We start from the raw sequence: 56574 nt of genomic DNA, 5'->3' as shown, positions 1-56574 counted from the left end.
GGGCGTACGGCGGCTGGAGCGCGACGGCTTCGGCTTCGACACCGGCCCCGGGGTGCTCCACCTCCCCGCCGTCTACCGCGACCTGTTCCTCAAGACCGGCCGCCGGAAGCTGGAGAAGTGCGTGGAACTCGTGCCGGTGGACCCGGCCGAGCGGCACGTCTTCCCGGACGGCACCACCGCCACCCTGCCGAACGCCTCCCGCGCGGGCCTCGTCACGGCCCTCGACGCCGCCGCGGGGCCGGGCGCGGGCGAGGCGTGGACCGCCCTGCTCGACCGGGGCCGCCGGGTCTGGGAGGCCGCGCGCCGCCCGCTCGTCGAGGAGCCCCTGCCCGCCGACGCGAGCGCGCTGGCCGCCGACTTCTATCCCGCCGCCCCGCCGCCCGCCGGGCGCGGGCTGCTGCGCCGGCTGCGCGGCCCGCGCCGGCCCGCCCCGCCCGCCACCGTGGCCGCGGTCGGCGCGGACGAGCTGGGTCCGTACCCCGCGCTGGGGACGATGCTCGCGCAGCACGCCCTGGCCTACGGGTTCGACCCGCGCCGCGCGCCCGCGGGCGTGGCGATGCTGCCGTACGTGCAGGAGACCTTCGGCACCTGGTACGTGCGCGGGGGCATGCGGGCGCTGGCGGACGCGCTGTACGAGCGCTGTCTGGAGCGCGGGATCGAGTTCGCGTTCGGCACGGAGGTGACCGGCGTCCGGGTGGGCGCGGACGGCCGGGCGGCGGGCCTCGAACTGGCCGGCGGCGGGCGGGTGGACGCCGACGCGGTGATCGCCGGGGTGCCGCGGGCCCGGCTGGCGGAGCTGGCGCCCGGCGCGGACGAGGACGACGCGCCGCCGGCGCGGCCCGTGCCCGCGCGGATGACCGTGTGCCTGGCGCTGCGCGGCGCCCGCGACGGCGACGCCGTGCACCGCACCGTCGTACACGCGCCGGACGCGGCGCGCGAACTGGCCTGGATCTTCGACGGGCGGCCCGGGGCCGACGTGACCCCCACCGTCACCGTCCTGCGCCCCGACGACCCCGCTCAGCGCCCGGAGGGCGCACACGAGGCCCTGACGCTCACCGCCGTCGTCCCGGCCGGGGCGTGGACGGCGGAGGGCGGTCAGAAGGCCGCGGAGGCCTTCGCGGACCGGATGGTGGCGGCGGCCGGGCGTGCGGTGCCGGGGCTCGCGGAGCGGGTGCTGTGGCGCGAGGTGCGTACGCCCGCGGACATCGCCGCGGAGACGGGTGCTCCGGGCGGCGCGGTGCCGGGGCCCGCCCTGGCCGGCGCCGGGGGCGCGTACCTGGCACGGGCGAACGCCACGGCCGTGCCGGGTCTCTATGCGGTCGGCGGCTGGTCGCACCCGGGCGGCGGGCCGGCGCACGCGGGGATGTCGGGGGCCCTGGTCGCGGGGCTGATCATGGAGGGCGCGGACTTCCGCGGCTCCCGCTGACGCTTCACCGGGGCGCGGTGGCCGCCGGGGGCGGCGGGGTCAGTAGCGGTACTGCTGCTCGTAGCCCGGGTAATTCTGCTGCTGGGCGTACGGGTCCTCGGTGCCCAGCGGGTCCGCGTCGCGCTGCTGCGGCATCCAGACGCCGTCCGCCGGCGTCCCGTAGTTCTCCTGGCCGTACGCCGGCTGCCGGCCGGTGTCGTAGCCCTCGGGGTACTGCGCGTACTGCTGCTGGTCGTAGCCCGGGTAGCCGGCGCCCCCCGTGTCGTACGGCTGCGGGCCGCCCTGCGTGGAGTCGTAGTACGGCGGCGGGGCCGGAGCGGCGTACTCCGTGCCGCTGTAGGGGTCCGCGTAGCCGGCGGGGGCGGGGGCGGCGGCGTCGTATCCGGCGTACTGGTGCTCGGTGCCGTAGCCGCCGCCGTCCGGATATATCTGCTGGTCCTGCCCGTAGCCGTTCATCCCGGCGCCGTTCGTGGCGTAGCCCCCGGCCTCGTAACCCGAGGTGGTCGCGTGGCTGCCGGTGTCATAGGCGGAGGTGGTGGCGTGGGTGCCGGTGTCGTACGCGGAGGTGGTGGCGTAGCTGCCGGAGTCGTAGGCGGAGGTCGTGGGGTAGCTGCCGGAGTCGTACGCGGACGTGGTCGCGTAGCTGCCGGAGTCGTAGCCTTTGCCGTACGAGTCGTAGCCGTCCGCGTATGCCTGCTGGGCGGGGGCGGCGCCCGCGAACGCCTCCTCGCCGCCGAACGGCGAGAACTGGCTGGTCTGCTCCTGCGCGGCGGGGACGGGCGGCGCGTGCTCCGGCTCGTACGGCGGGTAGGGGGCCCCGCGCTCCGCGGGCGGCGCCTGGCGGGCGTCGTACGCCCCCTCGTCGTACCCGTCGCCGTCTTCCTCGCCCTCCCCGCGCTTGTTCATCGCCCAGCCGTCGGAGAAACCGCTGCGATAGGAGAGCGTGACCTTGGTCTGTCCCAGCGCGAACACCACGACGCCCACGCCGATGACGGCCACCGAGGGCATGAGCACGCCGAGTACCACGCACAGGAAGCCGACGAAGGCCAGCGCGCGCCAGCGCAGCGGGGCCTTGTACTGCATCAGCACTTCCCAGAGCAGCCACAGCGCGACAAGCCCGAACATGGCATAGAGGGCCAACCAGGCCAAGTCGCCCATCACGTGCCTCTCTTCCGCCCCCGCTTGGTGGTGCCTTCCCTCAGGACCGCCGGTGCAGTCCGAGGTTCTGGTATATCTCCAGCGTTGCCGTGGAGTGGTTCAGCGTAATGAAGTGCAGTCCGGGGATCCCCTCGGACATCAGCCGCTCGCACATGTCCGTGGCGTACTCGATGCCAATGGAGCGTACCGCGGCCCGGTCGTCCTCGACCGCGAGAACCCGATCCGCGAGCTCCGGCGGGAACGTGGCCCCGCTCAGCTCGGCGAACCGCTGGATCTGCCGGGCGTTGGTGACCGGCATGATCTCCGGGATGATCGGCGTCGAGCAGCCGGCGGCGGCCACCCGGTCGCGCAGCCGCAGGTAGTCGTCGACGTGGAAGAACATCTGGGTGATCGCGTAGTCCGCGCCCGCACGGCACTTGTCGACGAAGTGCCGGATGTCGGTGTCCCAGTCCGTGGACCGCGGATGCCGCTCGGGGAAGGCCGCGACGCCGACGCAGAAGTCGCCCGACTCCTTGATCAGCCGGACCAGGTCCGCGGCGTAGGCCACCCCCTGCGGGTGCGCGACCCACTCCCCCATCGGGTCGCCGGGGGGGTCGCCTCGGACGGCGAGCATGTTACGGATGCCCGCGCCCGCGTACTGGCCGATGACGTTGCGGAGTTCGGCGACGGAATGGTCGACCGCGGTGAGGTGCGCCACGGGCGTGAGCGTGGTGTCGGTGGCGATGCGCTCGGTGGCACGGACCGTTCCCTCGCGGGACGAGCCGCCGGCGCCGTACGTCACGGAGACGAACGTCGGCTGTACGGCCTCGATGCGCCGCACGGCGTTCCAGAGGGTCCGCTCGCCTTTCTCGGTTTTCGGGGCGGCGAACTCGAACGAAAACGACTGCTTGCCGGACGCGAGCAGTTCACGAACAGTGACTGCGCGATCATTCCTGGTCGAAGCGATGCCAGTGGCCATACGGGGCAGGTTAACCGCCGGTCACCTCCGGGCCCAAGACGGCGACTGGAGGCCCGGCACAGGACACGGCGCCGGGAAGCGGTCCGGCGACTACCGGACGTCACCGTTCCGGGCCGCCCGCAGCCGCCGCACGAACTCCCCCGCCGCAGCTCCGGGGTCCTCCGCCGCCGTGAGCGCGCGGACGACGACGACGCGGCGGGCGCCCGCCGCCAGGACCTCGTCGAGATTTCCGAGGTCGATTCCGCCGATGGCGAACCACGGCCGGTCGGTGCCGAGCCCCGCCGCGTACCGGACGAGGCCGAGGCCGGCCGCGGGCCGCCCCGCCTTGGTGGGGGTGGGCCAGCAGGGGCCGGTGCAGAAGTAGTCGACGCCCGGCTCCTGGGCCGCGGCGCGGGTCTCCGCCTCGGCGTGGGTGGAGCGGCCGATCAGCGCGTCGCCGGGCGCGTCGCCGAGTATGGCGCGGGCGGCCGGCACGGGCAGGTCGCCCTGGCCCAGGTGCAGGACGTCGGCACCGGCGGCGTGGGCCACGTCGGCGCGGTCGTTGACCGCGAGCAGCCGGCCGTGCCGGCGGCAGGCGTCGGCGAAGACCTCCAGGTGCGCCAGCTCCTCGCGCGCCTCCATGCCCTTCTCGCGCAGTTGGACGATGTCCACGCCGGCGGCCAGCACGGCGTCGAGGAACTCGGGCAGGTCGCCCTGGCGGGTCCGCGCATCGGTGCACAGATAGAGCTGTGCGGCGCCGAGCCGTGCGCGGGCGTCCCCGCCGGCACGGGCGGTGTCTCCGGCCGTCATGCGACGCTCCCCCCTCGTACGGTCGCGGGGCCGGACCCGCGCGTGCGGCGCCCGGCCCCGCGAGGTTACACAGCCAGCGCCTGCGCCCTGCGCTTGACCTCCGTCCCGCGGTTCTCGCGCAGCGCCTGCGCGGGAGTCCCCGGGAGCGAGGGGTCGGGAGTGAACAGCCACTCCAGCGCCTCGGCGTCGCTGAAGCCGTCGTCCTTGAGCAGCGTCAGAGTGCCGGTGAGGCCCTTGACGACCTTCCCCTCGCCGATGAACTCGGCGGGCACCTGCAGCGTGTTGTTCTCACCCCGCCGCACCGCGATCAACTGGCCTTCCTTGACCAACTGCCGCACGCGGGTCACCTCGACGCCGAGCATCTCCGCGACGTCGGGAAGGGTGAGCCAGGAGGGGACGAGAGCATCGATCTTCGCATCAAACTCGGTCACACCCCCAGCCTGCCATCTCGGGCCGCCCGTCGGTACAGGGCAGCGCCAAAAGATGGCAAACCACCGCGAAACATCCACGGATCCGCGGGCGCGGCGCGGTCCCGGGCGCGCCCGGGGTGTCAGAGCGCGGCCGATTTCAGCGGTACGGCCGGGTCGGCGGCGCGGTCGCGGTCGAGGGCGGCGCCGGCGTGGATCAGCTTGCGCCCCTGGGTGAGGTCCCGCGGCCGGCCGACGGCCAGCAGCGCGATGAGCCGCCCCGAGCGCAGCCAGCACGCCGACCACGACGCCCCGTGCGGATCGCCGCGCCACAGCAGCTCGTCGTCGCCCGTGTGGTGGCCGGCGTACTGCACGAAGCGCCCGAACTGCTCGGACCAGAAGTACGGCACCGGGTCGTACACCCCGCCCGGCGCCCCCGCGATGTCCGCCGCGACGGTCGCCGGGCCCTGCAGGGCGTTGTCCCAGTGGTGGATCAGCAGCCGCTCGCCGTAGCGCGCGGACGGGAACGAGGCGCAGTCGCCCACCGCCCAGACGCCGGGCACGTTCGTACGCAGCCGCTCGTCGGCCCGCACCGCGCCGTCCCCGTCCAGCTCGACGCCGGAGCGGGCGAGCCATTCGGTGGCGGGGCGGGCGCCGATGCCGACGACGACGGCGTCGGCGGTCAGCTCCGTCCCGTCGTCCAGGACCACCGCGACCGGGCCGCCCTCGCCCGCGCTCTCGACGCGCTCCACCCGGCGGCCCGTCAGCAGCCGGGCGCCGCTCTCCTCGTACCACCCGGCCATGGGCGCCGCGACCCGCGCGGGAAACGCCGCCGCCAGCGGATGCCGGGCCGCCTCCACGACCGTCACCTCGCAGCCCTGCTCGCGCGCCGCGGTGGTCAGCTCCGCGCCGATCCAGCCCGCGCCGACCACCAGGATCCGGCTGCGCCGCACGAGCGCCGCGCGCAGCCGCGCCGCGTCGTCCAGGGTGCGCAGCAGGTGCACGCCGGGCGTGTCGCCGGCCGGGGCGCCGGGCAGCGGAACGGGCGCCGCGCCGGTGGCCAGGACCAGCTTCTCGTACGGCACGGGCCCGGCGTCCGTCTCCAGCAGCCGGCCCGCGGTGTCCAGCCGGTCGGCGTGCAGCCCCAGCCGCAGCCCGATGCCGTACTCCGCGAAGTCGATCTCGAACGCCGAGCCCTCCGCCTTGCCGAGCAGCACCGCCTTCGACAGCGGCGGCCGGTCGTAGGGATCGTGCGGCTCCGCGCCGACGAGGGTGACGGCGCCCGCGTACCCCTGCTCGCGCAGCGCGACGGCGGTCTGCACACCGGCCATGCCGGCGCCGACGATGACGGTGCCGGTGCCGGCCGGACGGGCGGTGGAGTCCGCGGCGGGGCCGCGGCCCGGTTCTGCGTCGGTCACACGATCACTGTATGCCGCATCTGTTCGCCGCCCCGCGCGCCGGGCCCACGCGCGAGGCTCCCTTACAGCCGCCGGGCGTACGGAGTTAGGGTGGCCCGGAAGAACTCGCGGGAGCCCGGCGCACCGGGCTGAGAGGGGGGCTGGCGGCCCCCGACCGTACGAACCTGATCCGGGTCATGCCGGCGAAGGGAGGGGCACCGCGCCCATGCGGCCACGCGACACATCCCCGACGGAAGCACCGACGCAACCGCCGACACAAGCACCGACAGAAGCACCGGCAGAAGCAGGGCCAGAACCCGCGGCGGCACCCACGGCGGGCCCAACCGGCGCACCACGCCGGGCGGATGACACGTACGACGTCCTCGTCGTGGGCGGAGGCGTCATCGGCCTGGTCACCGCGTGGCAGGCGGCCCGCCGCGGCCTGGCCACCGCGGTCGCCGACCCCGCTCCCGGCGGCGGCGCCGCCCAGGTCGCGGCCGGGATGCTCGCCGCGGTCACCGAACTGCACTACGGCGAGGAAGCGCTGCTGGCGCTCAACCTGGCCTCCGCGGAGCGCTATCCGGCGTTCGCGGCCGAACTCACGGAGGCGTCGGGCCGGGACATCGGCTACCGCCGCTGCGGCGCACTGTCCGTCGCGCTCGACGCGGACGACCGCGCCCAACTGCGCGAACTGCACGGCTTCCAGCAGCGGCTGGGGCTGGAAACCGCGTGGCTGAGCGGCAGCGAGTGCCGCCGGCTGGAGCCGATGCTCGCGCCCGGGATACGCGGCGGGCTGCGCGTCGACGGCGACCACCAGACGGACCCGCGGCTGCTGACCGCGGCACTGGTCACCGCCTGCGAGCGGGCCGGGGTCGCCTTCCACCGCAGCCTCGCGGCACGGCTCCGCGTGGCTGGGGACGCCGCGGGCCCGGACGGGCGGGCGGCAGGCGCGGAGCTGGCGGACGGCACGCGGATCGACGCCGGGCAGACGGTGCTGGCCGCCGGCAGCCGCAGCGGCCGGCTGGCGGGGGTGCCGGAGGCGGTACGGCCGCCGGTGCGGCCGGTGAAGGGGCAGGTCCTGCGGCTGCGGATGCCCCGCACCGGGGCGCCGTTTCTCTCCCGTACGGTACGGGCCGTGGTCCGCGGCAGCAGCGTGTACCTGGTGCCGCGGACCAGCGGCGAGCTGGTCATCGGTGCCACCAGCGAGGAGCTGGGCTGGGACACCACCGTCACCGCCGGCGGCGTGTACGAGCTGCTGCGCGACGCGCACGAGCTGCTGCCCGGGCTCACGGAGCTGCCGCTCGTCGAGACCGGCGCCGGGCTGCGCCCCGGCTCCCCCGACAACGCGCCGCTGCTGGGCCCCACCGCCCTGGCGGGGCTGCACCTGGCCACCGGCCACCACCGCAACGGGGTGCTCCTCACCCCGGTCACCGGCGACGCGCTCGCCGCCGTGCTCACCGGCGGAGAACTCCCCGAGGTGGCCCGCCCGTTCGCGGCCACCCGGTTCGGCCGCACCCACCGGCAGCACGAAGGGCACCAGCCATGACCGAGGACGCCACACCGGCCCGTACCCGGGCCCGCACCGAGACCCGGAGCGACGCCCGGACCGACTCACCGACCGTCACCGTGAACGGCACCCCCCGCGAGATCACCGCCGGCCTCACCCTCGACGTCCTCGTCAGGGACGTCACCGCCGCCCCCAGCGGCGTCGCCGCCGCGGTCAACGAGGACGTCGTGCCGCGCGGAAGCTGGCCCACCACCACCCTCGGCGACGGCGACCGCGTCGAGATCCTCACCGCGGTCCAGGGAGGCTGACCCACCATGACCCAAACCGCCACCGTCACCGGCACCGCAGACGCCCCGGACGCGCCGGGCACCGCAGCCGCGGAGCAGGCCGCCGACCCCCTCACCCTCGCCGGCGTCCGCTTCTCCTCCCGCCTCATCATGGGCACCGGCGGCGCGAGCAGCCTGGAGATCATGGAGCGTGCCCTCCTCGCCTCCGGAACCGAGCTGACCACCGTCGCGATGCGCCGCGTCGACCCCGGCGTGCAGGGCTCCGTGCTCGACGTGCTGCGCCGCCACGGAATCCGCGTGCTGCCGAACACCGCCGGCTGCCACACCGCGGGCGAGGCCGTCCTCACCGCCCGGCTCGCCCGCGAGGCGCTCGGCACGGACTGGGTGAAGCTGGAGGTCATCGCCGACGAGCGCACCCTGCTGCCCGACCCCGTCGAGCTGCTGGCCGCCGCCGAGACGCTCGTCGACGACGGCTTCACCGTGCTCCCGTACACCAACGACGACCCCGTGCTCGCCCGCAGGCTGGAGGACGCCGGCTGCGCCGCCGTGATGCCGCTGGGCTCCCCCATCGGCTCCGGGCTCGGCATCCGCAATCCGCACAACTTCCAGCTCATCACCGAGGCCGCCGGAGTGCCCGTCATCCTCGACGCCGGCGCCGGCACCGCCTCCGACGCCGCGCAGGCGATGGAGCTGGGCTGCGACGCGGTGATGCTGGCGTCCGCGGTGACGCGGGCGCAGGAGCCGGAGCTGATGGCGGCGGCGATGCGGCACGCGATCACCGCGGGCCGGCTCGCCGCGCGCGCGGGGCGCATCCCGCGCCGGCACTTCGCGCGCGCGTCGTCCCCGTCCGCCGGCGTGGCGGAGCTGGGCCCGGAGCCGGACCCGGAGCGGCCCGCGTTCGCGTGAACTCCCGGATCCGGTAGCGGCACCGGCACCCCGCGGGGATCGGCACGCCATCGGGAACGTACTGCAGCACAACGGTGACGGGAACGCGTCGCTCACCTCGTAGACTGCGCCTCGTGGACACGACTCTGGACCCGTCCCCCCATCCGCCGGGAGGGTGGGACGACCCCATGGTCGGGCAGACGCTCGACGGGCGCTACCGCGTCGACGCACGCATCGCCGCCGGCGGCATGGCCACGGTCTACCGGGCGCTGGACACCCGGCTCGACCGGGTGGTCGCCGTCAAGGTCATGCACCCCTCGCTCGCCGCCGACGCCTCCTTCGTCCAGCGGTTCATCCTGGAGGCCAAGTCCGTCGCCGGGCTCGCCCACCCGAACGTCGTGGGCGTCTACGACCAGGGCACCGACAGCCCGCACGTCTTCCTGGCCATGGAGTACGTCCCGGGCTGCACCCTGCGCGACGTGCTGAACGACCGCGGCGCCCTGCAGCCGCGGGCCGCGCTGGACATCCTGGAGCCCGTGCTCGCCGCGCTCGGTGCCGCGCACCGGGCCGGTTTCGTCCACCGCGACATGAAGCCGGAGAACGTCCTCATCGGCGACGACGGCCGCGTCAAGGTCGCCGACTTCGGGCTCGTCCGCGCCGTGAACACCCATACCACCGCCTCCACCGGCACCGTGCTCGGCAGCGTGTCGTATCTGGCGCCCGAACAGATCGAACGCGGCACCGCCGACCCCCGGGTCGACGTGTACGCCTGCGGCGTGATGCTCTACGAGATGCTCACCGGCGCCAAGCCGCACGCCGGCGAGCACGCCGCACACGTGCTCTACCAGCACCTGCACGAGGACGTCGAGCCGCCGTCCGCGGCCGTCCCGGGACTGCCCGGGCAGTTGGACGACCTGGTCCTCACCGCCGCCGCACGCGTCCGCGAGGCGCGCCCCGTGGACGCCGTGGAGCTGCTGTCGCAGGTGCGGGGCACCCGCGCGCAGCTCACCGACGCGGAGCTGGACGCGGTGCCGCCGCAGGCCGTCGCGGAGGAGCGGATCGGCTCCGAGGACCGAACGGCCGTGGTACCGAGCCCGGCGGGGCCGGCGGGGCGGGAGCGGCTGAACGTCACCAGCGTGCTCCAGACGCCCGCCGCGGGCCCCGAGGACACCACCGCCGAGCCGCCGTCCGGCCCGAGGGCTCCCGGCACCCCCGCGCAGCCGGGCCGCGCCAAGCCGCGGATCGGACTGCTGGCACTGCTGGCGGCGGTGCTGGTGCTGGGCGTCGGCGTGGGGGTCTGGTACATCAACTCCGGGCAGTTCACCAAGGTCCCCTTCGTGCTCGGCAAGACCGAGAGCGAGGCGCGGAGCATGCTCTCCGGCGAGGACCTGGACGCGGAGGTCAGGGAGGACTTCAGCGACACCGTGAAGCCCGGCCTCGTCATCCGCACCGACCCCGAGGGCGGCAACCGCATCCGTCAGGGCGACTCCGTGACGGTGGTCCTCTCCAAGGGCCCGGAGATCGTCGAGATCCCCGAGCTGTACGCGCTCCCGCTCGACGAGGCCAGGGACAAGCTGCGCGACGCCGGGCTGAAGCCGGGCGTGACGCAGGAGGCGTTCAGCGAGGAGCTGCCCGCCGGGCGCGTGATCAGCACCAGGCCCGCGGACGGCGAGAAGATCAAGGCCGGCCGGGCGGTCGCGATGGTCGTCAGCCGCGGCGCGCCCATCGAGGTCCCGGACGTCATCGGGGACGACCAGGACGACGCCGCCGAGGAGCTGCGCGAGGAAGGGCTGACGGTCGAGGTCGAGCAGGAGACGGTGCACTCGGAGGAGGACGCCGGCACGGTCGCGGAGACCTCGCCGGAGCCGGGTTCCGAGCTGGGCGAGGGCGACAAGGTCACGCTGACGATCTCCAAGGGCCCGGAGCTGCTGGAGGTCCCGGACGTGGTCGACCTGAACCTCGACGAAGCCGAGGAGGCGCTGGAGGACGCCGGCTTCTCCGTGGACGTGAACCAGATCTTCTTCGGCGACACGGTCTGGCGGCAGTCCGTGGACGGCGGCGACGAGGCGCCGCGCGGAAGCGAGATAACCCTCTGGGTGAGGTGACGTGTCCCCCCGTACGCCCCCTGAAGCACAGCCGGAGCGGCCCGCTCCGCGCGCCCGGAACCCCGTCGGCAGCCATGTGCCCGTCGCCGGCGGCCTGGCCGCCAAAGGGCTGACGCACGCGCGCCGGATCGGCGCGGAGGCCGTCCAGGTCTTCGTCGCCAACGCCCGCGGCTGGGCGACGCCGCCCGGCGACCCGGCGCAGGACGAGGAGTTCCGCAGGCGCTGCGCCGAGGACGGCATCCCGGTGTACGTGCACGCCCCGTATCTGATCAACCTCGGCTCGCACACCCCGGCGACCGCGGAGAACTCCGTCGCCTCGCTGCGGCACTCCCTGCGCCGCGGCCGGGACATCGGCGCCCGCGGCGTCGTGGTCCACACCGGCTCGGCGACCGGAGGACGGCCCCGCGAGACCGCGCTCGCGCAGGTACGGGAGCTGACCCTGCCGCTCCTCGACGAGCTGGGCGACGACCCCGGCGCGCCCGCGCTGCTGTTGGAGCCGACCGCGGGGCAGGGCTTCTCCCTCTGCTCCCGGCTGCCGGAGCTGGGCGCCTATCTGGACCTGCTGGACAGGCACCCGCGGCTCGGCGTCTGCCTCGACACCTGCCACGTCTTCGCCGCCGGCCACGACCTGGCGGCGAACGGCGGCGCGAAGCAGGTGCTCGACGAGCTGGTGGAGGTGGCGGGCCCGGGACGGCTGCGGCTTGTGCACGCGAACGACTCCAAGGCCGCGGCCGGCTCGCACCTGGACCGGCACGAGAACATCGGCGCCGGACGGATCGGCGCCGGGCCCTTCCGCGAGCTGATCCGGCATCCCGCGATGGACGGCGTACCGCTGATCATCGAGACCCCCGGCGGCGGACCGGAGGGCCCCAGGGCGGCGGCGGACATCGCGCTGCTGAAGGAGTTGCGGGAGCCCTCGGGGCCGTAGCGGGGCTAGAGGTCGGGCCCGTCGCCCGGCTCCTCCTGGTAGGAGTAGCGCTGCTCGCGCCACGGGTCGCCCACGTTGTGATAACCGCGCTCCTCCCAGAACCCGCGGCGGTCGGCGGTCATGTACTCCACGCCGCGCACCCACTTCGGGCCCTTCCAGGCGTACAGGTGCGGCACCACGAGCCTGACCGGGAAGCCGTGCTCGGCGGTCAGCGGCTCGCCGTCCTTGTGCGTGGCGAAGATCGTGTCCTCATCGGCGAAGTCCGCGAGCCGCAGATTGGAGCTGAAGCCGTACTCCGCCCAGACCATCACGTGCGTGACCTCGGGCGCGGGCGGTGCGAGGTCGAGGAGCGTACGGGCCCGCACCCCGCCCCACTCCGCGCCGAGCATGCTGAACTTCGTCACGCAGTGCAGGTCGCCGACGACGGTGGCGTACGGCAGCGCCGTGAACTCGTCGTGGGTGAGGGACCGTTTCGCCCCGTCCTTTGTGGCCCCGAAGACCTGCAGCTCCCACCGGTCGGGCTTGAACCGCGGCACCGGGCCGTAGTGCGTCACGGGCCAGCCGCGCTGCAGCCGCTGGCCAGGAGGCAGGCCCCCCTCGTGCCGCTCCGACTGACCCATGACCCCCATGGTGGCAGACGCTTGCGCATGGTCATGACCGGGGGCGCTCCGCCCCGGATGAGGGCAACCCGGATAAGCCTGCACTTACTGGATCGCCCATGCCTTCGAATGCGAGGATGCGCCCCTGACCTGCCCGACCCATGCGGAGAGGAGTCCCGGCCATGCAGGGTGACCCCGAGGTGCTGGAATTCCTGAACGAGCAGCTCACGGCCGAGCTGACAGCGATCAACCAGTACTTCCTGCATGCGAAGATGCAGGAGAACTTCGGCTGGACGAAGCTGGCGAAGTACACCAGGTCCGAGTCGTTCGACGAGATGAAGCACGCGGAGATCCTGACGGACCGCATTCTGCTGCTGGACGGATTGCCGAACTACCAGCGGCTCTTCCACGTCCGGGTCGGCCAGACGGTCACCGAGATGTTCACAGCCGACCGGCAGATCGAGGTGGAGGCGATCGACCGGCTGCGCCGCGGGATCGAGCTGATGCGCGCCAAGAGCGACATCACCTCCGCGAACATCTTCGAGTCGATCCTGGCGGACGAGGAGCACCACATCGACTACCTCGACACCCAGCTCGACCTCATCGAGAAGCTCGGTGAGGCGCTGTACATCGCGCAGCAGATCGAGCAGCCGGACTGAGCGATCCCGGTACGCACCGGAGGATCAGGCGGCCCCGCGCACCAGTGCGACGGGGACGTCGGCGGCGGCCTCCGCGGCGGCTTCGACCGCGGCCTCGACCGTGACCGCGTTCCCGGCCACCGCTCTCCCGGCGGCCACCGGCACGGCGCTGTTCGCGCCCGCCGGCTGCCGGCCCTCCAGCAGCTCCCGGCGGGCGCAGCCGGCGCCGCGGCCGAGCAGCGCCTGGATCCGGCGCACGCATGAGCCGCAGTCCGTGCCCGCCTTGCACTCCGAGGCGATCTGGCGGGGGGTGCAGCGCCCGGCGGAGGCGTGCTCGCGCACCTGCTCCTCGGTGATGCCGAAGCACGAGCACACGAACACACGAACCCCCGGGTCGGGATGATTAGGTAACCCTAACCTTACCTGGCCCGGGGATCTGGTGAAGAGGTGCCCTGCCGTGACGTGCGTTACGCCGCGGCCGGCCGGCTCACTGGTCGCGGTACATCTCCGCGACCAGGAACGCCAGGTCGAGCGACTGGCTGCGGTTGAGCCGCGGGTCGCACGCCGTCTCGTAGCGCTGGTGCAGATCGTCGACGAAGATCTCGTCCCCGCCGCCGACGCACTCGGTCACGTCGTCGCCGGTCAGCTCCACGTGGATGCCGCCGGGGTGGGTGCCGAGCGCCTTGTGCACCTCGAAGAAGCCCTTGACCTCGTCCAGCACGTCGTCGAAGCGGCGCGTCTTGTGGCCGGAGGCGGCCTCGAAGGTGTTGCCGTGCATCGGGTCGGACACCCACGCCACCTGGGCGCCGGAGGCGGTGACCTTCTCCACCAGCTCGGGCAGCCGGTCGCGCACCTTGTCGGCGCCCATCCGGCTGACGAACGTCAGCCGACCCGGGATCCGCTCCGGGTCGAGGCGGTCGATCAGCGCGAGCGCGTCCTCCGGGGTGGTCGTCGGGCCCAGCTTGACCCCGACGGGGTTGCTGACCTGGGAGGCGAACTCGATGTGCGCGTGGTCGAGCTGCCGGGTGCGCTCGCCGATCCAGACCATGTGGCCGGAGACGTCGTAGAGCTTGCCGGTGCGCGAGTCGATGCGGGTCAGCGCCGACTCGTAGTCGAGGATCAGCGCCTCGTGCGAGGAGAAGAACTCGACGGTCTTGAACTCCTCCGGGTCCACGCCGCAGGCGTGCATGAAGCTCATCGCCCGGTCGATCTCGCGGGCCAGAGCCTCGTACCGCTGGCCGGAGGGCGAGGAGCGGACGAAGTCCTGGTTCCAGGCGTGCACCTGGCGCAGGTGCGCGTAGCCACCGGTGGTGAAGGCGCGCACCAGGTTCAGCGTGGCCGCCGAGGCGTGGTACATCCGCTTCAGCCGCTCCGGGTCCGGCGTGCGCGACTCGGGGGTGAACTCGAAACCGTTGACGGAGTCGCCCCGGTAGACGGGCAGGGTGACGCCGTCACGGGTCTCGGTCGGCTTGGAGCGGGGCTTCGAGTACTGCCCGGCGATCCGGCCGACCTTGACGACCGGGACGGACGCGGCGTACGTGAGCACGGCGCTCATCTGCAGCAGCGTCTTGAGCTTGTTCCTGATGTGCTCGGCCGAGACCGCGTCGAACGCCTCCGCGCAGTCACCGCCCTGCAGCAGGAACGCCTCGCCGCGGGCGACGGCGCCCAGTTGGTCACGCAGCTGGTCGCACTCGCCGGCGAAGACCAGCGGCGGATACGACTGCAGCTCCGCGGTCACGTCGCGCAGAGCCGCGGGGTCCGGCCAGTCGGGCTGCTGCGCCGCGGGCAGGTCGCGCCAGGTCTGGGGAATACCGGCGGTGCTCGTGGCGGGTTCGGCGTTGACAGTCACGGAACCCAGATTACGGGTTCGCCCGCACAGCCCCGGCCGGTGACCGACAGATGAGACGGAGCAGACAGTGAGCGGTTGGACGCGCACGGGTCCGCTAGGGTGTGCGCCATGTACGCGCTCGATGCCCGCACCTGGTGGTGGCCCGTCCGACCGGCGGCCACCTGATCGCGCGTACCCACGAAGACTCCGCGAAGGCCGCCCGAGGGGCGGCCTTCGGTGTGTCCGGGGGTCGGTCCCTCCGTCGCAGGAAGGAACGACCCGTGCAGCATCACCCCAGGTCACGACCACAGGGCCACCCCGGGGACGGGGACGGAAGGCCCGGAACGGCGGCTGCCGCCCCCGGCGCGGCGCCGGACGCTGCCCCGCCCGCCGCCCCGGCCACCGGCCCGGACGGGCGCCCGGGCGCCGGTACGGACACCGGTCCGGACGCCGCCGCTCTGGTCAGCCGGCTGCTGGCCGACGGCGCCCCGCCGTTCGCCGTCCTGCGCCGCCGCACCCCGGGACGCCCCGACGCCCCCGTCGAGGTTCTCCTCGGCTCCGTCCACGAGGTGGACCGGCTCGCGGACATCCCCGACGGCACGGCTCCCGGCGCCGCCGGGGCGCTCGCGCTCGTGCCGTACCGGCAGATCCGCGAGCGCGGCTTCGACGTCCGCGACGACGGCACCCCGCTGGCCGTCCTCGTCCCCGACGAGGTCCACGAGGTGCCCGCCGCCGCCCTGCTCGACGCCCTGCCGGCGCACGCCGTCCGGGTCACCGGCGGCGGCTTCGACGTACCGGACGAGGAGTACGCCGGGATCGTGGGCCGCGTCCTCGCCGACGAGATCGGCACCGGCGAGGGCGCCAACTTCGTCATCCGGCGCACCTACGAGGGCCGCGTGGACGGCTTCGGCGCCGCCGACGCGCTCGCCCTCTTCCGCCGGCTGCTGGCCGGTGAGCAGGGCGCGTACTGGACCTTCGTCGTGCACCGCCCCGGCGTGCGCACCCTCGTCGGCGCCAGCCCCGAGGTGCACGTGCGGATGACCGGCGGCACCGTCGTGATGAACCCCATCAGCGGCACCTACCGCTACCCGGCCGGCGGCCCCGGCCGGAGCGGGCTGCTGGCGTTCCTGCACGACGCCAAGGAGATCGAGGAGCTCTCCATGGTCGTCGACGAGGAGCTGAAGATGATGTGCACCGTCGCCCGGGAAGGGGGCGTGGTCGTCGGGCCGCGGCTGAGGGAGATGGCGCACCTGGCGCACACCGAGTACGAGCTGCGCGGGCGCACCGCGCTCGACGTGCGCGACGTGCTGCGCGAGACGATGTTCGCCGCGACGGTGACCGGCTCGCCGGTGGAGAACGCCTGCCGCGTCATCGAGCGCTACGAGCCCCCCGGCCGGGACGGCAGGGGCCGCGGCTACTACGCGGGCGCGCTCGCCCTCCTCGGCCGCGACGCCGGCGGCGCACAGACCCTGGACTCCCCCATCCTCATCCGCACCGCCGACATCGGCGCGGACGGCCTGCTGCGGGTCCCCGTGGGCGCCACGCTGGTCCGGGGCTCCCGGCCGGCCGACGAGGTCGCCGAGACCCACGCCAAGGCCGCGGGGGTGCTGGCCGCGCTCGGCGTACGCCCCGCGCCCGCGCGGCCGGCGGGCGGGGCCGGGCCGGGCTTCGCGGCGGACCCGGAGGTGCAGGCGGCGCTCGCGGCCCGCAGGACGCGGCTGTCGCCGTTCTGGCTGCGCATGCAGGGGGTGGAGCCCGCGGGCCCGGCGGCGGCCGGGCGGACACCCGGGCGGGTGCTGGTGGTCGACGGCGAGGACACGTTCACGGCGATGCTCGCCCACGTCCTGCGCGCCTCCGGCGCGGAGGTGGACGTACGCCGCTTCGACGCGCCCGGCGTACGCGACGCGGCGCTGGCGCATGAGGGCCCGGTGGTGCTCGGGCCCGGCCCCGGCGACCCCGCGGACACCGCCGACCCGCGGATGCGCTTGCTGCGCGGGCTGGCCGGCGAGCTGCTGGCCGGCCACCGGCACGGCCTGCTCGGCGTCTGCCTGGGCCACGAACTCCTCGCCGCCGAACTGGGGTTGCCCCTGGTCCGCAAGGACGTGCCGTACCAGGGGGCGCAGGAGGAGATCGACTTCTTCGGCAGGCCGGAGACGGTCGGCTTCTACAGCACGTACACCGCCCGCTGCGACGCGGACACCGCGGCGGCGCTGGCGGCGGCGCGCGGCGTCGAGCTGAGCCGCGATCCGCACAGCGGCGACGTGCACGCGCTGCGCGGTCCCGGCTTCGCCGGGGTGCAGTTCCATCCGGAGTCGGTGCTGACGCTCAACGGGGACGGGCTGGTACGGCAGTTGCTGGCGGCGGTGCTGGTACGGGGCTGAAGCGCCGGGTACCGGGCGGCGGCCCCCGCGTCATGCGGGGGCGCCGCCCGGACCACCGGTCAGCCGAAGAAGACGCCGACCTCCTCGTACAGCTTGGGGTCCACCGTCTTGATCCGCGCCGTGGCGGCGGCGAGGGGCACGCGCACCACGTCCGTGCCCTGCAGGGCGACCATTTTGCCCCAGTCCTCGTCGTGCACCGCCTCGATCGCGTGCAGCCCGAAGCGGCTGGCGAGCCAGCGGTCGTATGCGCTCGGCGTGCCGCCGCGCTGCACATGCCCCAGGACCGTCGTACGGGCCTCCTTGCCCGTACGACGCTCGATCTCCTTCGCCAGCCACTCGCCGACGCCCGACAGCCGGACGTGCCCGAAGGCGTCCAGGGACTCGTCCTTGAGCACCATGTCGCCGTCCTTGGGCATCGCGCCCTCCGCCACACAGACGATCGGCGCGTAGCTGGCCTTGAAGCGGGAGGTCACCCAGCCGCAGACCTTCTCGACGTCGAAGCGCTGCTCGGGGATGAGAATCACATTGGCGCCGCCGGCGAGCCCGGAGTGCAGGGCGATCCAGCCGGCGTGCCGTCCCATCACCTCGACGACGAGGACGCGCATGTGGGACTCGGCCGTGGTGTGCAGCCGGTCGATGGCCTCGGTCGCGATGTTGACCGCGGTGTCGAAGCCGAAGGTGTAGTCGGTGGCGGAAAGATCGTTGTCGATGGTCTTCGGCACGCCGACGACCTTGATGCCGTACTCGTCGGCGAGCTGCTGGGCGACGCCGAGGGTGTCCTCGCCGCCGATGGCGATGAGCGAGTCCACCTCCAGCTTCGCCATGTTCTCCTTGATGCGCTTGATGCCCCCCTCGACCTTCAGGGGGTTGGTACGCGACGACCCGAGGATCGTTCCGCCGCGCGGCAGGATGCCGCGGACGGCGGGGATGTCGAGGGTGACGGTGTCGGCTTCCAACGGCCCGCGCCAGCCGTCCCGGAAGCCGGTGAACTCGTACCCGAACTCCTGAACGCCCTTGCGGACGACGGCCCGGATGACCGCGTTGAGCCCGGGACAGTCACCGCCCCCGGTCAGTACTCCTACCCGCATCACAGGTTTCCCTTCTGACGGTCGTGACCCCGCTGCAGCAACGCTAACGGTGATCCACCTCACACGACACGGAGCGGGCGGGATTCGCGCACCAACCTGTCAATTCGGCGGTGGTCTTCACTCGCGGGAGGGACCCGAGGGGTAAGGGGGGAGGCGGGCTCAGTCGTCGTCGAGACCGCGCTCGATGGCGTAGCGGACGAGCTCGACGCGGTTGTGGAGCTGGAGCTTGCCAAGGGTGTTCTGCACGTGGTTCTGGACGGTGCGGTGGGAGATGACAAGGCGCTCGGCGATCTGCTTGTACGAGAGCCCTTTGGCGACGAGCCGCAGCACCTCGGTCTCGCGGTCGGTGAGCTTGGGCACCTCGGGCTCGTCGTCGTTACCGGCGGCAGGCTCGCCGGCGAGCCGCCGGTACTCGCCGAGCACGAGACCGGCGAGGCCGGGCGTGAACACCGCGTCGCCCCGGGCGGTGCGGTCCACGGCGTCGATCAACTCCTCGGTGCTGGCGGACTTCACGAGATAGCCGGTGGCGCCGGACTTCACGGCTTCGAGCACGTCGGCGTGCTCGCCGCTGGCGGACAGCACGAGCACCCGCACGCCGGGCTGGGCGCCGACGACCTCCTGGCACACCTGCACGCCGGGCAGACCGGGCAGGTTGAGATCCAGCACGAGCACGTCGGGGCCCGCGGCCCGCGCCCGCCGCACCGCCTGCGGCCCGTCCCCGGCGGTGGCCACCACGGAGAACCCGGCCGCGGCCAGATCCCGGGCCACGGCGTCACGCCACATGGGGTGGTCGTCGACGACCATCACCTTGACCGCGCCCCTGCCTTCTCCGACCACCTCGACTCCCTCCCTGCTCCAACCGGACGGACGACGTCCGGGGACCATGGTGGCTCATGCAGCTCGTTGCGGCACGTATCGCCCTCCCGCGGGGGCGTACGGATGTACGAGTTGAGGGCTCCGCACACGGCCCGGCAACCACGGGATGCATGCCCCGCGCCACCCCGCTTGATAGCCGGCACGGCGGTGGACTCGCGGGTTGCGGTGAAGCGTCGACCCCGCGAAGTGTGCGGTGCGCGCCACGGGCGCGGGACGCGAAAAGGGGAACTGCGCGCCCCCGCGGCGACCGAAGGACAAAACCGGGGGCGGATGCCACCGATGGGACCTCGCCTCCGGCGAGAGCCGAGCCGAAGAGACGACGGCACCGACCGGCAGGTCCCCGCCACCCCGGCAGAACCGGGACACGCGGCAGGGCCGGCCCCCGCCCGGTCCGGAAGCGGAAGCCGCCCCGCGGCAGGTTCTCGCCTCCGGCGAGAGCCGACGCGAACGGACCACGGCAGCGACCGGCAGGGCCCCCACCGCCTGAAACGGCGCACACGAGGGCAGGCCGCCTTCGGCCGGACCAGGACGCGCAGCAAGCCCGGCCCCCGCCCGGCCCGGAAGCGGGGTAGCGCCCCGCAGGGGGCCTCGCCTTCGGCGAGAGCCGACGCGAACGGACGACGAGAGCGCAACGGCGGGGCCCCGCCGCGGGAGCCGCGCGCACGACGGCAGGCCCGCCGTCCCCGGCGGAGCCGGGGCGTGGGGCAGACCCCGGCCCGGCCCTGCCCGGAGGGAGAGGGCTGGGGGTGGGGGGTCATCCGTGGGGGGTCGGGGTGGTGCGGGGGAGGCGCAGTTCCACTTCCGTTCCCTGGGAGGGGGTCGAGACCCACTCCGCCGTGCCGCCCAGGTCCCGCAGGCGCCCGCGGATGGACTGGGCGACGCCCAGGCGGCCCTCCGCCTCCGCCGCCGCCAGGCGGCCCCGGGGGATGCCGGGGCCGTCGTCCCGTACGGTCACCACCACCGTGCCGTCCGGCTCCTCCTCCAGCAGCACCCACGCCTGCGCCTCCGGGCCCACGTGCGCCCGTACGTTGTCGAGCGCCGCGCCCACCGCCGCCGCCAGTTCCCGGGCCGCGTGCGTCTCCAGCGTCACCGGCGTGCCGGGCTCGGCGACAGAGACGTGCGGGCCGCTCATCGACAGCAGGAGCAGTCTCAGCGACGTCGTGCCGTCCGCCGACCCGTCGTCCGGCTCCCCCTCACCGGCCCCGCCCCCGCCTCCGGCCTCGGCGGCACGTTCCTCCGCCTGCCCCGTCCGCTGGGCCGGCGGCCTCGCGCCCATCACCAGCGTCCGCAGCGCCGCCTCCTGCTCGCCCGCCAGCTTGCCCAGTTCCTTCGCCTCGCCGCCGATCGCGGCCCCGCGGCGCTGGACCAGCGCCAGCACCTGCAGCACGCTGTCGTGGATGTCGCGCGCCAGCCGTTCCCGCTCCCGCGTCGCCGCCTCGATCTGCAGCGCCCGGGCCAGCGTCCGTTCACTGGTCCGCGCCACCTCCACGATGTAGCCGATCGCCGTCGAGGCGACCATCAGCAGCACGATGTTGTGGAAGTTGTCCTGCACCACCTCGCCGCGCTGCACGATGTTCGACAGCCCCACCGCCGACGACGACGCCGCACCCCAGCGCCAGCCGCCCTTGATCGCGAAGCCCAGCACCGAGCCCGCCGCCCAGATCGACGGCAGCGTGGTCGCGCCGTCGTCGATGCGCTCCGCCGTCTCCACCGGGATCGTCAGCAGGATGCCGGTCAGCGTGAGCGTGATGTCCGCCGCGAGGAACCGGAACGTGCAGCGCTCCGCCGACGAGACCCGGCGGAAGGTGACCAGCGTCCACAGGGTGAGGACCGCGAAGTACGCCCAGCCCGGCGCCGGGCGCGCGACGTCGTCGTGCCGGTGGACGAACTGCGCCACCGCGTACGCGAGGGTCAGCACCCGGAAGTACGTCAGCGCCTGCCACAGCGGCTGCTCCACCGACATCCGCCGCCCGCTCTGACCGGCCATCGCCCGGCTCTCCCTCCCGCCCGCCTGCGCCGCGCTAGGCGGCGTCCCGCCGCCCCCCGGCACCGGAGCCGCCGGCGCTCCGGCCGGACTCCTCGGATTTCCCGGCCTTCTCCGCCGCCTTGCGGCGCTTGGTCTCGTCCGACATCCGCCGCTTCGCCGCCGTCGCGTACTCGTCCACGTACTCCTGGCCGGAGAGCTTCATGATCTCGTACATGACCTCGTCGGTCACCGAACGCAGGATGAACCTGTCGTGCTCCATGCCCTGGTAGCGCGTGAAGTCCAGCGGCTTGCCGATCCGGATACCCGGCCGCATGATCTTCGGCACCACCTGACCCGGCGGCTGGATCTTCTCCGTGTCGATCATCGCCACCGGCAGCACCGGCGCCCCGCTGATGAGCGCCAGCCGGCCGAGGCCGCCCGGCTTGCCGCGGTAGAGGCGGCCGTCGGGCGAGCGCGTGCCCTCGGGGTAGATGCCGAACAACTCGCCGCGCTCCAGCACGTCCAGACCGCTCTTGATCGCCGCCTCGCCCGCGCCGCGGCTCCCGGAGCGGTCGACGGGCAACTGGCCGACGCCCTTGAAGAACGCCGCGGTCAGCCGGCCCTTGACACCCGGGGTGGTGAAGTACTCCGCCTTCGCGATGAAGGTGACCTTCCGGTGGAGCATGGAGGGCAGGAAGAACGAGTCGGAGAACGACAGATGGTTGCTCGCGAGGATCGCGGCACCGGTGTCCGGCACGTTCTCCATGCCTTCCACCCAGGGACGGAAGACGAGCCTCAGGCTGTTGCCGAGGGACATCTTCATCGCGCTGTAGAACAACCGGGGCCTCCTGCGATCCGCTCGTGTGACCATAGCGCTCCTGGTAGGAGAGCGATATCCGGGGGCGACCGGCTCGCCCGCCCCGCCCGGCGGACGCCGCGGGACGTCCGCCGGGGATCCGCGGGGGGCCGCCCGTCCGTACGGGGCAGTACGCTCAAGGGCAGCGCCAGGCACGTATCCGCCGCCCGCCTGACACGATCGGAGTCCCGTCATGCCGGTCCTTCCCGGAGCCGAGCCGTTCCGCCAGCCGGGTGGCGGGACCGGGGTGCTGGTGTGCCACGGTTTCACCGGCTCGCCCCAGTCCGTACGGCCCTGGGCCGAGCATCTCGCCGCCCGCGGCCTGACCGTCTCCATGCCGCTGCTGCCCGGGCACGGCTCGCGCTGGCAGGACCTGCAGGTGACCCGCTGGCAGGACTGGTACGCGACGGTGGAGCGGGAGCTGCGCGAACTGTCCGAGCAGTGCGAGCGGGTCTTCCTGTGCGGGCTGTCCATGGGAGGCACGCTGATGCTGCGGCTGGCCGCCCTGCACGGGGACGCGGTCGCCGGCGTGGTCGCGGTCAACCCGCTGAACAAACTGCACGGACTGCTGCCGCACGCGCTTCCCGTGTTCCGCTTCCTGGTCCGCACCTCGCCCGGTGTCATCGACGACATCGCCAGGGAAGGCGCGGGCGAGACCGGCTACGACCGCGTGCCCCTGCACGCCGCGCACTCTCTGCGGCAGTTCCTCGCCCTCGTCGACGCCGAGCTTCCCCGGGTGACGCAGCCGCTGCTGGTGCTGCGCAGCAGGGTCGACCACGTCGTCGAGCCGGCGGACTCGGCCCGCATCCTCGGCCGGGTCTCGTCGCGGGACGTCACGGAGACCGTGCTGGAGGACAGCTACCACGTGGCCACCCTCGACCACGACGCGGAGCGGATCTTCACGGCCACCGACGACTTCATCGAGCGGCTCACCCCCCGGGCCGACGGCAACGAGCAGCGGAAGGAGGCCCGGGCCCGTGGCGGAGCGTAACCCGGACCGGGAGGACCCGCAGCAGGGCGACGGGTCCGCGGAGACGGAGCCGGCGGGCGCGGAGCCGACGGGGCCGGGCGGCACGCCGCTCGACGAGGACGCCGCGTGGGCCGAGATCGTCGCGGCGTTCGACGAGGACTCCGTCGAGCCGCCGCACGAGCGGGCGGCCCGCGCGGCCGGAGGCGAGGGCCCGGCGGACGGCGCGGAGGACGGGGGCGAGCGCGGAGCGGACCCGGGCGCCAGAGCCGCCGGGGACCCGGCGGACCCGGCGGACCCGGACGGGGACGGCGGCTCCAGGGACGGCGCCGGGCGCGCCGACGGCGCGAGCTTCATCGTCTTCTCCGCCGGCACCGGCCCGCGCGACTGGGAGGCGGCCGAGCCCTCGGACGACGACCTCGACGAGACCGACGAGGGCCACTTCGTCCCGCCCGAGCCGCCGCCGCTGCCGAAGGCGGACACGACGACCAAGTTCGCCTGGATCGCGGTCCTCGGCGGCCCGCTGCTCCTGCTGCTGATGCTCATCCTCCAGCAGCCCATGACCTGGTGGGCCTCGGTCCTGGGCATCGGCGGCTTCCTCGGCGGCTTCGCCACGCTGGTCGCCCGCATGCGCCCCGGCGGCGATGACGACGACGAGCCCCCGGGCGGCGGCGCGGTGGTCTAGCCGCCGCAGGAAAGCCCCGATCCGCGGCACGGAACTCGTTCGGGCGCCTCGGCGAAGTAGTGGTGCAAGGCCCGGGAACGGGCGGAGACCACCACGTTCTGGAGGCGCTCGATGGGGGGCAGTACGGGCGTGTACACGGAGCCGGAGAGCAACGCGTCGATCGTCGCCCGGTCCCGTACGGAACCGGAGGCGTTCGCGGTCCTCTTCGACCGGCACGCCACCGCCGTACACCGGTACGCGGCACGCCGGCTCGGCGACGAAGCGGCCGACGACGTCATGGCGGAGACGTTCACGACCGCCTTCCGGCTACGCGAACGCTTCGACCCGGGCCGCGGCGACGTGCGCCCCTGGCTGTTCGGCATCGCGACCCACCTGGTGAGCCGGCACCGGCGCGCGGAGGCCCACCGCTTCCGTGCGCTCTCCCGGCTGCCGGTCCCGGCCGAGACCGACGAGCCGCTCGCCGACCGCGTCGCGGCCCGCGCGACGGCCGCCGGCCTGCGCCGCGAGCTGGCCACCGCGCTGGCCCGGCTGTCGCCGGCGCTGCGCGACGTGCTGCTGCTGGTGGCCTGGGCGGATCTGGCGTACGAGGAGGTGGCCCAGGCGCTCGGCGTGCCGGTGGGCACGGTGCGTTCCCGGCTGCACCGGGCCCGCGGCCGGTTACGCAGGGAACTGGGTGCCGCCGGCGGCACCGTCGCCGGCGCGGAGACCGACGAGACGGCCATCGGACGGGAGGAGCACGGACGTGGATGAGCTGAACCTGCTGCGGGACTGGGACGCGGGCACGGAACCGCTGTCCGAGTCCGCCCGGCTGGCGGCCCGCGAGCGGCTGCTGGCGCAGACCCGCGCGGCCACCCCGGCCGCGGACCGCGCCCCCGCCGGCGTGCCGTGGCGGTTCCGGCCGCGGCGGCCGGCCGGCCCGGACCGGCGGCCGGGCGCGCCCGGGATGACCCGTCGCACGGCGGTACGGACCCTGGTGGCCGCCGGCGCCACCGCGGCGGCCGTCGGCACCCCGCTGGCGCTGCTGAACCGCGACGACGCCCCCCGCCCCGGCGTGACCGGACGCGCCGTGCTGCGCCGGGCGGCGCGGCTGGAGCGCCGCCGCGAACGGACGCGACTGCCCGTCGAGCCGGGCCGCGGCGAGTACGTCTACGCCCGGGTGGTCGTCCTGTCGACCGCGGACGACACGGGCCGGTCCCGGACGCTGACGCGGGAGGACTGGATGGCCGCGGACCCCTCGCGGCCGTCCTGGCTGACCCGGGGCGGCACGGGTCGCTGGGAGCAGGACGAAGACAACGCGGAGTCGTGGCCGCCGACGGACTGGCGCACCCTGACCCGGGTGCCCACGGAGCCGGCCGCGCTGCTCCGGTACTCCCTCTCTCCCTTCAGGGGAACGGAGTTCGCGAGGATGCCGCCCGGGGAGTTCGGGCGCAACGAATGGCAGACGGCGTTCGACAGACTTCTCGCCCTGCTCGCCTCCTGCCCCGTGCTGACCGACGGGCTGCTGCCCGCGGCCTTCGAGGCGCTGGCGGAGTTCCCCGACCTCCTCGTGACGGGACGGGCGGTGGACGCCAGCGGCAGGGACGCGCTCGCGGTCACGTACGAGCACGCGCTCCTTCCCGGCCCTCCGGTGGACTCGCCCCCGCACCTGCTCTTCGCCTCGGACACGTACGCCTACCTGGGGGTGCGCAGGCAGGTCGAGACACTGCGCGGCACCACGGTCACGGAGCTGTCGTTCCTCGACGACTACGCCGTCGTGGACGAGGTCAGGCGGCGTCCGTAGCCGGGCCGGGTGCGGGCACCCGCAGGGCGGCGAGGACGGGGAGGTGGTCGGTGGCGTCGCGGAGGTCGGCCGGGGAGACCCCCGGCAGGCCCGCCGGGACGCCGCAGCCCAGCACCTCGACCCCCTCGGTCGCGAGCACGGCGTCGATGCGCTTGCGGGGGTCGCGGGCGGGGGAGGTGTGCCGTCCGCCCCAGGGGCTGACCGCCCAGCCGTCCTGCAGCTCGGCGGTCAGCCGGCGGAAGGCGGGGCCCTTGGGGCGCTCGTTGAGATCCCCGGCAACCACGACGTGCGGCTCGCCGAGCGCGTGGACGTGGTCGAGCAGCAGCCCGGCCTGCGCGTAGCGCTCGGCTCCGGCCAGGCTCAGATGGGTGCTGACGACGGCCAGCCGGGCCCCGCCGAAGCGCAGGACCGCCGTCGCCAGACCGCGCTGGTGCAGCCCGGGGGTGCGGGGCAGCAGCGTCTCGTCGGTGCGTTCCACGTGTGCGCGCAGGGCGGTGAGGAGCAGGGGCCCGGCGGTGGTCGCGCCGCCCGCGGCGTACAGCAGACCGGTGGCGCGGGCGAGCCGCGCGGCCTTCTTGTGCCAGCGGAAGAAGCGGGGTGCTTCCTGGATGCAGACGACGTCGGGGGCGCAGGCCCGGATCACGCGGGCCAGGGCGGCGGTGTCGTCGCGCATGGAGCGGATGTTGTAGCTGAGCAGCCGGATGACGGCGGAGCCGTCCTGCTCGGTGCGCGAGGCGGGGAGATCGGGCAGCAGCACGGGGGTGAGACTACCGGGGCGCGGGCGCGGCGAGGCGTCCGGTGGTGCGTGCCTGCCGCGGGCCGCGGGCCCTCGTGCCTTCGGGTGCTCGCACCGTCCGGCACGCGGGCCGTCGCGTCACGCGGGCCGTCATGTGGGCCGTCATGCGGGCCCGGCCTCAGCCCTGGCGCGCCAGGTCGGCGGCGCCGACGAGCCCGGCGCGCCCGCCGAGTTGGGCGGCGAGCACCTGCGCGTGCGGGCGCCACTGGCTGCCGACGAGCCAGCGCCGGAACGACTTGCGGATCGGGTCGAGGACGAGATCGCCCTCGTCCGATACGCCGCCGCCGACGATGAACGCCGACGGGTCGAAGAGCGACGCCAGGTCCGCGAGCCCCGCCCCCGCCCAACGGGCCAGCTCCCTGAAGGAGTCGACCGCCACCGCGTCCCCCTGTCGCGCCGCCTCGCTGACGTGCCGCCCCTGGACGCCCTCGGGCGTACCGTCGCCGAGGGCGAGCAGTGTCGCCGCCGACTCGGGGGTGGCGGCGGCCCGCTGGCGCGCGTACCGCACGAGGGCGCGGCCGGAGGCGTACTGCTCCCAGCAGCCCTGGCTGCCGCAGCCGCACAGCAACCCGTCGGGTACGACGCGGATATGACCGAACTCCGCGGCCACGCCGAACCGGCCGCGGTGCAGCCGGCCGCCGATGATCACGCCGCCGCCGAGGCCGGTGCCCAGCGTGATGCAGACGACGTCGTCGTGGCCCTGGCCGGCGCCGAAGCGGTATTCGCCCCAGGCGGCGGCGTTGGCGTCGTTCTCGACCACGACGGGCAGGCCGATGCGCTGTTCCACCTTGTCCTTGAGCGCCTCGAAGCGCCAGTTGACGTTCGGGGCGAAGAGCACGGTGGCCCGCTTGTCGTCCACGTACCCCGCGGCGCCGATGCCGACGGCCTCGGCGGGAGCGACGGACGTGACGTCCTGGACCGCCGCGCAGATGGAGTCCACGACGGCCTCGGGTGTGTCGGGGGTCGGTACCGTGCTCGTCCGGATGATCGAGCCCTCTTCGTCGACCACACCGGCCGCAATCTTGGTGCCGCCGATGTCGACGCCGATGGTGAGTCCCATGTCTCCCTCGGTTATTCGGTTCGAGCCCCGCTGCGCCTCCTCACATTACCGGAGGTACGGCGGGACCCGGCCGTCAGTCGAGGTCGATCTGCTGAGGACTGCTGGGCGGTTCGTCGTCCCGCGACCAGTCGGCCTCCTGCCGCTGAACTGCGGCGCGGTAGGCGGCGGCGATCTCCGTGCCGGCGGTGGCGAGGTGGTCGAAGATCTGCGGATTGCGCTCCACGACGGGCTCGACGACGGTCTTCACCGAGGCGAGGAACTGCTTCGCGAACTGCTGCGCGGCGGTCTGCGCGACGGCGGCGGTGCCGCCGGTCGCACCGGGGGCGCGAAGCTCGGAGACCTTGTCGGTCAGGGAGTCGAAGAAGCGGCGCAGCTCCTCGGCGGCGCTGACGGGCTCGGGCCCGTAGACCGCGCGCCGCCGGGCCTGCTCGGCAGCGAAGTCCTCGGCGCACGCCTGGGCCCACGCGTCCGGGTCCGGGACGGTGGAGGCCGCACCGGGTTCAGGGCGCTCGATGGCATCACTCATACATCGACGGTACCCGAACGCCGACTTCGCGTTCACCACCGCGCAGCGGATGGTGCGGGGTGGTCCGGAAGGGGGCGGGGAGCCGGGAAGAGAGCCGGGGAGCCGGAGAGAGGGGCGGGGAGCCGGGGCCGCTCGCGGGGCCGGGTGTCCGCGTCCGGTCTCCGCTACGGCACGGGCGGCGGCGCCGGCGCCCGCCCGGCTCGCGGGGTCAGCGGGGGTGGGGCCAGACCGCCGGGTCCGGGGTGAAGCGGATGTGGAGTTCGGCGTCGTGGAGGCCGGCGCGGGTGATGGTGCAGCGGCGGAGCGCGGACGGGAGCGGCAGGGCGCGGCGGTGACCGGCCACGGTGATCAGGAGTTCGTCGCCGCGGCGTACGAGGGTGAGGTCCGCCCGCTCGGCGCCGGGCAGTGGCAGGCGGTACAGCAGCACGCCCTCGTCGGCCAGCAGGTCGTCCACCTCGGCCGGGTCCCCCGGGCCGGCGGCGGTGGGCCGTCCTCCCGGCGGCGGCACCGCCTCGGCCAGCGTCGCCAGGGCCACCGGGCCCCGCGGATCCGGGCCCAGATGCGGCAGCGCGCAGAACGTGCCGCCCGCGGCGCGCAGCTCCGCTCCGGCCTCCTTGACCACGCGGTGCTGCTCGTCGGCGAGCGTCGCGTACCAGGCGTCCTCCGAGCCCGCCGGCAGGACCCGGTTCGCGACCACGGCCTCGACCGTGCAGCCCTGCAGCGCGAGTGCCGCGCGCGTCCGGCGCAGGTCGCGGACCCCGCGCGCGGTGGGCTCCAGGACGAGGCGCACCCGCGCCCCGGCGGCCTCGGCCGCCTCGCGTACGGTCTCCAGCCGGTCCTCCCAGCGGGCCGCAGCCTCGTACACCCGGCCCGCGGGCACCGGGGCCCCGAGCAGCCGCCCCAGCAGCGGGCGCAGCCCCCGCGCCGCCTGCCGCTCCGCGGGCAGCAGCCGCCGCAGGTACCGCACCAACTGCTCCGGGAGCGCCAGCGCCTTCAGCGTCTCCCACGCGGCGGGCATGTCCACGACCGCCAGGTCCCAGAGGCCCGGCCCCGGCCCCGCGGCGGGACCGGGCATCGCGGCGTCCGGATCCCCCGCGGGTCCCGCGCCGCCGTGGGCTCCGCCGCCCGCCCCCGTCTCGTGCAACGTCACCAGCGCCCGCAGCAGCGCGAACTCGCGCGAGCCCGGCAGCGGCGTCAGCTCCTCCGCCGCCAGCGGCGTCGCGCCGAGCAGTTCCAAGGCGTCCTCGTACTGCTCCTGCCAGACCGCCAGCGCCTCCGCCGCCGACTCCGCTCCGCGCAGCCGGGCCGCCCACAGCCCCGTCCCGACGCGGACGGGCTCCGTCCACGGCGGCATCCCGCCGGCCTCGCCCGCCGCGGTGCCCGCCCCGGACCGCTGCCCCGGGATCTGCCCCTGCGACGGCCCCGTCAGCAGCCCGCCCGCCTCACGGTCGGCCGTCAGCAGCAGCACCCGGGCCCCGTCGCGCGCGGCCCGCAGCGCCGTCGCCGCCGCGACCGTCGTACGGCCGGCGCCCGCCGCGCCGGTGACGAGGAGAGTACGCACGCGGGGTCGTCAGTCCGTACCGGAGCCGGCCGACGCGCTCTCGACGCGCTGCTTCAGCCCGTCCAGCGCCCGCTCGATGATGATCTTCTCCATCTTGCGCTTCATCATCCCGAGCATCGGGATCTTGACGTCGACGGTCAGCTCGTACGTGACCTCGGTGCGCTTGCCGCCTTCGAGCGGCTTCAGCAGATACGCCCCGTCCAGCGCGCGCAGCATCTGCGACTTCTCCAGCGTCCAACGCACCTCGTGCGGCCCGGCCCAGGTGTACGCCAGCGTCTGTTCGTCCCGGATCGTCTTCGCGTCCAGCACCAGCAGCACCCGCTCCGCGCGCCCCTGCGCGTCCTCGTCGAGCACCTCGGTCCGCCGCACCTCGCCGGTCCACTCCGGGTAGCGGTCGAAGTCCGCGATCACCCTCATCACCGCATCGGGCGCGGCGTCGATGGTGATGCTCGACCTGGTGTGCTCTGCCATACCTGGGCTCCTCCGTCAACCGTCGCGCTGAAGGTTACCGCGCCCGGTTCACCACTCCAGAACCCACGGCTTTCCGCGGGAGGCGAAGTGCCCGACGTTCACGCACTCCGTCGCCCCGATCCGCATCCGCCGCGCCAGCGGCTGGTGCACGTGGCCGAAGAGCGCGTACCGCGGCCGGACGGTGTGCACCGCCTCCAGCAGCGCTTCGCTGCCGCGCTCGAAGCGGCGCGCGACCGTGTCGTAGCACAGCTCGGGAACGAGCGGCGGGATGTGCGAGCAGAGCACGTCGACCTCGCCGACGGCGGCGACCTTCGCGGCGTACGTCTCGTCGTCGATCTCGTACGGCGTGCGCATCGGCGTCTGCAGTCCGCCGCCGACGAACCCGAAGACCAGCCCGCCGATCTCCACCCGCTCGCCGTCGAGCACGGTGGTGCCGGGGCGGGCGAACTCGGGCCACAGCCGCGGGATGTCGACGTTGCCGTACGTGGCGTACGTCGGCGTGGGGAAGGCCGCGAACAGCTCCCCGTACTGCTTGCGCACCGCCTTCTCGATCTCCCCGCTCTTGTCCATCCCCGCCCACAGCGAGCGCACGAACGCGCGGTGCTCGTCGAATCTGCGGGCGGTGCGCAGCTCGACGCTGCGCGTGGTGTTCGCGACGCCGAAGAGGTCGGGGAAGATACCGCGGGAGTGGTCGGCGTAGTCGATGAAGAGAATGAGGTCGCCGAGGCACAGGAGCGCGTCCGCGCCGTCGCCGGCGCGGGCCAGATCCGCGCTGTTGCCGTGCACGTCGCTGACCACGTGGACCCTCATGCGATCACCCTACTTCCGGCGCGCACGGCACCCGCACGGCGGTGAGCGGCGCCACTGCCGCGGGGTGCTCCCGTGGGGATAGGGTCGCAGGTGGCCCACCGGAACGTCGAGGAGCAGCGTCTTGCGAGAGTTCGCCCTTCCCGCCCTGTACGAGGTCCCGGCGGACGCCAACCTGGCCGACCTCGTCCGCACCAACGCCGCCCGGACCCCCGACCTGGCCGTCGTCGCCCGCAAGAGCGCGGCAGGCGAGTGGCAGGACGTGTCCGCCGCGGACTTCCTCGCGGAGGTGGAGGCGGCGGCCAGGGGCCTGGTCGCGGCCGGGCTGCGGCCGGGGGACCGGATCGGGCTGATGTCCCGTACGCGGTACGAGTGGACGCTGCTGGACTTCGCGATCTGGACCGCGGGCGGCGTGACGGTCCCGGTGTACGAGACCAGCTCGCCGGAGCAGATCCAGTGGATCCTCAGCGACTCGGGCGCGGTGGCCTGCGTCGTGGAGACCGCGGAGCACGCCGCGGCGGTCGAGTCGGTACGGAGCCGGGTGCCGCTTCTGGGGCAGGTGTGGCGGATCGACGGCGGGTCCGACGCCGAAGAGGAGGGCCCCCTGGGCGCCGTCGCGGCGCTGACCGCCGCCGGGGCCGAGGTGTCCGACGCCACGCTGGAGAAGCACCGCACCGCGGCCGGCGCCGACTCCCCCGCCACCCTCGTCTACACCTCGGGCACCACCGGCCGCCCGAAGGGCTGCGTCATCACCCACGGCGGCTTCCTCGCCGAGTGCGGCAACGCCGTGGAGCAACTGCGCCCGCTGTTCCGCCCCGGCGAAAGCTCCCTCCTCCTTTTCCTGCCGCTCGCGCACGTCTTCGGCCGGCTGGTGGAGATCGCCGCCATGGTCGCCCCGATGAAGCTCGGCCACGTGCCGGACGTGAAGAACCTCACCGACGACCTGGCGGGCTTCAGGCCCACGCTGCTGCTCGGCGTCCCCCGCGTCTTCGAGAAGGTCTACAACTCCGCCCGCGCCAAGGCGCAGTCCGACGGCAGGGGGAAGATCTTCGACAAGGCTGCCCACACCGCCATCGCGTACAGCCGCGCCCTGGACACCGGCGGCCCCGCCCTCGGGCTGCGGATGCGGCACGCCCTCTTCGACAAGCTCGTCTACGCCAGGCTGCGCGCCGTGCTCGGCGGCCGGGCCACGCACGCGATCTCCGGGGGCGCGCCGCTGGGCGAGCGGCTCGGCCACTTCTACCGCGGCATCGGCTTCACCGTCCTGGAGGGCTACGGCCTGACCGAGACGGCCGCCGCGATCACCGTCAACCCGGTGCAGCGCCCGAAGATCGGCACCGTCGGCCAGCCGCTGCCCGGCTGCACCCTCCGCATCGGCGACGACGGCGAGGTGCTGGTGCGCGGGGGCAACGTCTTCCGGGAGTACTGGGCCAACGAGGATGCCACGGCCGCGGCGCTGGACGGCGAGTGGCTGCGCACCGGCGACCTCGGGAGCCTGGACGAGGACGGGTATCTGTCGATCACCGGGCGGAAGAAGGAGATCATCGTCACGGCGGCCGGCAAGAACGTCGCCCCGGCGGTGATAGAAGACCGCATCCGGGCGCACGCGCTGGTGGCGGAGTGCATGGTCGTCGGCGACGCGCGGCCGTTCGTGGGGGCGCTGATCACGCTGGACGAGGAGTTCCTCGCCAAGTGGGCCGAGGACAACGGCAAGCCGGCCCGGACGGCGGCGGAGCTGGCGGACGACGCGGAGCTGCGGGCGGCGGTGCAGCTCGCGGTGGACGACGGGAACGCGCAGGTGTCGCGGGCGGAGTCGGTGCGCAAGTTCCGCATCCTGCCCGGGCAGTTCACGGAGGAGTCGGGGCATCTGACGCCGTCGCTGAAGCTGAAGCGCGGCGTGGTGGAGAAGGACTTCGCCCAGGAGATCGAGGAGCTGTACGAGCGGTAGGGCAGCCGCTCCCCGCCCTCACAGCAGCGACGTCAGCCGCTCCGCCAGCAGGTCCCAGCGCCACCGCTCCGCGACCCACGCCCGCCCCCGCTCCCCCGTCCGCGCGCGCAGCTCCGCGTCGCCCAGCAGTCTCACCACGTGCTCCGCCGTCTGCGCCGCCTGCCGCTCCGCGCCGCCGCGCACGACCCACCCGGTCTGGCCGTCGAGCACCGCGTCCGGGGCGCCGCCGGAGTCGCCCGCGACCACCGGCAGGCCGGTCGCCGACGCCTCCAGGTAGACGATGCCGAGTCCTTCCACGTCGAGCCCGCCGCGCCGGGTGCGGCACGGCATGGCGAACACGTCGCCGGCGCCGTAGTGCGCGGGCAGCTCCTCCCAGGGCACGGCGCCCGTGAAGTGCACCGCGCCGGCGACTCCCGTGGCCGCCGCCAGCTTCTCCAGCCGTCCGCGGTACGGGCCGCCGCCGACGATCAGCAGCGCCGTCTCCGGCTCCGCCGCCAGGATCCGCGGCATCGCGCGGATCAGGGTGTCCTGGCCCTTGCGCGGCACGAGCCGGGAGACGCAGACGACGACCGGCCGGTCCGCGAGTCCGAGGCGGGCGCGTACCAGGGCACCGCCCGAGTCGGGGTGGAACGCCGTCTCGTCGACGCCCGGCGGTACCTGCACCATGCGCGCGGCGGCCTCGTCGCCGAGCGCGCGGGCGATCCGGGAGCGGGTGTACTCGCCGAGATACGTGAGGGTGTCCGCCGCGTCGCCGATGCGCCGCAGCAGGTGGCGGGCCACCGGCAACTGCGCCCAGCCCGCCTCGTGGCCGTGCGTGGTGGCGACGATCCGCTCGGCGCCCGCGCGCCGCAGCGCCGGTGCCATCAGCCCCAGCGGCGCGGCGGCACCGAACCACACCGCGGTGCAGCCGTGTGCGCGCAGCAGCCCGGCCGCGCGGCGGGTGACGCGCGGGGTGGGCAGCAGCATCGTGGTGCGGTCGCGGATCACCTCGAAGGGCTGACGCGCGTCGAAGTCCCGGGTGGCGGCGCGGCCTTCGGCGTCGCGCTTCCAGGTGGAGGCGTAGACGACGACCTGCTCCGGGTCCAGCCGCAGGCACATGCTGTGCAGGAAGTTCTGAATGCCCCCGGGGCGGGGCGGGAAGTCGTTGGTGACGACGAGCGTCTTGTGCGGCGGCTTGTGGGTCGCCGGCCGGTGACTCGGTGCCTTGTCCATCGGGGCCGACAGTACCGGGGCGGGCGGCGCCGGACGCCTGCGGGCGGACACGGCCGTGTCGTAGTGTCGTCGGACGCATACGGGGGCGGAGGTCGAACCATGGCACGGGTCGCGGCGCCGGTCACGGCGTGGGCGCTGACCCGCGCGGGCCTGCTGCTGCTCGTGCTGCAGGTGGTCACGCTGCCGGGGCCCGACGTCACCAGCGATGTCGAGTTGATCTACCGCGGCTGGTACGAGGTCCTGCGCACCGGCACTTTCCCCGTCGACGACGTGAGCTGGCAGTACCCGCCGGGCGCGGCGCTGCCGGTGCTCTCCCCCGGCCTGCTGCCGTTCCTCGGTTACGCGCACGCCTTCTTCGCGCTGGCCTGCGCGGCGGACGCGGCGGTGCTGGCGCTGCTGCTGCGCGCCGGCCGCGGTGCCGGGCGGTCGCGGGCGGGGGCGTGGTTCTGGGTGGCGGGCGTGCCGCTGCTGGGGCCGACCGCGTACGCGCGGTACGACCTGATGGTCACCGCCGTCGCCGTCGCGGCACTGCTGGCCGCGGCCAGGCGGCCGGCGGTCGCGGGTGCGCTGGCGGGGTTCGGGGCGATGCTGAAGGTCTGGCCGGTGCTGCTGCTGCTCGGTACGGCCCGCGGGCGGGCCACGCGGCGGTCGTGGGGCGCGGCGGCCGGAACGGCCGCCGCGGTGGCGCTGGCGGCGGCCCTCGCGCTGCCGGGCGCGTTCGGCTTCGTCACCGCGCAGCGCGACCGCGGCACGGAGGTGGAGTCGCTGGGCGCGCTGGTCTTCCACGTGGGCCGGCACCACGGTTGGGACGGCACCGTACAACTGCACTACGGCTCCATGGAGTTCCTCGGGCCGGGTGTCGGCCTGGTCAGTGATCTGGCGCTGGGACTCTCGGCGCTGGCGATGGGGTGGCTGGTGCTGTGGCGGCTGCGGGCGCGGGAGTTCACGGCGACGACGGGGTGCGAGGCGGCGTTCGCGGGGACGCTGCTGTTCACCACCACGAGCCGCGTGATCAGCCCGCAGTACCTGATCTGGCTCGTCGGCCTGGCCGCCGTGTGCCTGACGCTGCGGGCGGCGCGGATGGCGCTGCCGGCGGCGCTCGTGCTGGCCGCGACGGGGGTGACGCTGGCGGAGTTTCCGGTGTGGTTCGGGGAGGTCGTGCAGAGCACCGGGGCCGGCATCGCGCTGCTGGCGGTGCGCAACGGGCTGCTGGTCGCGGCGACGGTGGTGGCGTGCCGGCGGCTGTGGCGTTCGACGGTCACGGAGCCGGCGGGGCCCGGGGACGGCGGGGCCGCGGTGCCGCGGCAGCGGGGCCGTACCGCGTCGGCCGGCAGCGACCTGCTGACGTGGTGACGCGCGCGCCGGCGGGAGCGGTTAGGCGCCGCCGCCCGCCTTGAAGAGGAGCAGCAGGAACCCGGCGAACAGGTGGCCGAGGAAGATGTAGACGAGAAGACGGATCACCAGACCGCGCGGGAACCTCTCCTCGATCCGCTTGGACACGGTGGTTCTCCTTCGGGTCAGTGCCGTGCGCCGCCGCCGAGGCACAGCTCGGCGGCGGCGCTCTGCAGGAGGGTGTGGACGAAGAGCAGGTCGAGCCCGCCGCGTTCGGCGGCGGCGATGCGATGCGGGGTGAGCGAGTCGAACTGAGCGCTGTCGCCCGGGTCGAGCAGGTGCTCGGTGTCGCCGAGCGCAAGCCGCATCCGGCCGTCGAGCACGTACAGCCACTCCTCGCCGGGGTGGACGCGGACGAGGTCGCGGTGCTCGGCGTCGTGCGGCACGTGCACCCGTAGCGCCTGCATCCCCCGGTCCGTGCCGCCGGCCTGCCGGTACGACCAGCCGCCGGCCTCCCGTACGGGGGCGTCGGCGCCCCGGATGACCGACGTCCGCGCCGGGGGCGCCTCGCCGAGCAGCTCGGAGACCGTCGTACCGTAGACGCGGGCCAGCTTGAGCAGCACCGGCAGCGAGGGCTGGCGCTGCCCGGTCTCCAGCCGGGAGAGGTGGGCGGGCGACAGCTCGGCCCGCGCGGCGGCGGCCTCCAGTGTCAGGCCGGCACGGCGGCGCAGCTCGCGCAGCCCGGGCGCCGGGGGGTGGTCGGGGCTCATGGACGTCATTGAGCCAGCGCGTGTGCCTGAGAGTCAAATTCTCTTGCCTCTGAGGCAAGACCTTCACCCCAGCTCGCGCTCCAGAGAGGCCCGCCACCGCGCGGAGAACTCCCCCGGGTCCACCCCCAGCTCCGCCCGCAGCGCCGGGCCGACCGCCTTCGCGCGCGACGGCGCCGCACCCATGGCACGGTAGAGCGCCACGAGCCGGTCCGCGCCCCACTCATCGGCGACCATCCGGGCCGCCAGCCATGCCGCGCCGTACGCCTCTGCCACCCGGTCGCCGCCGGTCGGGGGGTCGCCGGTCGGGGGGTCGCCGGTCGGGGGGGCGCCCAGCCCGTCGCCGCCCAGCCCGTCGCCGCCCAGCCCGTCGCCGCCCGGGGCGTCGTCGCCCGGGGTGCGGCCGAAGTCGGCGTCGGCCGGCAGCTCCCGCGGCAGCCGGCCGGCGGCCACGGCGCGGGCCAGCTCCGGCGCGCCCTGGCGCGGGCCGCGGCCGGCGGCGCCGAAGGCCACCCAGTCCGCGAAGCCCTCGGAGAGCCAGAGGGGGGCGGCCGGGGAGGTGTGGGCACGGGTGGCGACGTGGACGGTCTCGTGGGTGAGGACGATGCGCCGGCCGAGGGCGCCGAGGGTGTCGTACGCCTCGGGGTTGACGACGACGCGGTCGGCGGGCGCACGGTCCCGGTGCCGGCCGGTGGTGACGGCGGCGACGCCCGCGTAGTCCGTGGGCCCCGCGCCGAGCAGTTCCCCCATCGCGGCCTGGGACGCGGGCACCAGCACCACGACGCGGCGGGCCCACGCGCCGCCCCACGCGGCGGAGACGTCACGCACGGCCCGGTCGGCGACGGCGGCGACGTCGCGCAGGCCGGCCGCGGGGCGGCCGGTGCCGAGCACCAGGCTGTGCGTCCCGCGTACGACGGTCAGGGGGCCCTGGTCCCACGGCTGCGGCGGGCTGCTGGGGGCGGATCCCGCGACGTACCAGCGGCCGTCCCGGCGTACGAACTCCAGCCGCTGGTCCGCGGTCGCGTCACCGGTGTCGTAGCCGCGGAGGCGGTAGGTCAGGCGGACGCCGGCGGTGGTGCGGTCGGCGGTGGCGGGCAGGGTGCCGTCGAGGCGGACGGACCAGGCGGCGAGCGGGAGGGCGTCGAGGCTGCGGAAGGCGGTGCGCTGCTGCTGCCGGTAGGGGCCGGCCTGCGGGTCGACGGTGCGCAGAAAGGCGGCCTCGTCGCCGTCGCGGACGGCTGCGGAACGCTGCCGGAGCAGGCCGGCGACCGCGCGGGTGGCGTCGCCGGGCGCGGCGTCCTGGCCGCAGCCGGCGAGCAGGGCCGCGACCATCCCGGCACAGAGCCCCAGCACCACGGTCCGCACACCTGCCACGCCCCGAGCGTACGACGCCCCGGTCCGCGGGGTCGCGGCGCGGGGACCGGGGCGGTGCTGTCAGAGGGCCGGCCTACCCTTGGGCGGGAGTGCGGGTGAGGTGCGGGCGGGCCGGATGCGGAGGCCGACCGTCCCCCGGGCGCGCCCCGCTCCCGCCCTCCTGCACCCACCCGAGCCCGGCCCGGCCGTGCCTTCGAGGCCCCGGCGCCCGAGCCCGGCCCGCCTCCGCCACCGCGGCCCACCGCCTCCTACGGCCGCGTCACCGAGGCGACCGGCATCATTCCCACCGGGTCGTAGCGCACCGCCGCGCCCGGGTAGGGCGCGTGGACGACCTGGCCGCCGCCCACGTACATCGCGACGTGGCTCGCGTCCGCCCGGTACGTCACCAGGTCCCCCGGCTTCGCCTCGCCCAGCGGCACCCGGCGGCCCGCGTCACGCTGCCCCTGCGACGTGCGCGGGATCGACACCCCTGCCTGCGCGTAGGCCCACTGCGTCAGCCCCGAGCAGTCGAACCCGCCGGGCGCCGCACCGCCCCACACGTACGGGGTGCCGATCGCCCTTCGCGCCGCCTCCACCGCGAGCGCGCCGCGGCCGGAGGCGGGGGCCGAGCCGAGGGCGGGTGCCTGCGCGGAGCGGGAGGCGCGGCTGCCGGGACGCTCCTCCTCCGGCAGCGAGTTGAGGAGCCGTCGCGCCCGTGCGAGCCGGTCGGTGATCTCGCTCTTGTGCCGGGCCAGCGCGTCGCGCTCGCGCTCCAGTTCCGCGAGCGTGTCGCGGGCCCGTACCCGCTGCTGCTCCCGATTGCGCTGCAGTCCGACGAGTCGGCGCAGCCGGCCGTTTTGCAGGGTGCCGATGCGCTCCAGGGTGGCGGCCTTCTCCAAGTACCCTTCGGGGCTCTCCGAGAGCATGAGGGTCAGGTTCGGGTCGATGCCCCCGGAACGGTACTGCGCACCGGCGAGCGAGCCGAGTTCGGTGCGCATCCGGTTGATCCGGGCGAGGTCGCGGGCGGCGTGGTCCTGCAGGCGCTCCGCCTTGCGGCGCAGTTTCTCGGCGCGCTCCTTGGCCGCGTTGTACTTCTCGGTGGCCCGCTCGGCCCGGGCGTAGAGGTCGTGGACGCGCTCCCTGGCCCCGGCGTGGTCGTCGGGGGCGGCGAGTGCCGCGCCGGAGAGGCCGGAGAGGACGGCGGGCGAGCCGGACAGCGCCGCCGCCGCGGCGGCGGTGAGGACGCCGGTACGCAGCCGGCCGGCACCGCCGGGCCGGGTGGATCGTCGATGTTCTGACACGCGGCAGACAGTAACCACGCGACTACGCACCGGCCAAGAACCGTCCCGCGGCGCGATGTCGGCGCCCGGGTGCCGACGCAGGTCACCCGTAGAACGTTCGAAACGCGCGGTGTCGGCAATTCGCCCGAACGGGCGGCACGAGGGCCGCGGCGGCCGCCGTGCCCGCCGTCAGACCCGGGCACCCCACATGAACGGCATGTTCCCGACGGCCTCGTACCGCACCACCGCGCCCGGCTTCGGGGCGTGGATGATCTGGCCGTTGCCCGCGTAGATGCCGACGTGGTGCAGGTCGCTGTAGAAGAACACGAGGTCACCGGGCTGCAGGGCGCTGACGGAGGATATCCGTGTGCCGACGTTGGCCTGGTCCTGCGAGATGCGCGGCAGCGCGACGCCGGCCTGCGAGAAGGCCCAGCCGGTGAGGCCGGAGCAGTCGAAGGAGCTGGGGCCGGTGGCGCCGTAGACGTACGGGGCGCCGAGTTTGCTCTGCGCGGCGGCCAGGGCGGCGGCACCGTGGGAAGAGCCCGGGGGGAGGTCGCCGAGGTCGACGCGCTCCTCCGCCTCGCGGCTGGCGCGCTGCTCCTCTTCGAGGAGCGCGGCCTGTTCCGCCGCCGTCAGCTCGTTGAGCAGGGCGCGGGCCTTGCTCAGCTTGTCCTGGACCTTCTTCTTCTGGGAACCCAGCTCCTTGCGGGTCTTCGCCAGGTCCTTGAGCTTCTCGCCCGCCTCCTGGCGCTGCTGCGCGAGGCTGCGCTGCTTGTCGGCGATGCGCTCCAGCGCCTCGGCCTGCTTGCCGCTGACCCGGTCCATCGTGGACGCCTTGTCCAGGTAGGTGTCCGGGTCGGAGGAGAGGAAGAGCTGCACCGAGGGGTCGATGCTGCCGCTGCGGTACTGGGCGGTGGCCAGCGAACCGAGGCCGTCGCGGAGGTCGTTGAGTTCCTTCTGGCCGCGGGCGGCCTTGTCCTGCAGCTCCTTGACGTCCTCTTCGAGCTTGTCCTGCCGCTCCTTGGCGCCGTTGTACTTCTCCGTGGCGCGCTCGGCGTCCTCGTAGAGGTTGTCGACCTGCCGCTTGACGTCGTCCTTGTCGGGGGCGGCTTGCGCGCTCTGGGTGGAGAGAGCGACGGCCGCGGCGGCGGTCGCGGTGAAGACGGTGACCCTGGCCCGGTTCGGCTGCTTCGGTCGACGGTGGGACGCCACGAAGGCGAGCTCCTCTTCCTCCAGCCGCCCGACCGTGGCTTGGGGATGCCCCGGTACCGGCGGGACCTTCGCGATCGCCCCGGATGAGCGATCGACAGCACGAAGGTTCGGGCCAGACACTAACGACGCTCGGGTGATCGGTTCAAATCCCTCCGGCAAAAAAGTCCCCCCGAAGCGCGTTTCTTTACTCACATCACACGGCCAGTAGTCACTGTTCGACAACGAGTTGGACTCGGGGCGGCGAACTGTCCACACCCGGGAGAGAGAACCTTGTTGTCCGAACTCGCCCTCGTTTTCCCTGGTTTTCAGCTCCGGGCGAGCCGTCGGAGGAGCAGCGCGGACGACACCGGGCGGGCCCCGGCGGCGGCGACGCCGTCGGCGACCTCGCGGTCGGCGGAGACCACCACGACGGGCCGGCCGGTGGGTTCGGCCCGTACGAGCCGCCGGATCAGCTCGTCCGCGGTCTCGCCCGGCTTACTGAACAGCACCCGCACCCCGCGCGGCGGCGCGAGCAGCACCGGCGCGGCCAGCTCGGCGCCGTCGAAGACGCACGTCACTTCCGCGCCCGTCTGTGCGGCGAGGCCGGCGAGGCCGCCGAGGAGGCGCAGGCGCTGCTTCTCCAACGGGAGGGTGGGATAGCCGGTCTTGGTGACGTTGTAGCCGTCGACGACCATGTGCGCCTGCGGCAGGGCGAGCAGTTGGTCGAGGAGCGCCGGGTCGGTCGCGGACAGGGCGCGGGCGGCCACGTCCTTCGGCGACATCGTGCCGGGCTCGACCGCGCGGACGGTGTCCGCGGGAGTCATGCGGGCGGGCGGCAGGGCGAGTTCGCGGCGGAGCCCCTGGGCGGCGTCGAGGACCGTGTCGAGGAGGAGCCGTACGCGCATGTCGTCCACGCTGCGCCCCTCGCGGGCCGCCCGGCGGCTGGCCTCCAGGCCCGACTCGGCCTCCCCGAGGCGGGCGCGCAGCCGGCGGGCCTCACTCTCGGCGGCGGCCAGATGGGCGGCGGCCTCCTCCCGGCCGGCGGCGGCCTCCTGCTGGAGCTTGCGCACGGCGGCCTCGCCGCGCCTGACGTCGCTGAGCGCGCTGCGCAGCCGGCGGTGCAGGCCCTCGTTCTCCCGCCGCAGCGCCTCCAGTTCGTGCCTCGTACGCTCCGACTCGCCGCGGGCGGCGGCGCGGGCCTCGGCCAGCTCCGTACGCAGCCGGGCCAGCTCGCGGGCGGCCTCCTCGCCGGCCCGCTCGGCGCCGGCGCGCTGCTCCTCCTCGCCGGCGGCGGCGATGAGCTTGACCCAGCCCGGGGGGCGCAGCAGGTACGCGAGGGCGGCGACGTCGACGGGTTCGGCGGCGGCCGGCGGGCTGCCGCCGCGCAGCGCGGCGGCCAGCTCCGGCTGGAGCTCGGCGGCGCGCGCGGCGATCCGTTCGCGGAAGGCCGGGTCGCTCTCCAGGGCGGCGGCGATCGCGTTGCCGGCGAGCTTGACACGGCGGGGCGGGGTGAACCGGGCGTACTGCCGCAGTTGCGGGGGCAGCTCGGCGAAGGTCAGACCGCCGAAGGATTCGTCCGCGAGCGTGACGATCCGGCGGCGCACCCCCTCGGGCAGCGGGCCGTCGAGCACCTCGGCCGCGTCCTCCTCGGAGGAGACGCCCGGGCCTTCCCTCGGCTCCACCACCGGTCACCTTTCCGCCTCAGCGATCCCCGCGGCTCCGGCCGGCCGTCCGGCGCCGGCGCCGGCCCGGCGCACCGGCCGTCGTCGCAGGCCGTGCCCCCACCCTACGACCTGGAGCGAGGTCTTAGGCAGACAGATAGAGTGAGCGCCGCACGCGGGTCCGAGAGGGAGAGCGCACACATGATCACTGCGATCGTTCTGATCAACACCGACGTGGACCGCATTCCCGAGATCGCGGAGTCGATCGCCGCAATCGACGGGGTCAGCGAGGTGTACTCGGTCACGGGCCAGCACGACCTGATCGCCATCGTCCGGGTCGCGCGCCACGACGATCTGGCGGAGGTGATCCCGGGGCGGATCAGCAAGGTCCCGGGCGTGGCGGCGACGGAGACGCACATCTCCTTCCGCACGTACTCGCAGCACGACCTGGAAGCGGCGTTCGCGATCGGCCTGGAGGAGTAGCGCCGTGCGCGCTCGGGGCCGTGGATGAGGGATCTTTCATCCGTACGCCCTCACCGACGACCCGGAGGGCGCCACTCCGCCCGCCCGGGTGACGTGGGAGGGCGACGGGTCCTCCTCTCCCGCACGCCGACCCGGGCAACGAGCTGCGCGGCCTGGTGCGCCGGCCCGGGAGGGACCGCGGCAGCTCGTCGAGCCGCGTGAGCTGACGATGTCCCGGCCGCTGGAGCACGACGGCACGGGCCGCCGAACGATCTTCGACTCCGACGGCCGTGCAGGGGCTCGCTCGAACGGCCCTCGGGCCAGGTGCGCCGGGCCGAGGTCGGCATCGGCACGAAGGGCGGGCCGGACGCGGCGGCGTTCGTCGTCGCCCTCCACACCGAGCGCGAGGGCGCACAGGTGAGCGAGTCCGAGGGCGCTGCCGGAGGCACTGCTGCGCGCCCGGGAGTTCCCGGCGGACGCGGCCGAACGGACGCTGCGCATGGTGCTCATCGGGGCGCGCCCGGCCGGTACCCCGCTCTCAGGCCGCGGCCGGCTCCGCGCCGGAGGCCGGTACGCAACGGCCGTCCACCGTGCGGTACGACCACCGCGCCCCGTCACGCACCAGCGACCCCAGCGCCGCCAGGAACCGGTCCACGTGCTCGTCCGGCGTCCCCGCCCCGAAGCTGACCCGCACCGCGTTCAGCGGCCGCTCCCCGTCCCCCGGGCCGCCCCCGCACTCCGCCGACTCGCCCGCCTCGCCGAGCAGCGCCCGCACCAGCGGGTGCGCGCAGAACAGCCCGTCCCGCACGCCGATCCCGTGCTCCGCCGACAGTGCCGCCGCCAGATGCGAGCTGCTCCAGCCGTCGACCACGAACGAGATCACCCCCACCCGGGCCGCGTCCGCGCCGAACAGCGACAGCACCCGCACCCCCGGCAGCGCCGCGAGCCCGGAGAGCACCCGCGCCACCAGCGCCCGCTCGCGCTCCACCAGGGCGTCGAACCCGGCCTCCGTCAGCGCCTTGCACGCCGACGCGATGGCGTACGCGCCGATGACGTTCGGCGACCCCGCTTCGTGCCGCGCCGGCGTCGTCTGCCACTCCACGGCCACTCCCCCGCTCCCGGCCCGCAGCACCCGCCGGCTGGCACCGCCGCCCGCGAGGTAGGGCGGCGCCGCCTGCAGCCAGTCCGCCCGGCCGGCGAGGACGCCGGCGCCGAAGGGCGCGTACAGCTTGTGCCCGGAGAACGCCACCCAGTCCACGCCCAGGTCCGCCACGTCCACCGGGTGGTGCGGCGCCAACTGCGCGGCGTCCAGGACCAGCCGCGCCCCGTGCCGGTGCGCCGCCGCGGTCAGCTCCCGTACGGGCCACAGCTCGCCGGTGACGTTCGAGGCGCCGGTGACGCACACCAGCGCCGGGCCGTCGCCGACCCGCGCGGCGAGCGCGGAGTCCAGCGCCGCCACGGCCTCCCCGGGGCTGCCCGGCGCGGCCAGGACGGTGACCCGGCCGGCCGCGGACCCGTCGTGCTGCCAGGGCAGCAGGGCGGCGTGGTGCTCGGTCTCGAAGACGTAGACCTCGGTCCCCGGCGGCAGCGCGGTCGCCAGCAGGTTGAGCGAGTCGGTGGTGGACCGGGTGAAGACGACCTGGTCGTCGGGGCGGCAGCCGAGGAACCCCGCGACCGTGGCGCGGCTGGACTCGAAGAGTTCGGTGGACAGTTGCGACAGGTAGCCGGCGCCGCGGTGCACGCTGCCGTAGTACGGCGCGTAGGCGGCGACGTCGTCCCAGACGCGCTGCAGCGCCGGCGCGCTGGCGGCGTAGTCCAGGGCGGCGTACTCGGCGTCCCCGCCGGTGACGAGCGGGGCGCGGACCTCGCGGCCGAGGACGGGCAGACAGGCGGAGGCGAGCGTGGACGCGGACATGCGGAACTCCCGTGAGCAGGGGTGGATGCGGGGTGACTGACGGGCCCTACGGCCCGGGAAGAACGCGCGCGACGCCCGGTGGCGGGACGCGCGCGGCGGCGGCGGGGCGGAAGGCCCCTAGCGCATTCGCGTGCTCACGGCGGTACTCCCTCGGCCGACCAGGACCCCTGGATTCGCGAGGGGTCCGCGCTTGCCGCAGACCTCGCTGCCTGCGGCCCGGTCATCACCCGGGGCACCCCGCCACGGACGGAGGGTTGCCGGACAGCGGGCCGGGGCCTTGATCGCTGTCGCTCGTGACCTGGTCAGGAGTATGCGCACCGGAGAGCCGCGGCGCAACCCGGTTGCCCGGACCGTCCGCAACTCTCCGGAAATCGACCACATGTGCCCCGTCGACGCACCCCGGTCCGCTCAGGCGTTGCTGGCCGCGACCCAGCGCTCCAGCACCCGCAGCGCCGCGCCCGAGTCGATCGACTCCGCGGCCCGTACCATGCCCGCCGCGATCCGCTCCGGCAGCGCGCCGTCCGCGTCCGGGGCGAGGGCGGTGAGCGCCGCCGCCGCGTTCAGCAGCACCGCGTCGCGTACGGGACCGGTCTCGCCGGCCAGCAGGCGGCGGGCGACGTCGGCGTTGTACGAGGCGTCCGCGCCCCGCAGCGCCTCCACCGGCACCAGGTCGATGCCCACGTCCCGCGGGTCGAAGCTCTCCTGCCGCACCGCGCCGCCGCGCACGGTCCACACCTGGGAGGTGGCGGTCGTCGTCAGCTCGTCCAGCCCGTCGTCGCCGCGGAAGACGAGCGCCGAGGCGCCGCGCTCGGCCAGCACCCCGGCCATGATCGGCGCCATCCGGGCGTCCGCGACGCCCGTGGCCTGCGCACCGACCCGGGCCGGGTTGGTGAGCGGGCCGAGGAAGTTGAACGGGGTGCTGACGCCCAGCTCCTTGCGGGTCTGGGCGACGTGCCGCATCGCCGGGTGGAACTTCACCGCGAAGCAGAACGTGATGCCCGCCTCCTCCGCGACCTCGGCGACGCGGTCGGGGCTGAGGTCGAGGTTGACCCCCAGCTTCTCCAGCACGTCGGAGGCGCCGGAGGCGGAGGACGCCGCCCTGTTGCCGTGCTTGACGACCTTCGCGCCGGTCCCGGCGACGACGATCGCGGACATGGTGGAGATGTTGACCGTACGGGCCCGGTCGCCGCCGGTGCCCACGACGTCGACCGTGGGGCCGGGGACGGCGATGGTGTTGGCGTGCGCGTACATGGTGCGCACCAGTCCGGAGATCTCCGCGACCGTCTCGCCCTTGGCGCGCAGGGCCACCGCGAACCCGGCGATCTGCGCGTTGCTCGCGCTGCCCGACATGATCTGGTCCATGGCCCAGGCGGTGTCCTCGGCGCCGAGGTCCTCCCCGGCGATCAGCGCGCTGATGACGTCCGGCCAGGAACGCGCCGCCGAGCTGTCGCCTCCTGCTGCCGTCTGCACGCTCATGGCACACCGTCCCCGCGGGTCGTCTCAGTTGTCGGGCGTCAGCCTATCGAGCGCAGAGTACGCCGAAGGGCCCCCGTCCAACTGCTGGACGAAGGCCCCTGCGGCGATCGCGCGGCGGCGGGCAGGCCCTAGTGGTGCCCGTGACCGCTGGTGATCTCCTCGTACTCGCGCCGGGTCGGCTTGGGGATCTGGCCGGTCTCGCCGTAGTAGCTCTGCGAGAGCCTGGCCCGCAGCTTCTCCACCGGGCTCTGCTTGCGCACCACGCCGTTGTCGTCGACCGTCGGGCCGAGCTCCAGCGGGGTGTGCTGGTCGTGCGAGGTGAGGATGTGCAGCTCCTCCTGCGACAGCGGCTCGTGCACCTCGATGAACTCGCCGTGCGGCATCCGCTTGATGATGCCCGTCTCCCGGCCGTGCAGGACCTTCTCGCGGTCCCGCCGCTGCAGCCCGAGGCAGATGCGCCGGGTGATCCAGAAGGCCACCACCGGGGCGACGAAGAAGGCGATGCGCACGAACCAGGTGATCGATTCGATCGAGAGGTGGAAGTGCGTCGCCCACAGGTCGTTGCCGCCGGCCACCAGGAGGACGAACACCCAGGTCAGCCAGGCGACGCCGAAGGCGGTGCGGGTCGGCACGTTGCGCGGGCGGTCCAGGATGTGGTGCTCGCGGCTGTCGCCCGTGACCCAGGACTCGAAGAACGGGTACGCAACGATCGCGAGCGGGATGACGCCCACGATCATCAGGGGGATGAAGACCCCGAAGTTGATCGTGTATCCGCCCGGGATGTTCCATTCCCACCCGGGCATGAACCGGATCAGGCCCTCGGTCCAGCCCATATAGAAGTCGGGTTGGGCTCCGGTGGAGACCATGTCCGGCCGGTACGGTCCGATGTTCCAGACCGGGTTGATGGTGAACATCCCCGCGATCAGCGTGATCACGCCGAAGACGAGGAAGAAGAACCCGCCCGCCTTCGCCACGTAGACCGGCATGAAGGGCATGCCCACGACGTTGTCGTTGGTCTTGCCGGAGCCCGCGTACTGGGTGTGCTTGTGGTAGAAGATCAGGATCAGGTGGATCAGGAAGAGCCCCAGCATGATCCCGGGCACCAGGAGCACGTGCACCGCGAAGAATCTCGGAATGATGTCCGTCCCGGGGAACTCACCGCCCCAGAGGAAGAACGCCAGGTAGGTGCCGATCACCGGGGTGGCCAGCGTCGCGCCCTCCATGAAGCGGACACCGGTGCCGGAGAGCAGGTCGTCGGGGAGCGAGTAGCCGGTGAAGCCGGCGATGCAGCCGAGGACCAGCAGCGTGAAGCCGAAGAGCCAGTTGACCTCGCGCGGCTTGCGGAACGCGCCGGTGAAGAAGACGCGCATCATGTGCGTCGCCATGGCGGCGATGAAGACCAGCGCGGACCAGTGGTGGATCTGCCGGACGAGCAGGCCGCCGCGGACGTCGAAGCTGATGTCCAGCGTGGAGGCGTACGCCTCGGTCATCATCACGCCGTTCATCGGCGCGTACGAGCCGTGGTACGTCATCTCCGCCATGCTCGGCTTGAAGAACAGCGTCAGGTACACGCCGGTCAGCAGCACGATCAGGAAGGTGTACATGGCGATCTCGCCGAGCAGGAACGACCAGTGATCCGGGAAGATCTTGCGGAGGTTCTTGCGGCCGGCGGCGTGCAGCCCGAGCCGGGCGTCCGTCCAGTCGGCGATCCGCTCGCCTCTGCTGGGCGGGTTGCGGCGTGTGTCTGTCATGGTGGTGCTCATCCGCGCTCCCAGAAGCTCGGGCCGACGGGCTCGTCGAAATCGCCGAGCGCGTACAGAAAGCCCTCGTCATTGACCGTGATCCGCAGCTGCGGCAGGGGGTGCCCCGCCGGGCCGAAGAGCACGCGGGCGCCGTCGGAAAGGTCGAACGTCGACTGGTGACACGGGCACAGCACGTGGTGCGTCTGCTGCTCGTACAGGCTGACGGGGCAGCCGACGTGCGTGCAGATCTTGGAGTAGGCCAGGATGCCGTCGTGTCCCCAGTCCGCCGACTTCGGATCCTTGATGTCGCCCGGGTGGATCCGGACCAGCATCAGGGCCGCCTTGGCGATCTGGTTGTTGAAGTCGTGGTCGCCTTCCTTCAGCCCTTCGGGCTTGGCGAAGGAGAGCGAGCCGACGGTGATGTCCTCCGGGCGCAGCGGCTCGTCGGTGTTCATGTTGATGAGCAGCTTGCCCTTGCTCCACAGGGTCTCGCGGAGCTTGGTACCCGGCAGCGGGCCGAGGTCGCGCAGCAGCACCACGCCGGCGAGCGGCACCAGCGTGAGCGCGCCGAGCATGGTACGCCGGATGATCTTGCGACTGCCGATCGCCGATTCCTCGGTGCCCTGGCGCCACTCGGCCTTGGTGATGGCCTTGGTCTCTTCCGACGCCTCGATCGGATGCCGCTCCTGGATGACCTCCACGTCCGACATCAGCGTGCGGGACCAGTGGATGGCGCCGGCGCCGATGCAGAACAGCGCGAGGCCCAGGGTGACCCCGAGGGCGAAGTTCAGCGCGCTGATGTGGCCGAGCGGGAAGATGTAGACGATCTCGTCGACGTCGATGGCGACGAACGCCGCGATGAAGCCGACGGTCGCCAGCATCGACACCGTGAACAGCAGCGACACGGTGCGCTCGGAGCGCTTGGCGGCCCGCTCGTCGATGTCCTGCTTGCGCGCCTCGTGCGGCGGGAGACCGGGGTTGGCGAACGGGTCGTGCTCCCCGACCGCGACGCTCCCGCCCTCCTCGCCCTCCCGGACGGTCGGCAGGTGCTGCTCGCCGTTGTTCTCGTTCTCAGATCCAGCCTGGCTAGTCATGACTTCTTGGCCTTTGCACTCCGGGCGGTGATCCAGATCGTGAGGACGACGAGCGCGCCGAGCCCGAAGACCCAGGCGAACAGACCCTCGCTCACGGGGCCGAGGCCGCCGAGGCCGAAGCCGCCGGGCGACTCGGCCTCGTCGCCGCCGACCTCGTCGAGGTAGGCGATGATGTCCTGCTTGTCCGTGGCGGTCAGCAGCCTGTCGGGGAAGGACGGCATGTTCTGCGGGCCAACCAGCATCGCCTCGTACATGTGCTTCGGGTCGGCGCCGTCGATGTTCGGCGCGTACTTGCCGTCCGTCAGCGCCCCGCCCTTGCCGGTGAAGTTGTGGCACTGCGCGCAGTTGGTGCGGAACAGGTCACCACCGCGGGCGACGTCACCGCCCGCCGGGTCGTACTGGCTCTCCTCGGGGACCGCGGGGCCGGGGCCCAGGGAGGCGACGTACGCGGCGAGCTGGTCGATCTCCTTCTGGGTGTAGATCTTGGGCTTCTTCGGCGCCTGGGCGCCCTGCTGCTGCAGGGGCATCCGGCCCGTGGCGACCTGGAAGTCCACCGCCGCCGCGCCGACGCCCACGAGGCTGGGGCCGTCACTCGATCCCTGGCCGCCGGTGCCGTGGCAGGACGCGCAGCCGACCCGGTAGAGCTTCTGCCCCTCCTCGACGGCGAGGGACTGCTGGGTCTCTTCGGCCTGCGCCTTGCCCGTGGGCGCGAAAGTGGCGTACAGCCCCCCGGTGGCCGCCAGCGCGATGAGTAGGACGACGAGCGCCGCCAGCGGATGGCGCCGTCGTGCGGAGAGCTTTTTCACGGATTACCCCGGTATCAGGATCTTCAGCGTCGGTGTGCTTCTCGGTGCCGGCTCCCCGGCCGGTTACTTGATCAAGTAGATCGTGGCGAAGAGGCCGATCCAGACCACGTCGACGAAGTGCCAGTAGTAGGAGACCACGATCGCCGCGGTCGCCTGCTGGTGGGTGAACCGTCTGGCCGCGTAGGTGCGGCCCAGGACCAGCAGGAAGGCGATCAGGCCGCCCGTCACGTGCAGCCCGTGGAAGCCGGTGGTCAGATAGAACACCGAGCCGTACGGGCCGGAGGAGAGCGTGATGCCCTCGTGCACCAGCTCCACGTACTCGGTGACCTGCCCGGCGATGAAGACGGACCCCATGACGAAGGTCACCGCGAACCAGTTGCGCAGCTTCTTCACGTCACCGCGCTCGGCGGCGAACACGCCGAGCTGGCAGGTGAGGGAGGAGAGCACCAGGATCGTGGTGTTGCCGAGCGCGAACGGAACGTTGAGGGTGTCGGCCTGTTCCCTCCAGAAGTCCGCTCCCATCACCGACCGCAGGGTGAAGTACATCGCGAAGAGGGCCGCGAAGAACATCAGCTCGGAACTCAGCCAGATGATGGTTCCGACGCTGGTGAGGTTCGGCCGGTTGACCGACGGGTGCGCGTGCCCGGTCTCTACTGCTGCTGTTGCTGTCGCCACGTCCGACATTATGTCGGTCCCTTATCTCCGCCTCACTCCGGGGGGTCCCGTTCGGAGTGTCAAGGCCCGGGAGAGGGGCCCTGGGCTGCACCGCCGCGCCCGGGGCGGAGTAGGCTCGGGCGGGAGAGCGGTGCCCGAGAACCACCGGAGGAACCCATGGAGTCGACGGCCGCAGGACCGGTCAACGTGCTGGTCTACAGCGACGACGCGAACACGCGCGAACAGGTCCGGCTCGCCGCAGGCCGCCGGCCCGCGGCCGATCTGCCGCCGGTGGCGTACGTCGAGTGCGCCACGCTCCCCGCGGTGTTGACGGAGCTGGAGCGGGGCGGCATCGACGCCTGCGTGCTGGACGGCGAGGCGGTGCCCGCCGGCGGTATGGGCGTGTGCCGGCAGATCAAGGACGAGATCTTCCAGTGCCCGCCCGTCCTGCTGCTCATCGGCCGCCCGCAGGACGCCTGGCTGGCCACCTGGAGCCGCGCGGAGGCCACCGTGGCGCACCCCATCGACCCGGCGGCACTCGCCGACGGCCTGGCCGGCGTGCTGCGGACCCGCCTGGCCGTCGGCGCCTGACGGCCGGCGCTCCCCGGCCGCGCCCGCGGGCCGCGGGCCGGGCGTGGCGTCTCAGATCCCGGGCCGGAGGCGGCCGGCGTCGGCCGGGCCGCCTCCGCCGCGTGCGCCGGGCGTCAGGGCACTGCCCTCCTGCCACTTCGTCCAGGAGAGGTTCCAGTCCCCGAAGCCGTTGCCGAACGGGGCCATGTCCTCGCCGTAGCTGTTGACGACCTCCACGATGTCGCCCGGGCGTATGTTCTTGAAGAACCAGGCGGCGTCCTCGGTACTCATCCCGGTGCAGCCGTGGCTGACGTTGGCGGAGCCCTGCGAGCCGACGGACCAGGGCGCGGCGTGCACGTACTCGCCGCTCCAGGTGACCCGGGTCGCGTACGACACCTGGAGGTCGTAGTCCTCGCCGGTGCCGCCCACGCCGATGCTGGCGCCGGTCATCCGGACGAGCGACTGCTTCTCCAGCACCACCTTCTTGCCGTTGCGGGTCTCGAAGCCGGCCTTTCCGGTGGTGACCGGAACAGTGTTGATCTCCTTGCCGTTGCGGTAGACGGTCATCTCGTGCGAGGCGGCGTCGGTGACCGCCTCGATGCGGTCGCCGATCTTGAGTTCCAGGGGTTTCACGGCGCCCCCGTAGACACCCTCGCGCACCTTCACCCCCTCCAGCCTGCTCTCCAGCCGGACCCGGGCACCCGCGGGCCAGTACTCCCGGGGGCGGTAGTGCAGTTCCTTGTCGTTCACCCAGTACCAGGCGCCGTCGACCACCGGGGTCGAGGTGACCTTCAGCCCGCGCTCGACGACGGCGCGTTCCGGCTGGGTCCTCACGGCCCGGTCGAGCTTCACGGTCAGCGGCTGGCCGACGCCGTACGTGCCCTTGTCGGGGCCCAGCTCCAGTTTCATCGGCTTCCTGGTCCTGGCCTCCGACGTCCGGTACGTCAGCCGCTTGCGGCCGGGTGCGCCGTCGGCGTCCTCGGTGCTCACCTCGACGCTGTAGCGGGACCGGGCGGCCAGCGGCACGGTGCTGCGCCAGGTGTGGCCGTCGGCGGAGAGCCGGCCGCGTACGTACCGGCCGTTCTCATCCACGGCCGTGACGTCCGTGATGCGCGCCTGGCCTCCGGAGGTGACCTCCAGGTCGTCCGCCGGGTCGGCGAGATCGGTGTCGTCGGCCAGGCCGCCGAGGGTGATCCGGCCGGAGGGTTCCCCCGGTTCGCGGGCCAGCGGGTGTCCGCCGGAGCCGCAGGCGGCGAGGCCCGGCGCAAGGGCGACCAACAGCAGGGAACAGGAGATTGCCGTACGGCGGTGGGTCGTTTCGCTCATGATCACACGCTAGGCAGATACTCCGTACGGCGCGCGGTGCGTGGGCCGAACGAGGGGGCCGCGGCACCCCTTCGGCGTGCCGCGGCCCTTGCGGTGGAGCTGTGCTGTACTGCGCTACTGGTTCTGGTCCGCCCCGCGGTAGTACTCGAAGACCCAGCCGTAGATGCCGACCAGGATCACGGGGATGGAGAAGTACAGCAGCCACCAGTTGAGGACGATGCCGAGGAAGGCGAGCGCGCCGCCGATCGCCAGCGAGAGCGGCTGCCAGCTGTGCGGGCTGAAGAAGCCCAGCTCGCCGGCGTCGTCGGCGACCTCCGCCTCCTTGTTGTCCTGCGCCCCGGTGTCGACCCGGCGGGCCGTGAAGACCAGGTAGTACCCGATCATCGCGGTCAGGCCGAAGGCCAGGAACAGCGCGGTGGTGCCGACCGGCTCCTTCGACCAGTAGCCGTAGACGATCGCCGCGACCAGGACGAAGGCGGCGAGCCAGCCGAACATGTGGCCCTGGATCTTCACTTCGCTTCCCCTTCGCTGCCGTTCCCGACGAGCGTCTTGGCGCCGGCACCGTGACCGTGGCTGAGCTGGGCCGCCGCGATCTCCGGATGGTGCAGGTCGAAGGCCGGCGATTCGGACCGGATGCGCGGCAGCGAGGTGAAGTTGTGCCGCGGCGGCGGGCAGGACGTGGCCCACTCCAGCGAGCGGCCGTAGCCCCACGGGTCGTCGACCTCGACCTTCTTGCCGTACTTGGCGGTCTTCCACACGTTGTAGAAGAACGGCAGCATCGACATGCCGAGCAGGAACGAACTGATCGTCGAGAAGGTGTTCAGGGCGGTGAAGCCGTCGGCGTCGAGGTAGTCCGCGTACCGCCGGGGCATGCCCTCGGCGCCCAGCCAGTGCTGCACCAGGAAGGTGCCGTGGAAGCCGATGAACAGCGTCCAGAAGGTGATCTTCCCGAGCGTCTCGTCGAGCATCTTGCCGGTGAACTTGGGCCACCAGAAGTGGAATCCGGCGAACATCGCGAAGACGACGGTGCCGAAGACCACGTAGTGGAAGTGGGCCACCACGAAGTACGAGTCGGAGACGTGGAAGTCCAGCGGCGGCGAGGCCAGGATGACACCGGTCAGACCGCCGAAGGCGAACGTCACCAGGAAGCCGATGGACCAGAGCATCGGTGTTTCGAAGCTCAGTGATCCCTTCCACATCGTGCCGATCCAGTTGAAGAACTTCACTCCTGTCGGCACCGCGATCAGCATGGTCATGAACGCGAAGAACGGGAGGAGGACGCCTCCGGTCACGTACATGTGGTGCGCCCACACGGTCACGGACAGGCCGGCGATGGAGATCGTGGCGCCGACCAGGCCGATGTAGCCGAACATCGGCTTGCGGCTGAAGACCGGGATGACCTCGGAGATGATGCCGAAGAACGGCAGTGCGATGATGTACACCTCTGGATGGCCGAAGAACCAGAAGAGGTGCTGCCAGAGCAGCGCACCGCCGTTCGCCGGGTCGAAGATATGCGCCCCGAACTTGCGGTCCGCCTCCAGCGCCAGCAGCGCGGCGGCCAGCACCGGGAAGGCCAGCAGCACCAGCACACCGGTGAGCAGCACGTTCCAGGTGAAGATCGGCATCCGGAACATCGTCAGGCCCGGCGCCCGCATACAGATGATGGTCGTGATGAAGTTGACCGAGCCGAGGATGGTACCGAAGCCGGAGAAGGCCAGACCCATGATCCACATGTCGGCGCCGACGCCCGGCGAGCGCACCGAGTCGGAGAGCGGCGTGTAGGCGAACCAGCCGAAGTCGGCCGCGCCCTGCGGGGTGATGAAGCCGGCGACGGCGATCAGCGAGCCGAACAGGTACAGCCAGTACGCGAACATGTTCAGCCGCGGGAACGCCACGTCCGGCGCGCCGATCTGCAGCGGCATGATCCAGTTCGCGAAGCCCGCGAAGAGCGGCGTCGCGAACATCAGCAGCATGATCGTGCCGTGCATCGTGAACGCCTGGTTGAACTGTTCGTTGCTCATCACCTGCGTGCCCGGCCGGGCCAGCTCGGCGCGCATGAACAGCGCCAGGATGCCGCCGATGATGAAGAAGAAGAACGACGTCGCCAGGTACAGCGTGCCGATCGTCTTGTGGTCGGTGGTCGTCAGCCACTTGACCACGACGTTGCCGGGCTCACGGCGGCGTGCGGGTACCTCGTCCTCGTAGGCGTCATCGTCCGCGCCCGCGGTCGCCGCACCCTGGGGTTCGTTGAGGATGCTCATTGCTGATTGGTCTCCGCATTCCTAGCGGCGTCGGTCTGAGGGATGCCCGCCGGGATCGACCCGGTCTGGCCCTTGGCGGCCAGCTCCTGCAGATGCTGCTGGTACTCCTCCGGGGAGACCACCTTCACGTTGAAGAGCATCCGGGAGTGGTCCACGCCGCACAGCTCGGCGCACTTGCCCATGAAGGTGCCCTCCTTGTTGGGGGTCACCTCGAAGACGTTCGTGTGGCCGGGGATGACGTCCTGCTTCATCAGGAACGGCACCACCCAGAAGGAGTGGATGACGTCCCGGGAGGTCAGCACGAACTGGACCGTCTCCCCCTTGGGGAGGACCAGCGTGGGGCCCGGGTTGCCGGTGTCCTCGTCCTCGCTGGCGGGCACGCCGTAGTCGTAGACGCCCTCGGCACCCTTCGGCACGGCCTCGAAGTCGCGGTCGGGGATGGCGGCGAGCTCCTTGGGCCGCTTCGCCGGCGTGGCGGCGTCGCCGTCCACGTCCTCCAGATAGTTGAAGCCCCAGCTCCACTGGTAGCCGACCACGTTGATGACGTGGTCGGGCTTCTCCGACGTCTCCAGCAGCTTGCTCTCGTCGCGCGCGGTGAAATAGAAGAACACCGAGACGACGATCAGCGGGACAACCGTGTAGAGCGCCTCGATGGGCAGGTTGTACCGGACCTGTGCCGGGACCTCGACCTTGGTCCTGGAGCGCCGGTGGAAGATGACGCTCCACAGGATCAGGCCCCAGACGATGACCCCGACGGCCAGCGCGGCGGCCCAGGAGCCCTGCCACAGGGAGAGGATCCGCGGCGCCTCCTCGGTGGCCGGCGACGGCATGCCCAGACGGGGGAAGTCCTTGTAGGTGCAACCGGAGAGGGTGACCAGGACCAGGCCCGCGGCCAGCGCCTGCGGCAGCCTTCGCCGCATCGTGCGCCGCGGCGAGCGGGTACCTCCCGCGACCGTCTTGCGGACGCGGGGGAGGTCGGAGCCGTTGTGACTCACGTAGCGCCTTCCCGAGAGTCTCGCCCACGGTCCCTTCGGGCGCGCGGGCAGCAGGTTTGGATGTTTACGCGGACCAAACCCTACTGGACGCCATTTGGGGTCGCTCGGGGAGGGTGCCCTGGCGCGCCGGGGGAACTCGGACGGGCCCGCGGCGGCCCCCAACTCGGTCCCCCGGGTCCCCTGTCGGCACCCTGCCGTCACGGGCCCCGCCGCGCGGACCAGGGGTTAGCGTGGTCACGTGCCGTACTTCGACGCCGCCTCGTCCGCTCCCCTTCACCCGATCGCCCGGCAGGCGCTGCTCGCCGCGCTCGACGAGGGCTGGGCCGATCCGGCCCGGCTCTACCGGGAGGGCCGCCGGGCGCGGCGGCTGCTGGACGCCGCGCGCGAGACCACCGCGGAACTGGTCGGCTGCCGCCCGGACGAGCTGGTGTTCGCGTCCTCGGGGACCCGCGCGGTCCACGACGGCGTCGCCGGGGCGCTGGCGGGCCGCCGCCGGGTCGGGCGGCACCTGGTCGTGTCGGCGGTCGAGCACTCCGCGGTCCTCCACGCGGCCGGGACGTACACGACGGGGGCCGGTCACGGTGCGGCGGCGGACGCGGACGTGACGTACGTGCCGGTCGACCGCGGCGGCAGGGTGGCGCCCGGGGCGTACGCCGGTGCTCTGCGGCCCGATACCGCCCTGGCCTGTCTGCAGTCCGCCAACCACGAGGTGGGCACCGAGCAGCCGGTCGCCGAGGCGGCCGATGAGTGCCGGGCCGCCGGGGTGCCGCTGCTGGTGGACGCGGCGCAGTCGCTGGGCTGGGGGCCCGTCGAGGGGCCGTGGTCGCTGCTGACGGGGAGCGCGCACAAGTGGGGCGGCCCGCCCGGCGTGGGGCTGCTCGTGGTGCGCAAGGGCACGCGCTTCGCGCCCCCGGGCCCGGCGGACGAGCGGGAGTCGGGCCGCGCGGCCGGGTTCGAGAACATCCCGGCGATCGTCGCGACGGCCGCTTCCCTGCGCGCGGTACGCGCGGAGGCGAGGGAGGAGGACGCCCGGCTGCGGGCGCTGGTGGACCGGATCCGCGCACGCGTGCCGGAGATGGTTGCGGACGTGGAGGTGGTCGGCGACCCGGAGAACCGCCTTCCGCACTTGGTGACGTTCTCCTGCCTGTACGTGGACGGGGAGGCGCTGCTGCACGCGCTGGACCGCGCCGGGTACTCGGTCTCCTCCGGATCGTCGTGCACGGCGAGCACGCTCACCCCGAGCCACGTGCTCAAGGCCATGGACGTGTTGTCGGAGGGCAACGTGCGCGTCTCGCTGCCGGCGGGGACCTCGGCGGAGCACGTCGAGGGTTTCCTGCGGGCGCTGCAGGGCGCGGTCGCCGGGGTGCGGGCGGAGCTGGGCGTGCCCCCGCACGGCGCGGCGGGAGTGACGCCCGTGGCCGGGGAGCTGGTGGTCGACGCCCGCGGCCGGCGCTGCCCGGTTCCCGTCATAGAGCTGGCCAAGGTCTTCGACCGGGTGCCGGTGGGCGGCACGGCGCTGGTGCTGTCGGACGACGAGGCGGCGGCGCTGGACATCCCGGCGTGGTGCCAGATGCGCGGGCAGGAGTACGTCGGCGAGGAGCCGGCCGCCGACGGGGCCACGGGCTACCGGGTGCGGCGCAGGAGCTGAGCGGCGGCCGGTCCGTACGGGAGGCGCGCGGTGGCCGCGGGCTGCGGGCGCCCCGCCCGCAGCCGGCGGGACACCCGTGTCTGCCGGTCGTCCGTACGTCCCGGGCGTCCGGTCCTAGTCCTTCGCCGTCTCGGGCAGGTGCTCCTGCA

General features: G+C 73.6%; 53 protein-coding genes and 2 riboswitches (2 of these 55 only partly in view). Of the genes, 17 read left to right on the top strand and 36 right to left on the bottom strand.

Features of this window, described 5'->3' with window-relative positions; all coding sequences use genetic code 11:
• On the top strand, positions 1 to 1426 hold the 3' portion of the coding sequence (locus I003_RS0107910) for a phytoene desaturase family protein (protein ID WP_027771032.1). 113 nt of this gene lie to the left of the window's left edge; the window shows 1426 of its 1539 coding nt (coding positions 114–1539); the start codon falls outside the window, past its left edge; it ends in the stop codon at positions 1424 to 1426.
• A gap of 39 nt (positions 1427 to 1465) precedes the next feature.
• Here I003_RS0107910 and I003_RS0107905 read toward each other — a convergent pair whose 3' ends face one another.
• From I003_RS0107905 to I003_RS0107885, 5 genes are all read right to left on the bottom strand, one after another.
• Positions 1466 to 2584: a hypothetical protein gene (locus I003_RS0107905; protein WP_027771031.1), complete on the bottom strand. Its 1119-nt coding sequence runs from the start codon at positions 2582 to 2584 to the stop codon at positions 1466 to 1468.
• Positions 2585 to 2624: 40 nt separating this feature from the next.
• Positions 2625 to 3542, bottom strand: coding sequence for a methylenetetrahydrofolate reductase [NAD(P)H] (metF, locus tag I003_RS0107900; RefSeq protein WP_037720338.1), 918 nt, complete (start codon positions 3540 to 3542; stop codon positions 2625 to 2627).
• A gap of 90 nt (positions 3543 to 3632) precedes the next feature.
• Entirely contained in the window at positions 3633 to 4331 is a 699-nt protein-coding gene (gene thiE / locus I003_RS0107895; RefSeq protein ID WP_027771029.1) for a thiamine phosphate synthase, read from the bottom strand.
• Positions 4332 to 4396: 65 nt separating this feature from the next.
• Positions 4397 to 4762 carry an Rv2175c family DNA-binding protein gene (locus I003_RS0107890; RefSeq protein WP_027771028.1) on the bottom strand — a complete coding sequence of 122 codons (366 nt, stop codon included), beginning with the start codon at positions 4760 to 4762 and terminating at the stop codon, positions 4397 to 4399.
• A gap of 119 nt (positions 4763 to 4881) precedes the next feature.
• The gene (locus I003_RS0107885; RefSeq protein WP_027771027.1) at positions 4882 to 6069 is read right to left on the bottom strand and encodes an FAD-dependent oxidoreductase; all 1188 of its coding nucleotides are present in this window, start codon (positions 6067 to 6069) and stop codon (positions 4882 to 4884) included.
• A gap of 184 nt (positions 6070 to 6253) precedes the next feature.
• Positions 6254 to 6364: riboswitch (TPP riboswitch) on the top strand.
• On the opposite strand from I003_RS0107885, the gene thiO reads away from it, so the two are divergent.
• The 5 genes from thiO to I003_RS0107860 all read left to right on the top strand — a co-directional run bounded on the left by thiO (position 6362) and on the right by I003_RS0107860 (position 11847).
• Positions 6362 to 7681, top strand: coding sequence for a glycine oxidase ThiO (gene thiO, locus I003_RS0107880; protein ID WP_027771026.1), 1320 nt, complete (start codon positions 6362 to 6364; stop codon positions 7679 to 7681). It overlaps the preceding riboswitch by 3 nt.
• Entirely contained in the window at positions 7678 to 7950 is a 273-nt protein-coding gene (gene thiS / locus I003_RS0107875) for a sulfur carrier protein ThiS (protein ID WP_078563810.1), read from the top strand. Before thiO ends, thiS begins: the two co-directional genes overlap by 4 nt.
• Positions 7951 to 7956: 6 nt before the next feature.
• Positions 7957 to 8835: a thiazole synthase gene (locus I003_RS0107870; protein WP_027771024.1), complete on the top strand. Its 879-nt coding sequence runs from the start codon at positions 7957 to 7959 to the stop codon at positions 8833 to 8835.
• A gap of 167 nt (positions 8836 to 9002) precedes the next feature.
• Entirely contained in the window at positions 9003 to 10919 is a 1917-nt protein-coding gene (gene pknB / locus I003_RS0107865; RefSeq protein ID WP_027771023.1) for a Stk1 family PASTA domain-containing Ser/Thr kinase, read from the top strand.
• Position 10920: 1 nt separating this feature from the next.
• Positions 10921 to 11847 (top strand): deoxyribonuclease IV, encoded by a 927-nt coding sequence (locus tag I003_RS0107860; RefSeq protein WP_027771022.1) that lies wholly within the window; start codon positions 10921 to 10923, stop codon positions 11845 to 11847.
• A 5-nt stretch (positions 11848 to 11852) separates the two neighbouring features.
• On the opposite strand, the gene I003_RS0107855 is transcribed toward I003_RS0107860, so the two are convergent.
• Positions 11853 to 12467 carry a sulfite oxidase-like oxidoreductase gene (locus I003_RS0107855; protein WP_027771021.1) on the bottom strand — a complete coding sequence of 205 codons (615 nt, stop codon included), beginning with the start codon at positions 12465 to 12467 and terminating at the stop codon, positions 11853 to 11855.
• Positions 12468 to 12628: 161 nt separating this feature from the next.
• Here I003_RS0107855 and bfr point away from each other — a divergent pair, with 161 nt between their 5' ends.
• Positions 12629 to 13105, top strand: coding sequence for a bacterioferritin (gene bfr, locus I003_RS0107850; protein ID WP_027771020.1), 477 nt, complete (start codon positions 12629 to 12631; stop codon positions 13103 to 13105).
• 24 nt (positions 13106 to 13129) lie between these two features.
• Here the strand turns inward: bfr and I003_RS0107845 are convergent, their stop codons facing one another.
• Positions 13130 to 13465, bottom strand: a complete 336-nt coding sequence (locus I003_RS0107845; RefSeq protein WP_027771019.1) for a (2Fe-2S)-binding protein — start codon at positions 13463 to 13465, stop codon at positions 13130 to 13132.
• Positions 13466 to 13571: 106 nt separating this feature from the next.
• On the bottom strand, positions 13572 to 14933 hold the full coding sequence (locus I003_RS0107840) for a class II 3-deoxy-7-phosphoheptulonate synthase (protein ID WP_027771018.1): 1362 nt from the start codon (positions 14931 to 14933) through the stop codon (positions 13572 to 13574).
• 437 nt (positions 14934 to 15370) lie between these two features.
• Between I003_RS0107840 and I003_RS0107835 the strand changes: the two genes are divergently transcribed.
• Positions 15371 to 17293 (top strand): anthranilate synthase family protein, encoded by a 1923-nt coding sequence (locus I003_RS0107835; RefSeq protein ID WP_051368139.1) that lies wholly within the window; start codon positions 15371 to 15373, stop codon positions 17291 to 17293.
• A 59-nt stretch (positions 17294 to 17352) separates the two neighbouring features.
• Here I003_RS0107835 and I003_RS0107830 read toward each other — a convergent pair whose 3' ends face one another.
• From I003_RS0107830 to I003_RS0107815, 4 genes are all read right to left on the bottom strand, one after another.
• On the bottom strand, positions 17353 to 18381 hold the full coding sequence (locus I003_RS0107830) for a 6-phosphofructokinase (RefSeq protein ID WP_027771016.1): 1029 nt from the start codon (positions 18379 to 18381) through the stop codon (positions 17353 to 17355).
• 159 nt (positions 18382 to 18540) lie between these two features.
• Complete coding sequence (locus I003_RS0107825) at positions 18541 to 19185, bottom strand: response regulator transcription factor (RefSeq protein WP_199784249.1); 645 nt, start codon at positions 19183 to 19185, stop codon at positions 18541 to 18543.
• Between the two features lie 826 nt (positions 19186 to 20011).
• A complete protein-coding gene (gene macS, locus I003_RS0107820) occupies positions 20012 to 21244 on the bottom strand; it encodes a MacS family sensor histidine kinase (protein ID WP_027771014.1) in 1233 nt (410 codons plus the stop codon).
• 34 nt (positions 21245 to 21278) lie between these two features.
• The gene (locus tag I003_RS0107815; protein WP_027771013.1) at positions 21279 to 22061 is read right to left on the bottom strand and encodes a lysophospholipid acyltransferase family protein; all 783 of its coding nucleotides are present in this window, start codon (positions 22059 to 22061) and stop codon (positions 21279 to 21281) included.
• A 211-nt stretch (positions 22062 to 22272) separates the two neighbouring features.
• On the opposite strand from I003_RS0107815, the gene I003_RS0107810 reads away from it, so the two are divergent.
• The 4 genes from I003_RS0107810 (at position 22273) to I003_RS0107795 (ending at position 25511) form a co-directional block, all read left to right on the top strand.
• Positions 22273 to 23070: an alpha/beta fold hydrolase gene (locus I003_RS0107810; RefSeq protein WP_027771012.1), complete on the top strand. Its 798-nt coding sequence runs from the start codon at positions 22273 to 22275 to the stop codon at positions 23068 to 23070.
• Positions 23057 to 23731 carry a hypothetical protein gene (locus I003_RS0107805; RefSeq protein WP_027771011.1) on the top strand — a complete coding sequence of 225 codons (675 nt, stop codon included), beginning with the start codon at positions 23057 to 23059 and terminating at the stop codon, positions 23729 to 23731. Before I003_RS0107810 ends, I003_RS0107805 begins: the two co-directional genes overlap by 14 nt.
• A gap of 111 nt (positions 23732 to 23842) precedes the next feature.
• Complete coding sequence (locus I003_RS0107800; RefSeq protein ID WP_027771010.1) at positions 23843 to 24481, top strand: RNA polymerase sigma factor; 639 nt, start codon at positions 23843 to 23845, stop codon at positions 24479 to 24481.
• Entirely contained in the window at positions 24474 to 25511 is a 1038-nt protein-coding gene (locus I003_RS0107795; RefSeq protein ID WP_027771009.1) for a CU044_5270 family protein, read from the top strand. Before I003_RS0107800 ends, I003_RS0107795 begins: the two co-directional genes overlap by 8 nt.
• Here I003_RS0107795 and I003_RS0107790 read toward each other — a convergent pair.
• The 6 genes from I003_RS0107790 to I003_RS0107765 all read right to left on the bottom strand — a co-directional run bounded on the left by I003_RS0107790 (position 25495) and on the right by I003_RS0107765 (position 30735).
• Positions 25495 to 26268, bottom strand: coding sequence for an endonuclease/exonuclease/phosphatase family protein (locus tag I003_RS0107790; RefSeq protein ID WP_027771008.1), 774 nt, complete (start codon positions 26266 to 26268; stop codon positions 25495 to 25497). The two genes, I003_RS0107795 and I003_RS0107790, sit on opposite strands and share 17 nt — an antisense overlap.
• Positions 26269 to 26425: 157 nt before the next feature.
• Positions 26426 to 27367, bottom strand: a complete 942-nt coding sequence (locus tag I003_RS0107785; RefSeq protein WP_027771007.1) for an ROK family glucokinase — start codon at positions 27365 to 27367, stop codon at positions 26426 to 26428.
• 73 nt (positions 27368 to 27440) lie between these two features.
• Complete coding sequence (locus tag I003_RS0107780) at positions 27441 to 27893, bottom strand: DUF5304 family protein (protein WP_027771006.1); 453 nt, start codon at positions 27891 to 27893, stop codon at positions 27441 to 27443.
• Between the two features lie 208 nt (positions 27894 to 28101).
• Entirely contained in the window at positions 28102 to 29454 is a 1353-nt protein-coding gene (locus tag I003_RS0107775; RefSeq protein ID WP_027771005.1) for an ArsA-related P-loop ATPase, read from the bottom strand.
• A gap of 9 nt (positions 29455 to 29463) precedes the next feature.
• Positions 29464 to 29925 (bottom strand): SRPBCC family protein, encoded by a 462-nt coding sequence (locus I003_RS0107770; protein WP_027771004.1) that lies wholly within the window; start codon positions 29923 to 29925, stop codon positions 29464 to 29466.
• Positions 29926 to 29973: 48 nt separating this feature from the next.
• Positions 29974 to 30735 carry a metallophosphoesterase gene (locus I003_RS0107765; protein ID WP_078563808.1) on the bottom strand — a complete coding sequence of 254 codons (762 nt, stop codon included), beginning with the start codon at positions 30733 to 30735 and terminating at the stop codon, positions 29974 to 29976.
• A gap of 121 nt (positions 30736 to 30856) precedes the next feature.
• Between I003_RS0107765 and I003_RS0107760 the strand changes: the two genes are divergently transcribed.
• On the top strand, positions 30857 to 32680 hold the full coding sequence (locus I003_RS0107760) for an AMP-dependent synthetase/ligase (RefSeq protein WP_027771002.1): 1824 nt from the start codon (positions 30857 to 30859) through the stop codon (positions 32678 to 32680).
• Positions 32681 to 32698: 18 nt separating this feature from the next.
• Here I003_RS0107760 and I003_RS0107755 read toward each other — a convergent pair whose 3' ends face one another.
• Entirely contained in the window at positions 32699 to 33892 is a 1194-nt protein-coding gene (locus I003_RS0107755; RefSeq protein ID WP_027771001.1) for a glycosyltransferase family 4 protein, read from the bottom strand.
• Positions 33893 to 33991: 99 nt separating this feature from the next.
• Here I003_RS0107755 and I003_RS0107750 point away from each other — a divergent pair, with 99 nt between their 5' ends.
• Positions 33992 to 35245, top strand: coding sequence for a glycosyltransferase 87 family protein (locus I003_RS0107750; RefSeq protein ID WP_027771000.1), 1254 nt, complete (start codon positions 33992 to 33994; stop codon positions 35243 to 35245).
• A gap of 21 nt (positions 35246 to 35266) precedes the next feature.
• Here the strand turns inward: I003_RS0107750 and I003_RS36775 are convergent, their stop codons facing one another.
• The 6 genes from I003_RS36775 to I003_RS0107720 all read right to left on the bottom strand — a co-directional run bounded on the left by I003_RS36775 (position 35267) and on the right by I003_RS0107720 (position 41500).
• Positions 35267 to 35392, bottom strand: coding sequence for a DUF6126 family protein (locus I003_RS36775; RefSeq protein ID WP_486584132.1), 126 nt, complete (start codon positions 35390 to 35392; stop codon positions 35267 to 35269).
• Between the two features lie 17 nt (positions 35393 to 35409).
• Positions 35410 to 36003: a helix-turn-helix domain-containing protein gene (locus tag I003_RS0107740; protein ID WP_027770999.1), complete on the bottom strand. Its 594-nt coding sequence runs from the start codon at positions 36001 to 36003 to the stop codon at positions 35410 to 35412.
• Between the two features lie 54 nt (positions 36004 to 36057).
• Entirely contained in the window at positions 36058 to 37365 is a 1308-nt protein-coding gene (locus I003_RS0107735) for a hypothetical protein (RefSeq protein ID WP_027770998.1), read from the bottom strand.
• Positions 37366 to 37613: 248 nt separating this feature from the next.
• Entirely contained in the window at positions 37614 to 38645 is a 1032-nt protein-coding gene (locus I003_RS0107730; protein WP_027770997.1) for an NlpC/P60 family protein, read from the bottom strand.
• Positions 38646 to 38813: 168 nt separating this feature from the next.
• A complete protein-coding gene (locus tag I003_RS0107725) occupies positions 38814 to 39836 on the bottom strand; it encodes a C40 family peptidase (RefSeq protein ID WP_027770996.1) in 1023 nt (340 codons plus the stop codon).
• Between the two features lie 305 nt (positions 39837 to 40141).
• The gene (locus I003_RS0107720; RefSeq protein WP_027770995.1) at positions 40142 to 41500 is read right to left on the bottom strand and encodes an NYN domain-containing protein; all 1359 of its coding nucleotides are present in this window, start codon (positions 41498 to 41500) and stop codon (positions 40142 to 40144) included.
• 177 nt (positions 41501 to 41677) lie between these two features.
• Here I003_RS0107720 and I003_RS0107715 point away from each other — a divergent pair, with 177 nt between their 5' ends.
• Positions 41678 to 41959 carry an Lrp/AsnC ligand binding domain-containing protein gene (locus tag I003_RS0107715; RefSeq protein ID WP_027770994.1) on the top strand — a complete coding sequence of 94 codons (282 nt, stop codon included), beginning with the start codon at positions 41678 to 41680 and terminating at the stop codon, positions 41957 to 41959.
• Positions 41960 to 42476: 517 nt separating this feature from the next.
• On the opposite strand, the gene I003_RS0107710 is transcribed toward I003_RS0107715, so the two are convergent.
• The 6 genes from I003_RS0107710 to ctaE form a co-directional block, all read right to left on the bottom strand.
• On the bottom strand, positions 42477 to 43853 hold the full coding sequence (locus tag I003_RS0107710; protein WP_027770993.1) for an aminotransferase class V-fold PLP-dependent enzyme: 1377 nt from the start codon (positions 43851 to 43853) through the stop codon (positions 42477 to 42479).
• Positions 43854 to 44034: 181 nt separating this feature from the next.
• A riboswitch (SAM riboswitch) is annotated at positions 44035 to 44152 on the bottom strand.
• Between the two features lie 109 nt (positions 44153 to 44261).
• Positions 44262 to 45329 (bottom strand): anthranilate phosphoribosyltransferase, encoded by a 1068-nt coding sequence (gene trpD, locus I003_RS0107705; RefSeq protein WP_027770992.1) that lies wholly within the window; start codon positions 45327 to 45329, stop codon positions 44262 to 44264.
• Positions 45330 to 45457: 128 nt separating this feature from the next.
• Positions 45458 to 47092 carry a cytochrome bc1 complex cytochrome b subunit gene (gene qcrB / locus I003_RS0107700; RefSeq protein ID WP_027770991.1) on the bottom strand — a complete coding sequence of 545 codons (1635 nt, stop codon included), beginning with the start codon at positions 47090 to 47092 and terminating at the stop codon, positions 45458 to 45460.
• Complete coding sequence (gene qcrA, locus I003_RS0107695) at positions 47089 to 48165, bottom strand: cytochrome bc1 complex Rieske iron-sulfur subunit (RefSeq protein ID WP_027770990.1); 1077 nt, start codon at positions 48163 to 48165, stop codon at positions 47089 to 47091. Before qcrA ends, qcrB begins: the two co-directional genes overlap by 4 nt.
• Positions 48162 to 48971 (bottom strand): cytochrome bc1 complex diheme cytochrome c subunit, encoded by an 810-nt coding sequence (qcrC, locus tag I003_RS0107690; RefSeq protein ID WP_027770989.1) that lies wholly within the window; start codon positions 48969 to 48971, stop codon positions 48162 to 48164. The genes qcrA and qcrC overlap by 4 nt, the downstream gene beginning before the upstream one ends.
• Before the next feature lie 63 nt (positions 48972 to 49034).
• Positions 49035 to 49655 carry an aa3-type cytochrome oxidase subunit III gene (gene ctaE, locus I003_RS0107685; RefSeq protein ID WP_027770988.1) on the bottom strand — a complete coding sequence of 207 codons (621 nt, stop codon included), beginning with the start codon at positions 49653 to 49655 and terminating at the stop codon, positions 49035 to 49037.
• A gap of 147 nt (positions 49656 to 49802) precedes the next feature.
• Here ctaE and I003_RS0107680 point away from each other — a divergent pair, with 147 nt between their 5' ends.
• Positions 49803 to 50216 (top strand): hypothetical protein, encoded by a 414-nt coding sequence (locus I003_RS0107680; RefSeq protein WP_027770987.1) that lies wholly within the window; start codon positions 49803 to 49805, stop codon positions 50214 to 50216.
• Positions 50217 to 50267: 51 nt separating this feature from the next.
• Here the strand turns inward: I003_RS0107680 and I003_RS0107675 are convergent, their stop codons facing one another.
• The 4 genes from I003_RS0107675 to ctaC form a co-directional block, all read right to left on the bottom strand.
• Positions 50268 to 51521 carry a L,D-transpeptidase gene (locus tag I003_RS0107675; protein ID WP_027770986.1) on the bottom strand — a complete coding sequence of 418 codons (1254 nt, stop codon included), beginning with the start codon at positions 51519 to 51521 and terminating at the stop codon, positions 50268 to 50270.
• A 114-nt stretch (positions 51522 to 51635) separates the two neighbouring features.
• Positions 51636 to 52034 carry a cytochrome c oxidase subunit 4 gene (locus I003_RS0107670; protein ID WP_027770985.1) on the bottom strand — a complete coding sequence of 133 codons (399 nt, stop codon included), beginning with the start codon at positions 52032 to 52034 and terminating at the stop codon, positions 51636 to 51638.
• The gene (gene ctaD, locus I003_RS0107665) at positions 52031 to 53782 is read right to left on the bottom strand and encodes an aa3-type cytochrome oxidase subunit I (RefSeq protein WP_027770984.1); all 1752 of its coding nucleotides are present in this window, start codon (positions 53780 to 53782) and stop codon (positions 52031 to 52033) included. Before ctaD ends, I003_RS0107670 begins: the two co-directional genes overlap by 4 nt.
• Complete coding sequence (ctaC, locus tag I003_RS0107660; RefSeq protein ID WP_027770983.1) at positions 53779 to 54777, bottom strand: aa3-type cytochrome oxidase subunit II; 999 nt, start codon at positions 54775 to 54777, stop codon at positions 53779 to 53781. Before ctaC ends, ctaD begins: the two co-directional genes overlap by 4 nt.
• Before the next feature lie 238 nt (positions 54778 to 55015).
• On the opposite strand from ctaC, the gene I003_RS0107655 reads away from it, so the two are divergent.
• Complete coding sequence (locus I003_RS0107655; RefSeq protein WP_027770982.1) at positions 55016 to 56425, top strand: aminotransferase class V-fold PLP-dependent enzyme; 1410 nt, start codon at positions 55016 to 55018, stop codon at positions 56423 to 56425.
• A 114-nt stretch (positions 56426 to 56539) separates the two neighbouring features.
• On the opposite strand, the gene I003_RS0107650 is transcribed toward I003_RS0107655, so the two are convergent.
• Positions 56540 to 56574, bottom strand: the 3' end of a protein-coding gene (locus tag I003_RS0107650; protein WP_027770981.1) for a carbohydrate kinase family protein. It continues 955 nt past the right edge of the window; the window shows 35 of its 990 coding nt (coding positions 956–990); its start codon lies off the right edge, out of view — the gene reads right to left on this strand; it ends in the stop codon at positions 56540 to 56542.

The sequence above is a fragment of the Streptomyces sp. CNQ329 genome (genome assembly GCF_000482585.1).
The sequence above is the reverse complement of the archived record's forward strand: the minus strand, read 5'-3'. Positions and strand labels throughout refer to the sequence as shown.

Coding starts and splice junctions, on each gene's coding strand:
- I003_RS0107755 (WP_027771001.1), bottom strand. CDS start 33,892: ATGGACAAGGCACCGAGTCACCGGCCGGCGACCCACAAGCCGCCGCAC.
- I003_RS0107905 (WP_027771031.1), bottom strand. CDS start 2,584: ATGGGCGACTTGGCCTGGTTGGCCCTCTATGCCATGTTCGGGCTTGTC.
- I003_RS0107830 (WP_027771016.1), bottom strand. CDS start 18,381: ATGCGGGTAGGAGTACTGACCGGGGGCGGTGACTGTCCCGGGCTCAAC.
- I003_RS0107785 (WP_027771007.1), bottom strand. CDS start 27,367: ATGGGACTCACCATCGGCGTCGACATCGGCGGCACCAAGATTGCGGCC.
- I003_RS0107750 (WP_027771000.1), top strand. CDS start 33,992: ATGGCACGGGTCGCGGCGCCGGTCACGGCGTGGGCGCTGACCCGCGCG.
- ctaD (WP_027770984.1), bottom strand. CDS start 53,782: ATGAGCATCCTCAACGAACCCCAGGGTGCGGCGACCGCGGGCGCGGAC.
- I003_RS0107680 (WP_027770987.1), top strand. CDS start 49,803: ATGGAGTCGACGGCCGCAGGACCGGTCAACGTGCTGGTCTACAGCGAC.
- ctaE (WP_027770988.1), bottom strand. CDS start 49,655: ATGTCGGACGTGGCGACAGCAACAGCAGCAGTAGAGACCGGGCACGCG.
- I003_RS0107855 (WP_027771021.1), bottom strand. CDS start 12,467: ATGGGTCAGTCGGAGCGGCACGAGGGGGGCCTGCCTCCTGGCCAGCGG.
- I003_RS0107810 (WP_027771012.1), top strand. CDS start 22,273: ATGCCGGTCCTTCCCGGAGCCGAGCCGTTCCGCCAGCCGGGTGGCGGG.
- I003_RS0107780 (WP_027771006.1), bottom strand. CDS start 27,893: ATGAGTGATGCCATCGAGCGCCCTGAACCCGGTGCGGCCTCCACCGTC.
- bfr (WP_027771020.1), top strand. CDS start 12,629: ATGCAGGGTGACCCCGAGGTGCTGGAATTCCTGAACGAGCAGCTCACG.
- thiO (WP_027771026.1), top strand. CDS start 6,362: ATGCGGCCACGCGACACATCCCCGACGGAAGCACCGACGCAACCGCCG.
- pknB (WP_027771023.1), top strand. CDS start 9,003: ATGGTCGGGCAGACGCTCGACGGGCGCTACCGCGTCGACGCACGCATC.
- I003_RS0107870 (WP_027771024.1), top strand. CDS start 7,957: ATGACCCAAACCGCCACCGTCACCGGCACCGCAGACGCCCCGGACGCG.
- I003_RS0107710 (WP_027770993.1), bottom strand. CDS start 43,853: ATGTCCGCGTCCACGCTCGCCTCCGCCTGTCTGCCCGTCCTCGGCCGC.
- qcrB (WP_027770991.1), bottom strand. CDS start 47,092: ATGAGCACCACCATGACAGACACACGCCGCAACCCGCCCAGCAGAGGC.
- I003_RS0107740 (WP_027770999.1), bottom strand. CDS start 36,003: ATGACGTCCATGAGCCCCGACCACCCCCCGGCGCCCGGGCTGCGCGAG.
- trpD (WP_027770992.1), bottom strand. CDS start 45,329: ATGAGCGTGCAGACGGCAGCAGGAGGCGACAGCTCGGCGGCGCGTTCC.
- qcrA (WP_027770990.1), bottom strand. CDS start 48,165: ATGACTAGCCAGGCTGGATCTGAGAACGAGAACAACGGCGAGCAGCAC.
- thiS (WP_078563810.1), top strand. CDS start 7,678: ATGACCGAGGACGCCACACCGGCCCGTACCCGGGCCCGCACCGAGACC.
- macS (WP_027771014.1), bottom strand. CDS start 21,244: ATGGCCGGTCAGAGCGGGCGGCGGATGTCGGTGGAGCAGCCGCTGTGG.
- I003_RS0107825 (WP_199784249.1), bottom strand. CDS start 19,185: ATGGTCGTCGACGACCACCCCATGTGGCGTGACGCCGTGGCCCGGGAT.
- metF (WP_037720338.1), bottom strand. CDS start 3,542: ATGGCCACTGGCATCGCTTCGACCAGGAATGATCGCGCAGTCACTGTT.
- I003_RS0107675 (WP_027770986.1), bottom strand. CDS start 51,521: ATGAGCGAAACGACCCACCGCCGTACGGCAATCTCCTGTTCCCTGCTG.
- I003_RS0107885 (WP_027771027.1), bottom strand. CDS start 6,069: ATGGCCGGTGTGCAGACCGCCGTCGCGCTGCGCGAGCAGGGGTACGCG.
- thiE (WP_027771029.1), bottom strand. CDS start 4,331: ATGACGGCCGGAGACACCGCCCGTGCCGGCGGGGACGCCCGCGCACGG.
- I003_RS0107770 (WP_027771004.1), bottom strand. CDS start 29,925: ATGGCAGAGCACACCAGGTCGAGCATCACCATCGACGCCGCGCCCGAT.
- I003_RS0107765 (WP_078563808.1), bottom strand. CDS start 30,735: ATGAGGGTCCACGTGGTCAGCGACGTGCACGGCAACAGCGCGGATCTG.
- I003_RS0107715 (WP_027770994.1), top strand. CDS start 41,678: ATGATCACTGCGATCGTTCTGATCAACACCGACGTGGACCGCATTCCC.
- I003_RS0107800 (WP_027771010.1), top strand. CDS start 23,843: ATGGGGGGCAGTACGGGCGTGTACACGGAGCCGGAGAGCAACGCGTCG.